Origin of the sequence: Nocardia paucivorans NBRC 100373 (genome assembly GCF_000308675.1) — a bacterium.
Taxonomy (GTDB): Bacteria; Actinomycetota; Actinomycetes; order Mycobacteriales; family Mycobacteriaceae; genus Nocardia; species Nocardia paucivorans.
Genome location: NZ_BAGE01000060.1, coordinates 57,672 through 115,111, shown reverse-complemented (window position 1 = coordinate 115,111; position 57,440 = coordinate 57,672). Strand labels below are relative to the sequence as shown.

54 protein-coding genes and 1 pseudogene (2 of these 55 cut by a window edge) are annotated in these 57,440 nt (G+C 66.5%); 32 read left to right on the top strand and 23 right to left on the bottom strand.

Features of this window, described 5'->3' with window-relative positions:
• The 5 genes from rpsF to dnaB all read left to right on the top strand — a co-directional run.
• Positions 1–60 carry the end of a 30S ribosomal protein S6 gene (gene rpsF / locus ON32_RS22940; RefSeq protein WP_040793050.1) on the top strand. It extends 228 nt beyond the left edge of the window, so 60 of the gene's 288 nt are visible here — the last part of the coding sequence; the start codon falls outside the window, past its left edge; the stop codon is at positions 58–60.
• A 93-nt stretch (positions 61–153) separates the two neighbouring features.
• The gene (locus ON32_RS22935; protein WP_040793049.1) at positions 154–681 is read left to right on the top strand and encodes a single-stranded DNA-binding protein; all 528 of its coding nucleotides are present in this window, start codon (positions 154–156) and stop codon (positions 679–681) included.
• A 58-nt stretch (positions 682–739) separates the two neighbouring features.
• Positions 740–991 (top strand): 30S ribosomal protein S18, encoded by a 252-nt coding sequence (gene rpsR, locus ON32_RS22930; RefSeq protein ID WP_040793048.1) that lies wholly within the window; start codon positions 740–742, stop codon positions 989–991.
• Positions 992–1,010: 19 nt separating this feature from the next.
• The gene (gene rplI, locus ON32_RS22925) at positions 1,011–1,466 is read left to right on the top strand and encodes a 50S ribosomal protein L9 (protein WP_040793047.1); all 456 of its coding nucleotides are present in this window, start codon (positions 1,011–1,013) and stop codon (positions 1,464–1,466) included.
• Positions 1,467–2,162: 696 nt separating this feature from the next.
• Positions 2,163–3,545 (top strand): replicative DNA helicase, encoded by a 1,383-nt coding sequence (gene dnaB, locus ON32_RS22920; RefSeq protein ID WP_040793046.1) that lies wholly within the window; start codon positions 2,163–2,165, stop codon positions 3,543–3,545.
• Between the two features lie 113 nt (positions 3,546–3,658).
• Here the strand turns inward: dnaB and ON32_RS22915 are convergent, their stop codons facing one another.
• A complete protein-coding gene (locus tag ON32_RS22915) occupies positions 3,659–4,621 on the bottom strand; it encodes a zinc-binding dehydrogenase (protein WP_040793045.1) in 963 nt (320 codons plus the stop codon).
• Between the two features lie 2 nt (positions 4,622–4,623).
• On the opposite strand from ON32_RS22915, the pseudogene ON32_RS29700 reads away from it, so the two are divergent.
• The 4 genes and pseudogenes from ON32_RS29700 to ON32_RS22900 form a co-directional block, all read left to right on the top strand.
• A pseudogene (locus tag ON32_RS29700) lies at positions 4,624–4,692 on the top strand (hypothetical protein); the annotation flags it as partial.
• Positions 4,693–4,748: 56 nt separating this feature from the next.
• Positions 4,749–5,288 carry a hypothetical protein gene (locus tag ON32_RS22910; protein WP_217998091.1) on the top strand — a complete coding sequence of 180 codons (540 nt, stop codon included), beginning with the start codon at positions 4,749–4,751 and terminating at the stop codon, positions 5,286–5,288.
• A 62-nt stretch (positions 5,289–5,350) separates the two neighbouring features.
• Positions 5,351–5,743, top strand: coding sequence for a hypothetical protein (locus ON32_RS22905; protein WP_040793134.1), 393 nt, complete (start codon positions 5,351–5,353; stop codon positions 5,741–5,743).
• 88 nt (positions 5,744–5,831) lie between these two features.
• Positions 5,832–6,794: a DUF389 domain-containing protein gene (locus tag ON32_RS22900; protein WP_040793133.1), complete on the top strand. Its 963-nt coding sequence runs from the start codon at positions 5,832–5,834 to the stop codon at positions 6,792–6,794.
• Positions 6,795–6,879: 85 nt separating this feature from the next.
• Here the strand turns inward: ON32_RS22900 and ON32_RS22895 are convergent, their stop codons facing one another.
• On the bottom strand, positions 6,880–7,986 hold the full coding sequence (locus ON32_RS22895; protein ID WP_040793044.1) for a DUF475 domain-containing protein: 1,107 nt from the start codon (positions 7,984–7,986) through the stop codon (positions 6,880–6,882).
• A gap of 205 nt (positions 7,987–8,191) precedes the next feature.
• A complete protein-coding gene (locus tag ON32_RS22890) occupies positions 8,192–8,767 on the bottom strand; it encodes a TerD family protein (RefSeq protein ID WP_040793043.1) in 576 nt (191 codons plus the stop codon).
• Between the two features lie 172 nt (positions 8,768–8,939).
• On the opposite strand from ON32_RS22890, the gene ON32_RS22885 reads away from it, so the two are divergent.
• Genes ON32_RS22885 through ON32_RS22870 form a run of 4 tightly spaced genes read left to right on the top strand, consistent with a single transcriptional unit; the run spans position 8,940 to position 14,890 of the window.
• A complete protein-coding gene (locus ON32_RS22885) occupies positions 8,940–10,145 on the top strand; it encodes a hypothetical protein (RefSeq protein ID WP_040793132.1) in 1,206 nt (401 codons plus the stop codon).
• A gap of 25 nt (positions 10,146–10,170) precedes the next feature.
• Positions 10,171–11,382, top strand: coding sequence for an HpcH/HpaI aldolase/citrate lyase family protein (locus ON32_RS22880; RefSeq protein ID WP_051133583.1), 1,212 nt, complete (start codon positions 10,171–10,173; stop codon positions 11,380–11,382).
• 11 nt (positions 11,383–11,393) lie between these two features.
• Positions 11,394–14,039: a phosphoribosyltransferase gene (locus ON32_RS28185; RefSeq protein WP_245551246.1), complete on the top strand. Its 2,646-nt coding sequence runs from the start codon at positions 11,394–11,396 to the stop codon at positions 14,037–14,039.
• A complete protein-coding gene (locus ON32_RS22870; protein WP_040793042.1) occupies positions 14,036–14,890 on the top strand; it encodes a haloacid dehalogenase in 855 nt (284 codons plus the stop codon). The genes ON32_RS28185 and ON32_RS22870 overlap by 4 nt, the downstream gene beginning before the upstream one ends.
• Before the next feature lie 38 nt (positions 14,891–14,928).
• Here ON32_RS22870 and ON32_RS22865 read toward each other — a convergent pair whose 3' ends face one another.
• The 3 genes from ON32_RS22865 to ON32_RS22855 are packed head-to-tail and all read right to left on the bottom strand — an operon-like array spanning position 14,929 to position 17,009.
• Positions 14,929–15,693, bottom strand: coding sequence for an AIM24 family protein (locus tag ON32_RS22865; RefSeq protein WP_040793041.1), 765 nt, complete (start codon positions 15,691–15,693; stop codon positions 14,929–14,931).
• The gene (locus ON32_RS22860; RefSeq protein WP_040793040.1) at positions 15,690–16,382 is read right to left on the bottom strand and encodes an AIM24 family protein; all 693 of its coding nucleotides are present in this window, start codon (positions 16,380–16,382) and stop codon (positions 15,690–15,692) included. The genes ON32_RS22865 and ON32_RS22860 overlap by 4 nt, the downstream gene beginning before the upstream one ends.
• 3 nt (positions 16,383–16,385) lie before the next feature.
• Positions 16,386–17,009, bottom strand: a complete 624-nt coding sequence (locus tag ON32_RS22855) for an AIM24 family protein (protein ID WP_040793039.1) — start codon at positions 17,007–17,009, stop codon at positions 16,386–16,388.
• A 221-nt stretch (positions 17,010–17,230) separates the two neighbouring features.
• On the opposite strand from ON32_RS22855, the gene ON32_RS22850 reads away from it, so the two are divergent.
• Entirely contained in the window at positions 17,231–18,607 is a 1,377-nt protein-coding gene (locus ON32_RS22850) for a TerD family protein (protein ID WP_040793038.1), read from the top strand.
• Positions 18,608–18,626: 19 nt separating this feature from the next.
• A complete protein-coding gene (locus tag ON32_RS22845) occupies positions 18,627–20,240 on the top strand; it encodes a TerD family protein (protein ID WP_040793037.1) in 1,614 nt (537 codons plus the stop codon).
• Here ON32_RS22845 and ON32_RS22840 read toward each other — a convergent pair.
• The 3 genes from ON32_RS22840 to ON32_RS22825 form a co-directional block, all read right to left on the bottom strand.
• Positions 20,237–21,997 (bottom strand): glycosyltransferase family 87 protein, encoded by a 1,761-nt coding sequence (locus ON32_RS22840; RefSeq protein ID WP_373284361.1) that lies wholly within the window; start codon positions 21,995–21,997, stop codon positions 20,237–20,239. The two genes, ON32_RS22845 and ON32_RS22840, sit on opposite strands and share 4 nt — an antisense overlap.
• A 180-nt stretch (positions 21,998–22,177) precedes the next feature.
• Complete coding sequence (locus ON32_RS22835; RefSeq protein WP_245551258.1) at positions 22,178–24,760, bottom strand: transglycosylase domain-containing protein; 2,583 nt, start codon at positions 24,758–24,760, stop codon at positions 22,178–22,180.
• Positions 24,761–25,123: 363 nt separating this feature from the next.
• Positions 25,124–25,543, bottom strand: a complete 420-nt coding sequence (locus tag ON32_RS22825; RefSeq protein WP_174361663.1) for a DUF5318 family protein — start codon at positions 25,541–25,543, stop codon at positions 25,124–25,126.
• Between the two features lie 266 nt (positions 25,544–25,809).
• Here ON32_RS22825 and ON32_RS22820 point away from each other — a divergent pair, with 266 nt between their 5' ends.
• The 4 genes from ON32_RS22820 (at position 25,810) to ON32_RS22805 (ending at position 29,320) form a co-directional block, all read left to right on the top strand.
• Positions 25,810–26,673, top strand: coding sequence for a DUF1707 SHOCT-like domain-containing protein (locus ON32_RS22820; protein ID WP_040793036.1), 864 nt, complete (start codon positions 25,810–25,812; stop codon positions 26,671–26,673).
• A gap of 5 nt (positions 26,674–26,678) precedes the next feature.
• Positions 26,679–27,485, top strand: coding sequence for a DUF1707 SHOCT-like domain-containing protein (locus tag ON32_RS29695; protein WP_040793125.1), 807 nt, complete (start codon positions 26,679–26,681; stop codon positions 27,483–27,485).
• Positions 27,486–27,651: 166 nt separating this feature from the next.
• Positions 27,652–28,212 carry a PadR family transcriptional regulator gene (locus ON32_RS22810; RefSeq protein ID WP_040793035.1) on the top strand — a complete coding sequence of 187 codons (561 nt, stop codon included), beginning with the start codon at positions 27,652–27,654 and terminating at the stop codon, positions 28,210–28,212.
• Positions 28,205–29,320, top strand: coding sequence for an inositol-3-phosphate synthase (locus ON32_RS22805; protein WP_051133580.1), 1,116 nt, complete (start codon positions 28,205–28,207; stop codon positions 29,318–29,320). The genes ON32_RS22810 and ON32_RS22805 overlap by 8 nt, the downstream gene beginning before the upstream one ends.
• 100 nt (positions 29,321–29,420) lie before the next feature.
• Here the strand turns inward: ON32_RS22805 and ON32_RS22800 are convergent, their stop codons facing one another.
• The 6 genes from ON32_RS22800 to ON32_RS22775 form a co-directional block, all read right to left on the bottom strand.
• Positions 29,421–29,846: a GyrI-like domain-containing protein gene (locus ON32_RS22800; protein WP_040793034.1), complete on the bottom strand. Its 426-nt coding sequence runs from the start codon at positions 29,844–29,846 to the stop codon at positions 29,421–29,423.
• A 25-nt stretch (positions 29,847–29,871) separates the two neighbouring features.
• Positions 29,872–30,330 carry a GyrI-like domain-containing protein gene (locus ON32_RS22795; protein WP_040793033.1) on the bottom strand — a complete coding sequence of 153 codons (459 nt, stop codon included), beginning with the start codon at positions 30,328–30,330 and terminating at the stop codon, positions 29,872–29,874.
• Between the two features lie 206 nt (positions 30,331–30,536).
• On the bottom strand, positions 30,537–32,888 hold the full coding sequence (locus ON32_RS22790; RefSeq protein ID WP_040793032.1) for a transglycosylase domain-containing protein: 2,352 nt from the start codon (positions 32,886–32,888) through the stop codon (positions 30,537–30,539).
• 122 nt (positions 32,889–33,010) lie between these two features.
• A complete protein-coding gene (locus ON32_RS22785) occupies positions 33,011–33,901 on the bottom strand; it encodes a carbohydrate ABC transporter permease (RefSeq protein WP_085995245.1) in 891 nt (296 codons plus the stop codon).
• Positions 33,898–34,956, bottom strand: coding sequence for a carbohydrate ABC transporter permease (locus ON32_RS22780; protein ID WP_083874727.1), 1,059 nt, complete (start codon positions 34,954–34,956; stop codon positions 33,898–33,900). Before ON32_RS22780 ends, ON32_RS22785 begins: the two co-directional genes overlap by 4 nt.
• Before the next feature lie 44 nt (positions 34,957–35,000).
• Complete coding sequence (locus tag ON32_RS22775) at positions 35,001–36,284, bottom strand: ABC transporter substrate-binding protein (protein WP_040793031.1); 1,284 nt, start codon at positions 36,282–36,284, stop codon at positions 35,001–35,003.
• A 123-nt stretch (positions 36,285–36,407) separates the two neighbouring features.
• On the opposite strand from ON32_RS22775, the gene ON32_RS22770 reads away from it, so the two are divergent.
• Both ON32_RS22770 and ON32_RS22765 read left to right on the top strand, forming a co-directional pair.
• Positions 36,408–37,265 carry a DUF2786 domain-containing protein gene (locus tag ON32_RS22770; protein WP_051133579.1) on the top strand — a complete coding sequence of 286 codons (858 nt, stop codon included), beginning with the start codon at positions 36,408–36,410 and terminating at the stop codon, positions 37,263–37,265.
• Between the two features lie 41 nt (positions 37,266–37,306).
• Complete coding sequence (locus ON32_RS22765) at positions 37,307–37,819, top strand: TIGR04338 family metallohydrolase (protein WP_040793030.1); 513 nt, start codon at positions 37,307–37,309, stop codon at positions 37,817–37,819.
• A gap of 22 nt (positions 37,820–37,841) precedes the next feature.
• On the opposite strand, the gene ON32_RS22760 is transcribed toward ON32_RS22765, so the two are convergent.
• Together ON32_RS22760 and ON32_RS22755 are read right to left on the bottom strand one after the other, a co-directional pair.
• Positions 37,842–38,918, bottom strand: coding sequence for an ABC transporter ATP-binding protein (locus tag ON32_RS22760; RefSeq protein WP_040793120.1), 1,077 nt, complete (start codon positions 38,916–38,918; stop codon positions 37,842–37,844).
• A 169-nt stretch (positions 38,919–39,087) separates the two neighbouring features.
• On the bottom strand, positions 39,088–39,915 hold the full coding sequence (locus ON32_RS22755) for an alpha/beta fold hydrolase (RefSeq protein ID WP_040793029.1): 828 nt from the start codon (positions 39,913–39,915) through the stop codon (positions 39,088–39,090).
• A gap of 293 nt (positions 39,916–40,208) precedes the next feature.
• Here ON32_RS22755 and ON32_RS22750 point away from each other — a divergent pair, with 293 nt between their 5' ends.
• From ON32_RS22750 to ON32_RS22740, 3 genes are all read left to right on the top strand, one after another.
• The gene (locus tag ON32_RS22750) at positions 40,209–41,003 is read left to right on the top strand and encodes an LLM class F420-dependent oxidoreductase (protein WP_040793028.1); all 795 of its coding nucleotides are present in this window, start codon (positions 40,209–40,211) and stop codon (positions 41,001–41,003) included.
• A 189-nt stretch (positions 41,004–41,192) separates the two neighbouring features.
• Entirely contained in the window at positions 41,193–41,492 is a 300-nt protein-coding gene (locus ON32_RS22745) for a hypothetical protein (RefSeq protein ID WP_040793027.1), read from the top strand.
• A gap of 129 nt (positions 41,493–41,621) precedes the next feature.
• Positions 41,622–43,661 carry a PhoX family protein gene (locus ON32_RS22740; protein WP_040793026.1) on the top strand — a complete coding sequence of 680 codons (2,040 nt, stop codon included), beginning with the start codon at positions 41,622–41,624 and terminating at the stop codon, positions 43,659–43,661.
• Positions 43,662–43,709: 48 nt separating this feature from the next.
• Here the strand turns inward: ON32_RS22740 and ON32_RS22735 are convergent, their stop codons facing one another.
• Both ON32_RS22735 and ggh read right to left on the bottom strand, forming a co-directional pair.
• Positions 43,710–44,456, bottom strand: coding sequence for a glycoside hydrolase family 25 protein (locus ON32_RS22735; protein ID WP_245551244.1), 747 nt, complete (start codon positions 44,454–44,456; stop codon positions 43,710–43,712).
• Between the two features lie 116 nt (positions 44,457–44,572).
• Positions 44,573–45,913, bottom strand: a complete 1,341-nt coding sequence (gene ggh, locus ON32_RS22730; protein ID WP_040793025.1) for a glucosylglycerate hydrolase — start codon at positions 45,911–45,913, stop codon at positions 44,573–44,575.
• 155 nt (positions 45,914–46,068) lie between these two features.
• Between ggh and ON32_RS22725 the strand changes: the two genes are divergently transcribed.
• Complete coding sequence (locus tag ON32_RS22725; RefSeq protein WP_040793118.1) at positions 46,069–46,749, top strand: SDR family oxidoreductase; 681 nt, start codon at positions 46,069–46,071, stop codon at positions 46,747–46,749.
• 114 nt (positions 46,750–46,863) lie between these two features.
• On the opposite strand, the gene leuS is transcribed toward ON32_RS22725, so the two are convergent.
• Complete coding sequence (gene leuS / locus ON32_RS22720) at positions 46,864–49,707, bottom strand: leucine--tRNA ligase (RefSeq protein ID WP_040793117.1); 2,844 nt, start codon at positions 49,705–49,707, stop codon at positions 46,864–46,866.
• Positions 49,708–49,965: 258 nt separating this feature from the next.
• On the opposite strand from leuS, the gene ON32_RS22715 reads away from it, so the two are divergent.
• On the top strand, positions 49,966–50,373 hold the full coding sequence (locus ON32_RS22715) for an SdpI family protein (protein ID WP_040793116.1): 408 nt from the start codon (positions 49,966–49,968) through the stop codon (positions 50,371–50,373).
• Between the two features lie 25 nt (positions 50,374–50,398).
• Here ON32_RS22715 and ON32_RS22710 read toward each other — a convergent pair whose 3' ends face one another.
• A complete protein-coding gene (locus ON32_RS22710) occupies positions 50,399–50,776 on the bottom strand; it encodes a cupin domain-containing protein (protein WP_040793024.1) in 378 nt (125 codons plus the stop codon).
• Between the two features lie 111 nt (positions 50,777–50,887).
• Between ON32_RS22710 and ON32_RS22705 the strand changes: the two genes are divergently transcribed.
• From ON32_RS22705 to ON32_RS22695, 3 genes are read left to right on the top strand one after another with little or no spacing between them, the layout of a single operon-like run.
• Entirely contained in the window at positions 50,888–51,796 is a 909-nt protein-coding gene (locus tag ON32_RS22705; RefSeq protein ID WP_040793023.1) for a TIGR04222 domain-containing membrane protein, read from the top strand.
• Positions 51,797–51,799: 3 nt separating this feature from the next.
• On the top strand, positions 51,800–52,663 hold the full coding sequence (locus ON32_RS22700; RefSeq protein ID WP_040793022.1) for an MbnB/TglH/ChrH family RiPP precursor modification enzyme: 864 nt from the start codon (positions 51,800–51,802) through the stop codon (positions 52,661–52,663).
• A complete protein-coding gene (locus ON32_RS22695) occupies positions 52,660–53,013 on the top strand; it encodes an SCO6045 C-terminal-like domain-containing protein (protein ID WP_051133578.1) in 354 nt (117 codons plus the stop codon). The genes ON32_RS22700 and ON32_RS22695 overlap by 4 nt, the downstream gene beginning before the upstream one ends.
• A 50-nt stretch (positions 53,014–53,063) precedes the next feature.
• On the opposite strand, the gene ON32_RS22690 is transcribed toward ON32_RS22695, so the two are convergent.
• Entirely contained in the window at positions 53,064–53,723 is a 660-nt protein-coding gene (locus ON32_RS22690; RefSeq protein ID WP_040793021.1) for a YqgE/AlgH family protein, read from the bottom strand.
• A gap of 125 nt (positions 53,724–53,848) precedes the next feature.
• On the opposite strand from ON32_RS22690, the gene ON32_RS22685 reads away from it, so the two are divergent.
• Positions 53,849–54,610 (top strand): lysophospholipid acyltransferase family protein, encoded by a 762-nt coding sequence (locus ON32_RS22685; protein ID WP_040793020.1) that lies wholly within the window; start codon positions 53,849–53,851, stop codon positions 54,608–54,610.
• A gap of 15 nt (positions 54,611–54,625) precedes the next feature.
• Here the strand turns inward: ON32_RS22685 and ON32_RS22680 are convergent, their stop codons facing one another.
• Positions 54,626–54,937 carry a GNAT family N-acetyltransferase gene (locus ON32_RS22680; RefSeq protein WP_040793019.1) on the bottom strand — a complete coding sequence of 104 codons (312 nt, stop codon included), beginning with the start codon at positions 54,935–54,937 and terminating at the stop codon, positions 54,626–54,628.
• Between the two features lie 134 nt (positions 54,938–55,071).
• Here ON32_RS22680 and ON32_RS22675 point away from each other — a divergent pair, with 134 nt between their 5' ends.
• A complete protein-coding gene (locus tag ON32_RS22675; RefSeq protein ID WP_245551242.1) occupies positions 55,072–56,631 on the top strand; it encodes an alpha/beta hydrolase in 1,560 nt (519 codons plus the stop codon).
• An 87-nt stretch (positions 56,632–56,718) separates the two neighbouring features.
• On the top strand, positions 56,719–57,440 hold the 5' portion of the coding sequence (locus ON32_RS22670; protein ID WP_040793113.1) for a glycerate kinase. The gene runs 415 nt beyond the window's last position; the window shows 722 of its 1,137 coding nt (coding positions 1–722); it begins with the start codon at positions 56,719–56,721; its stop codon lies beyond the right edge, outside the window.

Here is a 57,440-nt window from a genome sequence, read left to right as displayed (position 1 = left end):
CGCCAGTTGGGGCTCAACGAGTCGGTGCTGCGCACCAAGGTTCTGCGCCAAGAAAAGTAGTTCGCGCGCTACCACTGTTCGCGTCGGTGCCTGTCTCTAGGCTCTAACGCAACAGGCGAGTGCACCGGACTGCACACCGAGCAGGAGGAACCCATGGCAGCAGGCGACACGGTCATCACCGTCATCGGCAATTTGACGGCGGACCCCGAGCTTCGATACACATCCGCGGGACAGGCGGTGGCGAGTTTCACCGTCGCTTCCACCCCTCGGATTTTCGACCGTAATACCAATGAATGGAAAGACGGCGAAGCGCTGTTCCTGCGCTGCAACGTCTGGCGCGAGGCCGCGGAGAACGTGGCCGAGAGCCTGACCCGGGGTGCCCGTGTGATCGTCAACGGCCGGCTGCGTCAGCGCTCCTTCGAAACCCGCGAGGGCGAGAAGCGCACCGTGGTCGAGCTGGAGGTCGACGAGGTCGGTCCCTCGCTGCGGTACGCCACGGCCAAGGTCAACAAGACCAGCCGCGGCGGTGGCGGTGGGTTCGGCTCCGGCGGTGGTGGCAACTACAACGCAGGTAGTGGCGGTCGTTCCGGCCAGCAGGGTGCCTCGGACGACCCGTGGGGCAGTGCGCCCACGGCAGGCTCCTTCGCGGGCGGCCGCATGGATGACGAACCGCCGTTCTAGAGGACGGCCCACTCGAGGTCCGTGATGACGGGCCACCAAGAATACGGAGTGAAATACGATGGCCAAGGCACCTGCGCGCGAAAAGGTGCTCAAGAAGAAGGCTTGCGTTTTCTGCAAAGAAAGCAAGTCCGGACTCGTCAAGATCGATTACAAGGACACGCCGCTGCTGCGTAAGTACGTCAGCGAGCGTGGCAAGATTCGTGCCCGCCGGGTGACCGGCAACTGTGTGCAGCACCAGCGTGATATCGCGATCGCCGTGAAGAACTCACGCGAGATGGCGCTGCTGCCCTACGTTTCGACGGCGCGCTGAGAAAGGATCGGTCAATCCCATGAAGCTCATTCTGACTGCTGATGTGGACAACCTCGGCGCGCCCGGTGACACGGTCGAGGTCAAGGATGGTTACGGCCGCAACTACCTGCTGCCGCGTGGCCTGGCGATTGTCGCCACTCGGGGCGCGCAGAAGCAGGTCGAGGGAATCCGGCGGGCCCAGGAGGCCCGGCGGGTGCGCGACCTCGACCACGCCAACGAGCTGAAGCAGGCCATCGAGGGCCTGGAGTCGGTCTCGCTGGCGGTGAAGACCGCCGGTACGGGCAAGCTGTTCGGCTCGGTGACCCAGTCCGATGTGGCCGCCGCCATCAAGTCGGCGGGCGGGCCGGTGCTGGACAAGCGCAGCATCGAACTGCCGAAGACACACATCAAGTCCACGGGCAAGCACCAGGTGAACATCCACCTGCACCCGGATGTCGTCGCCCGGTTGACTGTCGAGGTCGTCGCCGCAAGCTGAGCGGCGGACGTCCATCTCGAATTCGAACGGTTCGCACCGGGGCCATCCCTTGTGATACGCGAGGATGGACCCCGGTGCCCCGCTCGTGTCGAGCGGGGTTAACCGTCCATTAGCCATAGCCTTTCCGTATAGCGCGGCGGTCGAAGATCCGGTGTGGCTTGTCTGCGCGCCCACCGGTTTATCCACAGGTGTGAGCCCTGTGGATCATTGCCGAATCCGACCGTTTGTAATGTGATCCAGTTCATATTCGAGCCATGATGTGTTAACCCAACACGCCCGGATGCGCAACTGGCCCGACACGCCGGGGCTTGGTTTATCCACACCTGTGTGCAATAGAAAAAGGGGAACTAGCTGCGACTTTGTCGCAGCCTGTCTTTGTTCTCCCCAAGTTTTCCACAGGGGGTGCACAAGGTTTGGTTAACAATCCACACGTTATCCACAGATCTGTGCACAGGTGGGTTTGGCATGTGGATGGTGGGTCGCTTAGGTTCATCGCAGCACCCTCCGGACGCCGCTCGAAGCATTGCGTTCGCGGCGGTGACGGGGCGATAGCCGGCCCTTCTCGTCGACCCTCCGGTCGATGGCGGTCGGCACCATGAGCCCGCGGGTACCGACGCGCCGAACCTGTCGTACCCGGGGAGTAGAACGAGACGGCAACGGGGAGTCCGGTCGGGACAGAGAGGACGGTCGAGTCCAGTGGCAGTCGTCGATGACCGTGGACACGCGGACTATCCGCCGGAGCCGCCCGGTGAGGATTTCGGACGCCAGCCCCCGCACGATATGGCGGCCGAACAGTCGGTGCTCGGCGGCATGCTGCTCAGCAAGGACGCCATCGCCGATGTCGTGGAGGTACTGCGCCCCGGCGATTTCTACCGTCCCGCCCATCAGTCCATCTACGACACCATCCTCGACCTCTACAGTCGCGGCGAACCCGCCGACCCCGTCACCGTCGCCGCGGGCCTGGACCGCCGCGGCGAGCTCAAGCGCATCGGTGGCGCCCCCTACCTGGTCACCCTCACCCAGACCGTCCCCACCGCGGCCAACGCGGGCTACTACGCCGAAATCGTCGCCGAAAAGGCCATCCTGCGCCGACTGGTCGAGGCCGGCACCCGCATCGTGCAGTACGGCTACGCCGGCGCCGAAGGGCAGGACGTCGCCGAGGTCGTCGATCGGGCCCAGGCCGAGGTCTACGAGGTCACCGAACGCCGCACCGCCGAGGACTTCCTTCCCCTGGAGGAGCTCTTACAGCCCACGATGGATGAAATCGACTCCATCGCCAGCCGCGGCGGCATCTCCCTCGGCGTCCCCACCGGGTTCACCGAACTCGACGAGGTCACCAACGGTCTGCACCCGGGGCAGATGATCATCGTCGCCGCCCGGCCCGGTGTCGGTAAATCCACCCTCGGGATGGATTTCATGCGCAGCGCGTCGATCAAACACGGATTGGCCAGCGTGATCTTCTCGCTGGAAATGAGCCGGACCGAGATCGTCATGCGTCTGCTCTCGGCGGAGGCGAAGATCAAGCTCGGTGATATGCGGTCCGGGCGGATGAGCGATGACGACTGGACCAAACTGGCCCGCCGGATGAGCGAGATCAGCGAAGCGCCGCTGTTCGTCGACGATTCGCCGAACCTCACCATGATGGAGATCCGAGCCAAGGCGCGGCGGCTCAAACAGCGTCACGATCTGAGGCTCATCGTGGTCGACTATTTGCAGCTGATGACGTCCGGGAAAAAGGTGGAATCTCGGCAGCAGGAAGTTTCCGAATTCTCGCGGAGCCTGAAATTGCTCGCCAAGGAATTGGAAGTCCCGGTGGTCGCCATCAGTCAGCTCAACCGCGGACCGGAACAGCGGACCGATAAACGGCCACAGGTCTCCGACCTGCGCGAGTCAGGTTCGCTCGAACAAGATGCGGATATGGTAATCCTTTTGCATCGGCCCGACGCATTCGAGCGTGACGATCCACGTGGTGGTGAGGCGGATTTGATTCTCGGCAAGCATCGAAACGGCCCCACCGCGACCATTACCGTAGCGCATCAACTGCATTTGTCACGGTTCGTGGATATGGCGCGAGGCTGAGCGAGCGGAGGCCAACCGGTATATTTCGCGATTCTTGCCGATCACTACCGAAAACGCGAATAGATCCCTTTTGGCATCGGGTGTGCGAATCGGAAAAAGTCGGGTCGGGCGGTTCACGGTATGAGCACGATTCTGCCGAACACCTCGCCCGCCTCCATTTTCCGATGGGCGACAACGGCCTGCCCCAGCGGCAGTTCCTCGTGCACGACGGCTTGTAGCTCGCCCCGAGTGGCGGCAGCGAACAGGTCGGCGATCGCGGTGCGACGGTCGGCCATGGGTACGGTGTCGGCGCTGAATGTCGCGAACGACATCGACTTTCGGAAGTTCGAGACCATTTTCGTGCCGAAATCCGCCGGGGGCATACCGGCCATAGCGCCGACGACCACCATGCGACCGTTCGGCGCGAGTCGATCGAAGAATGCCGGCAGATCCGCGCCGGCGACGATATCAATGATGACGTCGTAGGTGGCGGGAGCGTTCTGATCCCCCACCCCGGCGCGGTCGAGCACATGCGTCGCGCCGAGTCGGCGCAGTCGAGTGCCACGCCCGGCCGATGAGGTCGTGACCGCGACCGTGCCGGCACCGGCGCGTGCCGCGAGTTGGACGGCCATAACGCCGATCCCGCCGGCCGCGCCACGCACCAGCACCGATTCGCCGGAAGCGAAGTGGGCGTGGCGTAAAGCGAAGTGGGCCACTATCGCGGAGCTGCCGAGCGTCACCGTGTCGGCGGCCGACAGAGTCGTGGGAAGAGGGACGAGCGTCTCGACCGGGGCGATAGCGCGCTCGGCGTAGCCACCGCTTTCGCCGGTGAACGCCCATACGCGCCGACCGACCCAGATGGGATCGACACCCTCGCCGACCTCGGCCACGGCGCCGGCGACCTCGTGACCCGGGATGAATCCGGGTGTTGCCCCGTAGGCGGCCGGCGCCCCACTTCGGGTCAGGGTGTCGACACCGCCGACGCCGATCGCCTCCGTCGTGATCACCACCTGGCCGGTGGCCGGGCGCGGGTCGGGAAGGTCGACCACCGTGAGAGTCTCGGGGCCGCCGAACGTCGGGAGCGTCACTGCTTTCATTGGTGTCTTTCCTGTTCTTTCCGCTCGAGATCGCCCGCCGCGCCGGCGTCGGCCCCGCTACCGTCTACCGCCACTTCCCGACCAAGGAAATGCTGGTCGCTGCGGCGTTCACCGACCAGATGTCGGCATGCCGGTCCATCGTGGAAGAAGGGCTCGCCGACCCGCACCCTTGGCCGGCCTCTGTCTCGTCGTCGAGAAGCTGTGCGAACTACAGGCCCGCGACCACGGGTTCACCGCGGCCTTCATGTCCGCCTTTCCCCATGCAATGGACTTCACCGCTGTTCGCACGGCCGCGCTGACCGGTGCCGCCGAACTGATCCGCCGCGCCAGGGAAACCGGCCGGCTACGCCCCGAAATCGTCCTGGACGATATCGTTCTCATGTTCATGGCGGGCAATGGCATCCATGCGAATACACCAACCGCCCGACTCGCGGCCTCCTGGCGTTTCGCCACCCTCATGATCCACGCGTTCCAGGTGGCACCGGTATCCGCGCCGCTGCCGCCGATACCGCGCCTGATGCCCCGGGGTGACCCGACCTGGATCGATGGACCGAACACGGGTGACCAGGAGCTTGCCCGAAGCCGGATGTCGCCGGGTTCGAGGGGCTCGGTGCTCGCTTCGCGCACCCCGTGGAGCGGCCGGGGACGGAGGTGGAGCAGGCGGTAATGTCGTGCGGTGTCGATGGCCGAATAGACTGGCGCACAAGGTCGTTGCAGGAGGCAAATTACGTGCTCGAACTCACCATGGCCGCCGTATCCCCAGAGGATGAAGAGACCACCGGCGGCATGTTCATGGCCGACGCGCCCAGTGAGCCGGGTGCCGTCTTGCGAGTGGGCCGCGATGATGCGGTGTGCCGGCTCGCGACGCCGGAGGACTGGTTGTTCGTCTCCCGGGTCCAGCTGGAGTTCCAGTGCGGTCCCGACGGTAACTGGCAGGTGACCTGGTTGCGCGGCTCGCAGCCCAAACCGGTTTCCGATGTGCGATTGACCGTGGGGCAGGCCGACCAACCGATCGGTTACGGTGCGACGGTATCGCTGCCGAGAGGTGCCGACGGCAAGATCGCTATCCACGACCGCAATACACCCCGCAGCGTGGACGTCGGCTTCTTCCACGAGGTCTGAGTCGGCGGCGGCGCGGGGCCCGATGCTCGCCGGACACGTCCTGAGCGGGTATCCGGATGATGCTCGGCTCGGCGGGCAGACTTGGCGCATGCTGCACGTGCGGATCATGTCGCCTGCCGAGTTGACCGACAGCGTTGTCGGGGTATTGGAGGCCGAGGACGCGGTGAGTGGGTTGGCGGTGCTGCGTGGTGCCGCACTACGGCCGGCCGGTGATCTCGTGGTGGCCGATGTGGCCCGGGAAGCGGCCAATGATCTGATCGAACGCTTGCGGGCGTTGGGGGTGCATCGGCGGGGGAGTATCCAGTTGGAGTCGGTGCCGATCTGGTTGTCCCGCGACGGTTTCGACGCGGAGGTGCGGACGCCCGGTTCCAGTGCCGATGCGGTGGTGTGGGCGGAGGTGACCCTGCGCGCCTACGAAGAGACCGAATTCAACTGGACCTACCTGACTTTCATGGTGCTGGCCACCCTATTGGCGAGTATCGCCATCGTGGTGGATTCCCAGATCCTGGTTATCGGTGCCATGGTGCTCGGACCGGAGTTCGGAGCCATCGCCGCGCTCGGTATCGCGCTGGTACGGCGCCGGTTGATGCTGTTCGGTCTGGCGGTGCGCACGCTGGTTCTGGGTTTTCTGGTGGCGATCGGGGTCACTTTCCTGATGGCATTGCTCGGCCGGGGGCTGGGTTGGATATCTGGCGAGATGGTAACGGGCCCGCGGCCGGAGACGGCATTCATCTACACCCCGGACAAGTGGTCTTTCATCGTGGCGCTCATTGCGGCGGCCGCGGGGGTGCTATCGATGACCTCGGCCAAATCGGGTGCGATGGTGGGCGTGTTCATCTCCGTCACCACGGTGCCCGCGGCGGGCAATATCGCCCTCGGTCTGGCGTTCGGTGTCGGTTCGACGGTCTGGGGCAGCGCCTTGCAGTTGGTGGTGAATCTGGCGGGTATGGCATTGGCCGGCTGGGTGACGTTGGCCCTGCAGGACGCGGTGTGGTCGCGGGTATCGCTGCATCGGGCCAAGGCCTACACCCATCCGCGGCGCATGCTCTGACACTCGAAGCGCCGAAACGACCGCGGCGGCGGACCGGTTCGGTCCGCCGCCGCGGAAGAGCGTGGCTCGATCGAGGAGCCGAGGGTCAGGCCACCGGGGTGGGTTCGGTCTTGTCGTCGAGTTCTTCGTCGCTTTCCCGCCGATTGCGCAGGATGCTGCTGATGAAGGCCGCTCCGATGAACGCGACCCCGATCAGGCCGGTGATGATCTCGTTGATGTGAACGCCGATCGACACGAGCAGGATCAGTGCCAGTGCGCCGATGGCCCAGTGGGCGCCGTGCTCGAGGTACACGTACTCGCTCAGGGTGCCCTTGCGGACCAGGTAGACGGTGATGGAACGGACGAACATGGCGCCGATCAAGCCCAGACCCAGGGCGATGAGGATCGGGTCGGAGGTGATGGCGAACGCGCCGATCACGCCGTCGAAGGAGAACGAGGCGTCCAGGACCTCCAGATAGAGGAACAGGAAGAAACCTGCTTTACCGGTGGCCACCGCCAGCCCGGACGGTCCGGTGGCGTGTTCGGCGTGCTCTTCGGCGTCGAACATCGAACCGAGTCCGTCGACGGCGATGTAGATGATGATGCCGAGCAGGCCGGCCAGCAGCACGGTGGAGCGGTTGTCGTCGGAGGCGAGGAATTCCGCGGCCAGCACCAGGCCGGCGCCGGAGACGACCACCGACAGCATATCGAGCTTGCCCGCCTTGGCCAGCGGCCGTTCCAACCAGCTCAGCCAGGTGATCTCACGCTCCTCGAAGATGAAGTTGAGGAACAGCATGGCCAGGAACATGCCGCCGAAGGCCGCGATCTGCGGGTGCGCGTCGGTGAGCAGTGTTTCGTAGCTGGGGCTGCCGTCGGGGAAGTGGGAGGCGTCACCCGGCGGGGGGTTCAGCGCCAGATCGAGGGCCTGCACCGGGTTCAGTCCGGCGGTGATCCACACGATCGCCAGCGGGAAGACCAACCGCATACCGAACACGGCGATCAGCACGCCGATGGTGAGGAATATCCGCTGCCAGAACTCGCTCATCCGCTGCAGGATGGTGGCGTTGATAACAGCGTTGTCGAACGATAGGGAGACTTCCAGCACGCCCAGGATCGCGCACAGCGCCAGGGCGGTCGGGCCGCCGTAGAGCAGCGCCACCACCAGGGAAGCGATCGTGACCGCCAACGATAAGCCGAATATGCGCAGGACCACGGGGACCCTTCCTAACGGCGGCCGGACGGTGTTCGCTGCCTGGCCGCATGAGCGAAGAACCTGGTCGACGGCAACGGCGACCGGGTCGGTGCCGGCATCGTCGCCGAACCGCCGAGCGTGCCCGCATCATGCCGGCACTTACGTCGGGGGTCCATAGCCGGACCCCCGACGCTTTACTCTTGCTTTACTCTACCGACGTCCCTCGTCAGACGTTGACGCCATAATCGCGGGCGATACCCGCCAGGCCGGAAGCGTACCCCTGGCCGATGGCGCGGAACTTCCATTCCGCACCGTGGCGGTACAACTCGCCGAAGACCATTGCGGTTTCGGTGGACGCGTCCTCGGTGAGGTCGTAGCGGGCGAGCTCCTCGCCGTTGGACCGGTCCACCACACGGATGTAGGCGTTACGGACCTGGCCGAACGACTGCTGCCGGGCGTCGGCATCGTAGATCGACACCGGGAAGAAGATGCTGTCGATGGTGGGCGGAGTGTTGGCCAGGTCCACGTTGATGACCTCGTCGTCGCCTTCGCCCTCACCGGTGCGGTTGTCGCCCGCGTGCTCGATGGTGCCCTCGGGTGACTTGAGGTTGTTGAAGAAGACGAAGTGCTGGTCCGACACCACCTTCTTGTCGGGCCCGGTGGCGATCGCGCTGGCGTCCAGATCGAAGTCCGTACCGGTGGTGGTGCGCACATCCCAGCCCAGGCCGACGGAGACGGCGGTGAGATTCGGCGCCGCCTTGGTCAGTGAGACGTTGCCGCCCTTGGACAAACTGACACCCATGCGGGATTCCCTTTCGTAGTCGTCTTGGTTCCCAGCATGTCCGAATCGCCGGGTACGAAATATGACAGTAGTAGGGATTCGGAGAACTTGCGAAGAATCCCGACGGTCCGTTCGGTCGGCGTGGTTGCCGCGGTGGTCAACCCGTCCGGCCGGTTTCTCCTACGATCGGGGCGTGGCAGGCCGCAGGCGTGGATGGTTTCGGGCGGGGGAAGACCCGTGGCTGGAACAGGCGCGCGGTGCGTTGGCAACGGCGTTCCTGGATATGGACCGACGCCAGTCCGCGGCCGAGGCGGCGGTGCACGCGGCCGAGCAGATCTTTCCCGACGAGGGACTTTCCCCGCATTGGGAATCCGTGCGAACTCGTTGCTACGCCGCCTCCGAGGCCTACGTGGGGCTGACCGGAGAGCTGGATCGGGCCGCAAGCACCGGGGCGCGGGTTCCGGACGGTCAGGTGCGCGTCGACGCGGTGGTTCGACAGCTGACCGAGGCATCGCGCGGAATCGACCAGTTCTATTACGGCAACCGGGCTCGACTCGACGAGGCCGTGGCGGTGCTCGGCGCCGTACCGGGTCTGGTGGAACAAGTGAAACGCGCGGCCGCGGCGGTGCGGCGGCAGGCGGCCGAATCCGAATACGCGGGCTACCCCTCGGTGAGTCGCGCCGCGGCTGCGGTGGATGAGGCGGTGATCACACTCGACGGCCTCGACCCGCACTCACCGGGTGCGCGGCGGGCCGCGGCGAATCACCTGGACGCCATGACCAAACAACTGGCGGAAGCGCTGGCGCAGGCCCCCTCTCGGGCTTCGGCGGCGCGTAACGCGGTGGCCTCGGCCGGCACCCGACTGGCCGCGGTGCGTACCCGCGCCGAACGGCTGGGCCCCGCCTACTCGGCGCTGTTGCGCGAGTTCAATGCTGCAAGTTCGGCCGATCTGACCAACAATGAGCGCGCAAGCGAGCGTCATATCACCGCCGCGGAGGAGGCCTTGACCGGAGCCCGGGTGGCGGAGGCCGAGAACAACCCGGAGCTATCCCTCGAATTGATCACGACCGCGCGCGGCCATCTGGCCGACGCCGAACGACTCGTCGACGCCGTCACCGAGCGGCTGACCCTGTTGCGGACCGTCCGCGAGAATCCGCGCGAACGGGCCGAGGCCGTACGGTTCCGGCTCCGGGACGCACAGATGCTGGCCGTCGACCGGGGTTTGGTCGACGAGTGGGGCTCGGTACTGGACGCCCAGGTACAACGGCTCGACCGAATCGCCGACTCGCTGACCGGACGGCACCCCGACTACTGGGCGTATGTGCGAGAACTGGACACTGTGGCGGAGTTCGTCGCCGGCGTGGTGGACCGAATGAGAAAGCAATCAGGACAACGATAAGGAATGACAGTTGGGGAGGGGATCCATGATCGTCGGAAGTGCCGTTCAGCAGGCGGTCTCCTTGTACAAGCCGTTGCCGCGCAGGCATTTTCGGCAGCTGAGCGGCCCGGATACGCGGATGCTTTTCCTTCGCCCGCCCGAACCGTTCGACGATGACGCCGACCGGGAGCTGCTGGCGGTCGGATTGGGCGCCACCCTTTACGTGCCCGCGACCAAGGCGGGCCTCGCCGCCACCATCACCCGGCGCGCCGAGGGCGGGGTGTGTTCGATGGTGATCGACCTGGAGGACGCCGTCGCCGACCACGAGGTGGAACTCGCCAAGGAGCGCGCGGTCGCCGCCCTGAACGAGTTGGCGAGCCGCGCGGACGCGAATCCGTTGCTGTTCGTTCGGGTGCGCGACGCCGATACGGTCGACGAGATCATCGAACGGCTCGACGACGGCCGGAAAGTTCTGACCGGCTTCGTGTTTCCCAAATTCGACAGTGTCTCGGCACCGAAGTATCTTGCCGCGTTGGAAGAGGCGGCGCGCCACTCGGGTCGTCCGCTGTACGGTATGCCGGTATTGGAGTCACCGGTGCTGGTGCACCGACAGACCCGTGATCGCGAGCTCACCCAGATCTCGGCGCTGCTGGCCGAACACCGGCAGCGAATACTCGCGGTGCGGATCGGCGCCACCGATATGTGCTCCACCTTCGGTATCCGCCGGGACCGTGACCTGACCATCTACGACGTGCGGGTGGTCGCCGATGTGATCGCCGATATCGTCAACTATCTGGGGCGGGCGGACGGGAGCGGTTTCGTCATCACCGGACCGGTGTGGGAATACTTCGCCGACCACGAGCGAATGTTTCGGCCGCTGCTGCGCACCGCGCCGTTCGAGGAATCCGATGCGGTGCCGTTCCGCCAGTACCTGGTGAGTCGGGATCTGGACGGGTTGTTGCGGGAGATCACGCTGGATCGCGCCAACGGCATCCTGGGAAAAACGGTGATCCATCCCTCGCATGTGGCGGCGGTGCACGCGCTGTCGGTGGTGACGCACGAGGAGTATTCGGACGCGCTGGACATCCTGCAGGGCGATGTCGGTGGTGTCGCGGCGTCCGGTTATCGGAACAAGATGAACGAAATGCGGCCGCATCGCAGCTGGGCTTGTCAAACCCTGTTGCGCGCGCGGGTTTTCGGTGTGGCGAACAAGGGAGTGTCGTTCGTGGATCTGTTGACGGCGTTGGTCACCGAATGAGCGGGGCGAGCATGACGACCACGGAGGTGCCCGAGTTCTGGGCCACCCGGGAGCTGGGAATCGAACTGGCCCACGAGTATTCGTACCGAGCGAGCGCCACACCGGATGCGCTCCCCGGGGAACCGACCGTGCCGGAGCTGATCCGGCCGGGACTGCGCAAGAACCCGCGCCGGGCCCATCTGCTGGTGTCGACGGTGCTGGGTAAACACCTGCCCACCGATCCCCGGGTGGTGCTCGACGCGGGCAACCGGCTCGGCGATCTGGTGCGCGGTGTGCTCGGTGAGCGCACCGCGGTGGTGCTGGGTTTCGCCGAAACCGCCACCGGTCTGGGGCATTGTGTGGCATCCCGGATCGATGCCTCCTGCTACCTGCATTCCACGCGTCGCCGGGTGCCCGAGGTGGTAACGTTCGCCGGCTTCGAGGAAGGACATTCCCACGCCACCTCGCACCTGCTGCAACCCGTGCCCGCCGAGGTCTTCGCCGGGGAATGCCCGCTGGTGCTGGTGGACGACGAAATATCTACCGGTGCCACGGCGCTCGACGCGATCCGCGCGCTGCACACGTTCACTCCGCGCACCCACTATGTCCTCGCGTCGCTGGTGGATATGCGGACCGAGACGGACCGGAAGCGTTTCGCGGCCGCCGCGGCCGAGCTGGGCGCTCGTATCGATACGGTGTGCCTGGCCTCCGGCCGGACGTATCTACCGGACGAGTTGCCGCGGACCGTGCAGGAATTGCCCGAGACCGAACTCAATCCGATCGGTGACCGGCGGGGTGCGTGCCGACGGGTGGAGCTGCCCTGGCCGACGGGAGTGCCCGAGGGCGGTAGGCATGGATTCCTGAGTTCGGACACGGTGGAATTCGAGCGGGCCGTGGATGTGGCCGCCCGGGTGCTGCGGGAGCGGCTGGAGGCCGACCATCCCGGTCGGCCGGTAATCGTCCTCGGACACGAGGAATTCATGTATCTACCACTGCGATTGGCGGTGTCGCTCACCGAATACGGTGTGCCGACCCGATATCAGACCACCACTCGGTCTCCGGCGTATGTCCTGGACGAACCCGGGTATCCGCTGCGGCGTGGTTTCCGGTTCGGCGCGGCCGAAGACGGTGAGCAGCAACCGCGTTACCTCTACAACGCGTGGTGGACTCCCGCCGGAACCACTGGGCGGCACAATGATCCGAACGAATCCCATTACGGCCTGGGGGTGGCGGACCGCGATATTCGACGGTCACAGGCCGGGGACGGCGAAGTGAATGCCGGGTCGATCACGGGAAACGGTGGCGGTGCAACGGTACTCGACGATATCGGTGCCGGGCCGGTGTTGGTCGTTGTGGTCGACGCCCCCGCCGACACCGAGCGGTTGACCGCCGACGGCGGATTGATCGATGTGTTGACCGCCGCGGGGGCGGATGTGTTGGTCGCCGTGGTGCCGGGTGCCGATCCACGTCGGCTGGCCGCGGTCCGGACCGGTGCCTCGGTAGCGGCGACAACCGATAATTCTTCCGGCGCCGAACAGATCGCGAACGGAGATCTACCGCATCCGCTGTACGGGCCCGAATTCGGTTCCTACGCACGCGATGATGTGGCATGGCTGCTGAAAGACCTGTCCGATGTGGATCTCGAAGCGGATACCGCTCAACGGGAGAAGCAGATTCAGGCGGGTCTGGCGCATTACGCGGAATCACTGCCCATCGAATATCAACCGGATGCCGCCTATCGGGCCTTGTTCGACCGAGTGCTCGCCGAGAGCGCGCGACGATTGGCTCTTGCCGTCGCAACGGTTTCGGAACTCGTTGTCGCCGAACGCGGTGCCGATATCGTGTTGGTGTCGTTGGCGCGAGCCGGGACTCCGGTCGGGATTCTCATGCGCCGCTGGTTGGCCACCGGATACGGCGCCCGGGGGGCACTCGATATCCCGCATTATTCGATATCCATCGTGCGGGATAGAGGAATCGATGCGGTTGCCCTGGATTATATTGCCCGCCATCATGATCCGACCTCTGCCGTATTCGTCGACGGTTGGACCGGTAAGGGTGCCATTACGAAAGAGCTCTCCCAGGCACTGGATTCGTATCATGCCGCAGGTGGCGCTCGTTTCGATGACGATCTCGCCGTACTCGCCGACCCTGGGCAATGCGTGCGCACCTACGGCACGCGCGATGATTTTCTCATTGCCTCGGCCTGTCTCAATTCGACGGTCTCCGGACTGGTTTCGCGCACCGTGTTGAATCGCAAACTCATCGGGCCCCGAGATTTCCACGGCGCGAAGTTTTATCGACACCTGGCCGCCGATGATGTCTCGCTCCGGTTGATCGAGATCGTATCGGCCGCATTCGGTGAGATACGCGATCAGGTCGCCGATCAGGTCGCCGTCATCCGTTCGAGTGACCGCACGCCGACCTGGGCCGGATGGGCCTCGGTGGAGCGAATACAGGCCGAATACGGTCTGCAGAGCGTCAATTTCGTGAAGCCGGGGGTCGGCGAGACGACACGTGTGCTGTTGCGCCGGGTGCCGTGGCGGGTATTGGTTCGGGAACCGGACGCACCCGAGCACGCGCATATCCGGTTACTGGCCCAGGCACGTGGTGTGCCGGTGGAAGTCGTTCCGGATCTGGCCTATTCGTGTATGGGTTTGATCAAGGAATTGCGGCCATGACCGGTTTCCCCACGCGGCTGCTCGTCGCCACCGACCTGGATCGCACAATGATCTACTCCCACAACGCGTTCGGGGCCGTCGCCGCGGCCGACACCGTATGCGTGGAATACCTGGATGGTGCGCCGCTGTCGTACATGACGACGACCGCCGCCGCCGGTTTGCGTGAATTGTCCGGTGCGGCAGCGGTTCTTCCCACCACCACGCGAACCATCGAGCAGTTCTCCCGTATCCGATTACCCGGCCGGCCCTGTCGGTACGCCGTCACCAGCAATGGCGGCAATATCCTCGTCGACGGGGTGGCGGACCGTGAGTGGCGAGCCGGGATCGATGACGCCGTTCGCGCGGGTGGCGCCACACTCGCCGAGATCACCGCGCAACTTCGTGCGCGTATCGGCGCGGACTGGGTGAGCAAATTCCGAATCGCCGACGATCTGTTCTGCTATCTGGTCGTCGTTCCGGAGGCGGTGCCGGCCGGTTTCCTGGCCGAATGGGACGACTGGTGTCGGGCCCGCGGCTGGTCGGCCTCCCAACAGGGTCGCAAGATCTACACGATGCCGTTGGCCGTGTGCAAGAGCCGGGCCGTGGCCGAGGTGCGCGACCGGTTGATCGCCGCCGGTGACCTGGATCCGCGGGCCGAGACCATCGCCGCCGGTGATGGTGCCCTGGACGCCGAAATGCTCGCCGCCGCCGACCGCGCGATCCGACCTCGCCACGGCGAACTCGAAGAACTCGGGTGGACCACTCCCGGGCTTGCGATCACCACGCACACCGGAATCCTGGCGGGGGCGGAGATGGTCGATTGGTTCCGTGCCGCGTCCGCCGCCGAACACGACGAGCGCGCCGCGTCCTGAGCTACGGTGCCCGTCGTCGAGGGGCGGGCGAGGTGGGATCAGTCCCGCTGCTGACCGACCAGTTGCTGCGCGATAACGCCCTGGAGCCGTTGCAGACCGGGAACGGTTATCCCACTACGCAGCTGCCCCTCGATGGTGCGGACGATCTCGGTGTCGTCGAGCACCTTCTCGCTGGACTGGATGAGCACCGTGCCCGCGCCGGTGAAGTCGAACTGCCGTTCCTCGCCGGAACCCACCCCGAAGGCAGCGGCCCCGGCGGCGAGGAAACCGCTGATCCAGTTCTGGTCGTAGTTGTGGCTGGGGGACGGGCAGTCGGCCCAGCCGACCAGGGCCTCCGGGTCCACCCGCAGTGGCGGTTCGGCGAAGATCACCGGACCATTGGACGAGGCGAGGAACTTGCCGGTGCCGATGAGGGTGAGGAAACCGGGGACGATCGACTGCTTCAGCGCCAGCGCGGGCTCGAAGGCCAGCAGGTTGGCGGCCCGCACGGTGAGATTGCCCTCGTCGAGATCGTAGGAGTTGATGTCGTAGCCGCGGTCACCGATGATCAGCTTGCCCTGGCCCTCGGCGACCATGTACTCGCCGGTGTACAGCGGCGCCGAGAACTGATTGGCCACCATGTGCATCAGTGAATCCTGCACCCCGTGGGTGAGCGGGTGGAAGCGCATTTGCCCGTAATAGGCGATCATGGCGCCTTTGCGCATGAACCACGGGGTGCCGTTCAGATCGATGCAGAAGGCGTAGCTGTTGCCGGGGATATTGTCGCTCTCGGTGAGCGTCATGGGGTTGAGGATCTGGCTCACAATTTCTCCTCGGAGGCCTGCACATAGACCACGCCCTGGCCGGTGCACTGCAACTGCATGGCTTCACCGGCGCCGCGTCCGACGGCGTCGCGCCAGCTCAGCGCCGATTTGAGTTCGGTCCGCACATTGCCGTAGGCGGCGATATAGGCCTGCGGGTCGACCACGACGGGGTTCGGTCCGCCCACCGGAAGTTCCAGGAAACCGCCGTGTGCGAGCAGGACCGCGCTGCCCTGTCCGGACAGTTGGGTGGTGAACATGCCCTGTCCGGTCAGCGCACCGGACGCGGCGCCGCGCAGCGCGCCCATCAGGCCGCCGCCCGCCCCACCGCCCGAGCTCATCACCGAGACGACCGAGGACTGCAAGGTGGCGGTATTGGCCAGCAATCGGGATGCCTCGACCTGCAGGACGGCGCCGGGTTGCAGGTGCACCACGTGCACCTCCAACCCGGCGAATCCGTAGTGCACTTCGCCGGTGCCCTGGGCGAGCATGGTGCGCTGATGTTCGCCCGCCATTATCCGGCCGGCCATCCGCACCAGCCCGCCTCCGCCCATCCCGTGCGCGCCGGGAATCTCGTGCGGGGCGAAGGTGACCGCGCCGGTGTAGAAGAGCATGGCGCCGCTGCGGGCGACCACACCGCCGGCCATCCCGACATTGACCTTGACGACCTTGGAGTTGACCTTCTCGAACATGACCTACCGTTCCGCCGGCTGGATCGATACCACGCCCTGACCCTCCCAGCGCAGGGAAAACGCCTCGCCCGAACCGCCTCCCGTCACGCTGCGCCAGGAGATATCGGTGACGAACGACTGGTTCAGATCGCCCCGCGCGGCGACGAACGCATCCGGATCGACCACCAGCGGATAGTGAGGAGAGACCTCCAGGTGGATCAGCGGGCCGCCCGCCGACAGCAACGCCACCTGGCCCTGTCCGCTCACCGTGGTGGTGAACAGGCCCTGCCCGGAGGACGCGCCCCGCAGGCCGGTGAACCGGACATCGGTGCGTAGATTTCCCGCGACCGCCAGCAGTTGCTGTGATTCGACCTGCAGGGTCTCGTTGTTCAGGTTCACCACACTGACATACTGGCCGTTGACCGCGAGAAATACCCGGCCGTTGCCGCCGCATTCCATCAGCGTCAGCTTCTCGCCAGTGGCTCGGCGTTTGAGGCCGGCCAGGACACCGTCCCCGCCGCCGAAGCCGGCGGACTTGAATTGCACGTTTCCCTCGTAGGCGACCATGGAGCCGGAGATCGCGCGGATACTGGTCCCCGCGAGATGGGCTTCGACCACCTTCTTCGACTGTTCGAACAGTTGCGCCATAAAAGAGTTCGCCCGTCCTGGATTCACCGGCTTCGTCGGGTTTCGGGCAGCGGGTGCTGCACCCTGTGCCGGTCACCCTAGTGGACACCGACCCCGCGAGCCGCCCCTGAGTCGAGACCTGGTCGACGGACGGTTCTTCCGTCGATCCCCGAAGAGGATTCGTGGTGGGACACGTTTCTCGTAGAGTGGCAGGGTACGCACCGACAAGCGAAGGGTCTAACTTGTCCGCAACACTCGCCAAGGGTCAGAACGGTCCGCTGGCCACGAACGACGTGGTGGTCTCCATTCAGGTAGCGGCGCCTGCCGATCTATCCGCGCTTCTGGTCACCGAACAGGGCAAGGTCCGCTCCGATGCCGACTTCGTGTTCTACAACCAGCCGAACGGCCCCGGCGTGAATCTGCAGCCCTCACCCGGCGGACAGCCTGCGTCGCTGGCGGTATCGCTGAACGCGGTCCCGGCCGATATCGCCCAGGTGCGTGCGGTCATCACCCTCGACGATGCCAACAGCAACTTCGGTCAGTTCCCGCCGCCCATGGCGTATGTATCCGATCCGGCGGGCACCGTGCTGTACGAGTACCGGATCGAGGGGCTGACCACCGAGTCCATCGTGATCGCGCTCGAACTGTATCGCCGCCAGGGGGCGTGGAAGGTGCGTGCGGTCGGTCAGGGCTACGCCGGTGGGTTCGCCGCCCTGGTCACCGATCACGGTGTCACCGTGGATGATTCGCCTTCGACTCAGGCGGCTCCGCCCCAGACCGCCCCCGTGCCGCCACCGCCCGCGCCGACCGGTGTCGCGCCGGTCCCGCCGCCGCCCCCGCCGGGCCCCGGCGGACCGGGCTATCCGCCGCCGACCCAGCCCGCCTACCCCGCCCCGCAGCAGTACCCGTCCGCGCCCTACCCGCAGCAGGGTGCCGGCTACCCGCCGCCGGGTCCCGGCGGGCCGGGTTACCCACCGCCGACCCAGCCGGTTCCCCCGCCTCCGCCGCAGCAGGGTGGCGATATCAACCTCAGCAAGGACCGGCCGGTCAGCCTGCAGAAGGGCCAGCGGGTCAATCTGCGCAAGGAGGACGGCGGCGAGCTGACCTTCGTCAAGATGGGGCTGGGCTGGGATCCGGTGCGCCAGCGCGGGATGTTCGGTAGTCGCACCGTCGATATCGACCTGGACGCGTCGGTGGTCATGTTCGCCGATATGAACCCGGCGGATGTCGCCTACTACGGCCAGCTGAGCTCGAAGGACGGTTCGGTGCGGCATCAGGGTGACAACCTCACCGGTGAGGGCGAGGGCGACGACGAGGTGATCCTGGTCGACCTCACCCGGGTGCCCGCCCATATCAACACCCTCATCTTCATCGTGACCTCGTACAAGGGGCACACCTTCGCCCAGGTGCAGAACGCCTTCTGCCGATTGGTCGACGGCGCCGGCAATGCCGAACTCGCCCGGTACACCCTCGCCGGCGGTATGCCGTTCACCGCCATGGCGATGGCGAAGGTTTTCCGGGCCGGAACCGGATGGAAGATGCAGGCGATCGGCGAGGGATTCAATGCCAAACATCCCGGTGAGGCGATCCCCCAGTTGGGTCGGTTCCTGACGGTCTGAGCGCGGCGGGGGCGACACGGTGAATCAGTTGCGGCCGGGGCAGAATATCCCGCTCACCGGCGGTGTTGTCGTTTTTCGCGCGGAAGCCACGGTCCCCCTGGTCGTTTCGGCACTGGTGGTGGACGCCGACCTACGGGTCGGCTCGGCCGCGGATGTGGTCTCGGCGCAGCGGCCCCGAACGTCGGGTGTGCGGTTGGCGGTCGGGTCGACGGAGGTGACGGTCACACCGGCCGAGGTCCGAGCCGATGCACAGGCCGTCCTGCTGGTCGTCACGTCCGGTGTGGGCGCGAGCCTGGGCGCGGTGACCGCGGTACTGTCCGAAGGGGAGCAGCGGATCGCCGAATTCGCGATCGCGCCGACCGCCGGCGAAACGGCTCTGATCTGTTTCGAGGTGTATCGGCGGGGTGAGGGCTGGAAACTGCGCGCCATCGGACAGGGATATGCGGGCGGTCTCTCGGAACTGTTGTGCACCCACGGGGCGGAGTCGGAGGCACCCGCCGTGGCCGGTCGTACCGTGGGGGCGCAATCCGACGTCGGTGCGTCGACCGCGAGTGCGTTCTCCCCCACGTCCGGCTCCGCGGGGCAGCCGACGCCCGCCCCCGGTACGCCCCCGAACGGCCCGGAGGCTCCCCCGCTCGAGGTCGAGCACGGCCTGGAACGGCTGTGGATGATCTTCGAGGACGCGGCCCGGTCCGCGGCCGCGTTCGAATCCGCCCGCTCCTATGCGGCCAAACGGCTCGATCAGGAATTATCGGCCGCGGTCTCGGATCCGACGACCCGGAACACCCCGGCCGCCGAGGCCGCTCGGGCCGCGGCGCAGCAGCGCTACGACGAGCTCATCGCCACCGCGGAGAGCAACCACCAGCGTGACAGCGCCCAATTGCAGCGGGAGTTGGCCGAAGCCGATACGGTGCTGCCACCGTCGCTGGCGTCCTGGGAGTCCCCCGCCTGGGATCGTCCCCCCGTCCCCGCCGACGGTATCCGCCTCGGCGAGCTGTACGCGATGGATCGGGGTTCGCTGCGGATTCCCTACTGCGTTCCGGTACCGCTGAACCGCCCGCTGTGGATCGACACCGATTCGTCGGGCGCTGTCACTCCAGTGGTCGGTGCGCTGCTGGCGCGCTTGTTGGCGGCGACGCCGCAGCACCGGTCGGTTGTCGATCTCATCGACCTCACCGGCGCCTTCGGTGGATTGGTCGAATGGTTGACCCCGGTCCTGAGCGAACCCCCGGTCACCGACTACTCCGATATCTCGGCCCGATTGCAGACCTTGGTGGACAGCGCCGAACTCGCGGAGATGGCGTATCACAGCGGCGCCGCCGCGCCGCCGGCGCAACATCGCATCCTGGTGGCGGCGGATTTCCCCCACGGCTATCAACCGTTGGACGTGCAGCGTCTGGGGATGCTGCTGATGCGTGGCGGGCTGATCGGGCTGTCCACGGTGATCGTCGGGACCAACGAATCCGATTCGAGCGACGGTATGATCGCTGCGCTGTCGCGCTCCTGTCGGCATGTGCCCACGGTCGCGGGGACCCCACTGTTCGATCCGTGGACCGATAACGCCTGGCAATTGGACCTGGATCTGTTGCCGCTGGAGCCGGAACGCCAGGTCAGATTTCTGCGCGCTCGTTAGCCGGTGCCGTTGTGGGCGGCGCCCATCCGACCCGTCGCGTTGGGCGCCGCGCGGGTACCGATCCAGTGCGTATCGGGAGACAGCCGCGGCCGTAGCGGTTCCGGCAACCAGGGCAGCAGTGGGTCGGGCATGTCCTCGACGATGCCACCGACCGGATCGTCGGCGTCGTCGTTACGCACCGGATCCGTGTCCGGGCGGTAGATCTGGCGGATGATGAGCACACACAGTCCCAGCACCGCGAGATCTCGCAGGAACACCGTGCCGGTGAACCACTGCTCGGGTAGCCCTTTACGGTCGGTGCCCAGGTAGTAGAACATGCGCGGCACCCAGACCAGCGCGTCGATCGTCATCCACGCCAGCAGTATCCGTCGATGCGGCAGTGCCAGCACCGCCAATGGCACCAGCCACAGTGAATACTGTGGGCTCCACACCTTGTTCGTCAGCAGGAATGCCGCGACCACCAGGAAGCACAGCTGCGCCAGACGGGGCCGCCGCGGTGCGGTGAGGCCGATATAGGCGATCGATACGCATGCGGTGACGAACAGCAGCAGGGAGACGGTGTTGAGGATGGTCGGTGTTTCCCCGTATCGGAGCGGGCCGTCGAAACCGGTCCAACCCGTGAACGACGTGATCACGTTGTAGAGGGAGTCCGGATCCGCGTGCCGAGTGGTGTTGAGCCGGAAGAATTCTCGCCAACCGTTCGGATACAGCAGCGCGATCGGCAGGTTCACCACCGCCCAGGTCCCCATCGCAGCGCCGACGGTGAGGCCCGCGGCACCGAGGGGACGGCCGCCGAGCAGGCGCACCCGCTGTGGGGTTTCCCGTAGCCAGGCGAGCATGGTGCCGAATCCGTCGATATCCCCGATCCGGGTTCCCGTGTATGCACTGGGGGTGCGATGCATGGGATCGGCGCGCAGACACAACACCAGAATCGGGCCGAGCAGCAGCAGCGGATACAGTTTGGCCGCCCCGCCCAGCCCCAACAGCACACCGGCCGCCACCGGTCGGCGCCGGGCCCAGGCGAGCAGGCCCAGCATGGCGCAGGCCGTGGCCAGGGCGTCGAAGTTGGTGAAGCCGTGCACGATCACCAGCGGTGAACACGCCACCAGCGCGGCATCCCACACCCGTCGCCCGGACAGCAGCGCCGATGCCCAGACGGTGATCAGCCAAGCGACGGCCAGACCCACGGCGACCACATTGAAATAGATGACCACCTGTAGCGCTCCGGGCAGCGGTCCCGCGTCCCAACTCTTGGCGATGAGCATCGACAGGTACTGGTACAGACCCGATAGCACTGGATACTCCATGTACCGGACCTCGAAATCGCCGTTCGGGGTTTCCTCCACCCACGATTTCTTGTAGGGGAAGGCACCTTCGTTCAGCCGCTCCGCGCCGTACAACGGCACGGTGTCCGAGTAACACATGGCCGTGTACTGACGGCCATTGCTCCAGTCGAGGGTGAGTAGACCCTCATCGGTGGTGGTCTGCTGGATACAGCCGGCCTTGGTGGCCCAACCGAGCGCGAGGAAGACCACGGCGAAGGCCAGGAGCACCCGCATGGGCGTCCAGAAGCCGGCGCGTCCGATCAGGGCGTGATCACCCACCGGACCGCCGATCACCGTAGACAGCTGCGCCGTCAGTGAATCGTTGCGACTCGGTTTGTCCCGAGCGTCCACCGAGCGCAGGTCGGGGGCGAGCGGGCCGGGGGAGGTGTAGCGGACTGACCCGGACCGCCGCAGCGGTCCATCGGTGGAAATCGGTCCGCCGGTCGGCCCGCCCACCGATCGCTGCTCACTCACGGCACTCGAGAGTACCTGTCCCGGACGCATGTCCGGGAGTGAGGCAGGGGACCGACCGGATGTCGGTTGCCCGATATTCCTGTATCGAACGACGAGGCCGGAACCGTGCACACGGTTCCGGCCTCGCTCCGTTACGGGTCAGCGGCTGTATGTCGGCGCGCTGCCGGTATCGTCCTCGGTCCCGTACTCGCTGTCGTCGCCCTCGTCCTCGGGTTCGGACTCGTACGAGTTCACCCCGGGCCGCTGCCCGGTCGTGGGCATCGAACCGTCCGGGGGTGCTATCGGCTGGCCGGGCAACGGCCCCTCGTCCTGCTGTTGCTGCTGTTGAGGTTGGCGGCTGCGCGGATTGGGTTGTACGCCCGGAACCGGGATGGTGATACCGGGCAGAATCTCGATCTGGCTCGGTTCGATCACCACCGGCGGTTCGAATGGCGCCGGGGCGGCCGTCGACGACGGGCTGTACGGCGCGGTCCACTTGGGGACACCTGCCTGGCCCTTGATGGGCGCGGGCTTGGGGAAGTTCTCGTTGGGCGTGCCCTCGAGGGCGCCGTCCATGGTGTCCTTCCAGATATCCGACGGCAGGCTGGAGCCGTAGATCATCGCGCCGCCGTAGTTGCGCAGCGGCGAGTTGTCCGTGGTGCCCACCCAGACCGCGGTGGACAGTGACGGGGTGTATCCGACCATCCACGCGTCCTTGTTCTCTCCGGTGTCACCCAGCTGCGCGGTGCCGGTCTTGGCCGCGGATTTGCGTCCCCCGGCCAGACCGTGGTTGCGCGAGTAGGCCGCGATCGGCTCCATGGCCGCGGTGACATTGTCGGCAACCGCGGCCGAAACCCGGCGCTCGCCGGCCGGTTCACCGCGATCGAGCAGCACCTGACCGTCGGAGGTCACCACCTTCGAGACGAAATGCGGTTTGTGGTAGATGCCGGAGGCGGCCAGTGTGGCGTATGCCGAGGCCATATCCAGCGGCCGGGCCTGGTACTGGCCGAGCACGATACCGTTGTTGGGGCCGGAGCCGTCCGGTTCGGTGAGTGTTTTGCCCACACCCGGGATCTCCTCCGGGATACCCAGCTTGTGCCCCATATCGGCGATCTTCTGCGGGCCGTTCTGCATATCCAGCTGCATGCGGTAGAAGCTGGTGTTCAGCGATCGCTTGAGCGCCTCGGCGATGGTGCACATACCGCAGGATTCGCCCTCGACATTGGTGATCTTGATGCCGTTCACCGTGAGGGGTGAGCTGTCGTACATCTGGGACAGCGGAATCCCCATCTCGAGGTTCTGCGCCAGGCCGATCACCTTGAACGAGGACCCGGTCTGCAGACCGGCATTGGCGAAGTCGTAGCCGTAACCGTTCTCGCCGCCGTAGTAGGCGCGAACCGCTCCGGTACGGGGATCGATCGACACCACCGCCGTCCGCAGGTTCTCCGGTTCACCTTCCATGTTCTTGTGCACGGCGTCGAGGGCGGCCCGCTGCGCCTTCGCGTCGATGGTGGTGGTGATCTGCAGACCCGAGGTGTTCAATTGCTGTTCGCTGATGCCGGCCTCGGCCAGTTCCCCGAGAACCTGGGATTTGATATGTCCCTCCGGGCCGGTGCTCGAGGTCTGCTCACCCACCGTCGCTCCCGGCACCACCTGCGGGTACTGCAGGCTCTTGCGCTCGGCCTCGGACAGGTTGCCCTCGGCGACCATACCGTCGAGCACGTAGTTCCAGCGTGACTTCGCGTGTTCCGGGTTCTGTTCCGGGTCCAGCAGCGACGGCAGCTGGATGGTGGCCGCGAGCACCGCGCCCTCCGCCACGTCCAACTCCTGCACCGGCTTACCGAAGTACGCCTTGGCGGCGGCGTCGATGCCGTAGGCGCCGCGGCCGAAGAAGATGGTGTTGAGATAGGCGGTGAGGATCTCGTCCTTGCTCCACTGGCGGGCCATCTTCGCCGAGATCACCAGCTCGCGCAGCTTACGGTTCAGCGAGTGCTCATCACCCACCAGCGCGTTCTTGACGTACTGCTGGGTGATGGTCGACCCACCACCCGCGCTCTCCTTGCCGAGCAGGTTGTCCCGAGCCGCTCGCGCGAAACCGGTTATCGAGAAACCGGGATTGCTGTAGAAGTCACGGTCCTCGGCCGCGATCACGGCATTGCGCACATGCGGCGGGATCTGATCGATGGTCACCTCGGTGCGGTTGCCCTCCGGGGGAACCACCTTGGTGATCACCGTCTCCCCGTCCTCCGCGTAGATCGTCGCCACCTGATTGGTTTTGAGATCGCCGGGCTGGGGTACCGACACCGTGGAGTATGCGATCAGAAAGAGCACGCTCGGGACCACGATTGCCAATGCCACCAGGACATAGGCGACCCGTCGCACGATCTTCCAGGGGAATTTCTTCTGTCCCGACGGTCCGCGTCCGGAACCACCGGGTCCGCCCGGTCGGTTCGGGCCACCGGGTCCGCCCGGCCCGCCGGGGCCACGACCACCCGGCGCTCCGGGACGGCCGGGTCGGTCCATCGCCGGACGTGCTCCGGTGGCACCCGGCCTGCGCTCGCCGGGGTGCATGGCCCGGCGTTCACCGGTGGTGGGGCCGGGACGCGCCGTTACCGGGCGCGGTCCGGTCGCGCCGGCGCGGCCCGGAGGCATCGCTTCCGAACGGGACAGTTTCTGGGTGCCTTGTTCCCCGGGGCGGGGCGCTCGCTGATCGGCCGGTGGACGCCCGGGTGGCGGACCCATCCGCTGCGATGGGACCCGTGGATTTCCGCCGGTCGGCGGGGCCGGTCGTGGACCACCGGGGCCGGGACGGGGACCGTTCGGGCCCGGTCGTGGGCCGCCGGGTACCGGTGGACGTCCGCCCATGCCCTGACGAGGTGCCCCCATTTCGGGCCGTGGTCCCCCGCGGGGCGGCGCCGGCCGCTGTGGTTCCCGACCGGGATGTGAACTGCGCTGCGGGCGTCCACCGTGCGGATTATCGCCGGAGGGGGTCTCGTAGGGCGGATTCACTGCCAGGTTCTCCAAAGCTCGTATCGGTCAGGATGGCCGGTCTTTCCGTACCCGCCGCAGGCGTACCCGTCCCCCGACGGGTGGAAGGCGGGGTGGTCATTCCGCGGCGGTGCGCCTGTTCACCCGAGGGCCGGAACGTCGCCGGGTGGGAGTCTTCCCCAGGACATAGGACTGCACCAGGTGATTCCAGCTACAGGTTCGGCATACCTCGACGACATGCACCGTGAACTCTTCGCAGGTCTCGGCCAATCGTGTCAACTCCTCGGGACTGCGTGCCGAACCCGCGACGGGCCCCAGGCCGTCGCCGTAGACCCAGGATACGAGCGTCAACTGTTCTTTCCGGCAGATGGGACATGTGACCTCACTCCCCCGGCCGTGGAACTTTGCCGCACGTAACAAATAGGGGTTGGCGTCGCACACTTCGGCGACGTCGACACGGCCCGCATAGACGTCAGCCAGCAGCGACCGGCGCCGGAGCGCGTAGTCGACCACTTGCCGCTGAATTAGCACGCCCACCAGAGTAGCCGTGTCCAATTCGACTCGCCCGAGCCCGGCGTCCGGGAACCGGAGCGTACCCGGTGTCGGCATCGCCGCGGTATCCGGTTTTCGCGGATCATGCCCCCACGACGTGCGAGGAAACCCCGGTGTGCCGGGTCACACATCGAATGTGGAAATGGCCCATGTGTGACAAGGGCACTATCGGATGACCGAATGTACCGGTCGGCATTGGATTTTCGATCAACCGCGAACGGGAAAATTCTCGGTGGCAGTAAAATTCGACCGTGTCATTTCCAGCGCGAGACCGGTTGCGTGCGCGCGATATCGATCGGGCGAACACATCCGCCGCGCTGGACACCGCCTATGCCGAAGGGCAGCTGGAGGCGGATGAATACCACGACCGACAGGCGCGCGCCCGGTCGGCGCGGACATTGGCCGAACTGAGCGCCCTGACCGACGATCTCCAAGGAGTGCCCGAGCAGGTCGCTGCGCCGCCGATGCCGGCTCGAAAGCGATCGTCTCCGAGTCGCTGGTATCTGTCGGCGGTCACGGTGGCGGCGCTGGCGGCCGCCTACGGCGCGTATGCGGTCACTGCTCGTCCGGTGCCGGAGCCACCACCCGAGCGGCCTGCCGCGGTCGAGCGGCCGGTTACCCCGCCGCCCGAACCGGGCCCGGTCGAACCGCTGGTGGTGGGTACCCCTGCATTGGTGACCGCGGAGGGAGTGGCGAAATTCATCGAGGCCTACCGCCTCGAATTCGGCGATACCGTCGCCGACGAGGTGTTGCTGTATCCCGACCACGGGTCGATCTCGCGTGCGCCGACCGACCGCCCGAACCGGCCGGCCCGCTACGACTACCGGGGAGGTTTTCGGCAATCCGGCGGGCTCGTCACCCGAAAGGTCGGTACGCCGACCGTGGATCTGGCGGCGGTGAACATCCCGGCGCTCGGCGCCGCACTCGCCGACGTGGTCGTGACGACCCGCGTTCCTGATGGAACCGTGCACCATATCCAGGTGCGCTGTGATGGTCTGTTCGGCGCTCGGGTGCCCACGGTGACGATATTCGTGGACAACACCTTCCGGGAATCGGGGTATATCCGGCTCGATCCGAGCGGTCGGGTGTTGAGCGTGCACGAATTCGAAGGGTGATCCCGATGGCGAGGGGTGAGCTGCGGGCACGCGACAGCGATCGGGTCGAGATCTGTGGTCTGCTCGACGGTGCCCTGGCCGATGGCCAACTCACCCCGGACGAACACGCGGAACGCACCACCACGGCGATGCGAGCACCTACCCTCGCCGCATTGCGTGAGTTGGTGGCCGATCTGCAGGTGGCGGCCGAGCCGGTGTTCGCCTCGGCGCGTCCCGAGCGGTCCGGTAGGCGCTGGTGGGCGGCGCTCGCGGTGATCACGGCCGCCGCGGTGCTCGGCGCGACGGTGGGCGCGCTGCACACTCCGACGGCCGAGCTCGCGCGGGCCGCGCCCGTGGCCGAGCGGTCTCCGTCGCCGAAGGGGCCGAGTCCGGTGACGGGGCCCGGTCTGACGGCTCTGGTCGACGCCTATCGGCAGGCATTCGGCGATACCGTCGTCGATACCATCTCGGCGCATCCGGACTTCGCGCTCGTGCAGCGTATCGATCTGGTCACCGAGCAGCCGATTCTCTACCGCTATGCCGACGAGAAATTCGAGCGAGTATCCGGTTCGGTGGTGAGTTGGGCCGCCGGCCGGCCGATCGATCTGGGCACCATCGATGTATCGGTGCTGGCCCGCCTATTGGCCGGCGCGCCGGAGAGCACGCGAGTGCCGGACGGCACGGTGGATCACATCGGTATCGGTTACGAGCTCGCCGTGCCCCTCGAGGAGGGGCCCGTGGTCGAGATCTTCGTGAAGAATTCCGCCGGGTCCACCGGTCATATGGTGGTGTCCCCGGCCGGGAAACCACTGGCGATCTTTCCGGCCCGCTGAGTCGGTCGATATCGGGGTCTCGGTCGAACCATCCGTTCGACCTGCGGTGATGCCGTAGCGCGTTCGGAGTGACCCAGGAAGCACTATGCATGGTTATATCGCCCCGATATAGTGGGCAATCGCATCCATTGGTTAGGTCTGCACAGAAGTCAGGAGGTGAAGCCCGATGCTCGAACTGGCAATTCTCGGGCTGCTCCTGGAAGCGCCCATGCACGGATACGAGCTGCGCAAGCGGCTGACCGGCCTGCTGGGAGCGTTTCGTGCCTTCTCCTACGGATCGCTGTATCCGACCCTGCGGCGTATGCAGGCGGCCGGACTGATCGTGGAGGAGGTTCCCGAGGGCGCGACCACGACCCGGCGCGCTCGACGGGTCTACACGCTGACCGAGGCCGGGCGGGAACGATTCAACGAACTTCTCGCCGATACCGGACCGCAGAACTACACCGATGACGGCTTCGGCGTCCACCTCGCCTTCTTCAGCCGCACCCCCGCGGAAGCGCGGATGCGGATCCTGGAGGGCAGGCGGCGTCAGGTCGAGGAGCGCCGAGAGGGGCTGCGGGAAGCGATCAAGAAGGCCGGCGGCTCATTGGATCGCTACACCCGTCAGCTCCATCAACTCGGACTCGAATCAAGCGAGCGCGAAGTGCGCTGGCTCAACGAGTTGATTGCGGCGGAGCAATCGACGAAGGCGACACCACAGAAAGAGGGAAATATCGGCCATGAGTAGTGGATCGGACACAGCCGGCGTCGAGCGGGCTGATAACAACACTCGGGTTCGCGTCGCCATCGTGGGTGTGGGCAACTGTGCCTCCTCGCTGGTCCAGGGTGTGCAGTACTACCGGGACGCGGACGACACCGCCACGGTCCCCGGCCTCATGCATGTGCGATTCGGCCCCTACCACGTCCGCGACGTAGAGTTCGTGGCCGCGTTCGACGTGGACGCCAAGAAGGTTGGCTTCGACCTGTCGGAGGCGATCTTCGCCAGTGAGAACAACACCATCAAGATCTCCGATGTGCCGCCGCTCGATGTCGTGGTACAGCGCGGCCCGACCCTCGACGGCATCGGCAAGTACTATGCCGAAACCATCGAGCTCGCCGACGTCGAGCCCGTCGACGTGGTCCAGGCGCTCAAGGACGCCGAGGTCGATGTGCTGGTCTCCTACCTGCCGGTCGGGTCGGAAGAGGCGGACAAGTTCTACGCCCAGTGCGCCATCGACGCGGGTGTCGCGTTCGTGAACGCGCTGCCGGTGTTCATCGCCTCCGATCCGGAATGGGCCGAGAAGTTCCGCGCGGCCGGTGTGCCGATTGTCGGTGACGACATCAAGAGCCAGGTCGGTGCGACCATCACCCACCGCGTGATGGCCAAACTGTTCGAGGACCGCGGCGTGCAGCTGGACCGCACCATGCAGCTGAACGTCGGCGGCAATATGGACTTCAAGAACATGCTCGAGCGGGAGCGGCTGGAGTCGAAGAAGATCTCCAAGACCCAGGCCGTCACCAGCAACCTGAAGAAGGAGCTGGGCGCGGGCGATGTGCACATCGGCCCGTCCGACCACGTCGGCTGGCTCGACGACCGCAAGTGGGCCTATGTCCGGCTCGAGGGTCGTGCCTTCGGCGATGTGCCGCTGAACCTGGAATACAAGCTCGAGGTGTGGGACTCGCCGAACTCGGCGGGCATCATCATCGACGCGGTGCGCGCGGCCAAGATCGCCAAGGACCGCGGCATCGGCGGACCGGTCATCCCGGCCTCGGCCTACCTGATGAAGTCGCCGCCGCAGCAGATGCCCGACGATGTGGCCCGCGCCGAGCTGGAGGCCTTCATCGTCGAAGGGTGAGACCTTGACGGGAAGGCCGGTCGGTACCGCCGACCGGCCTTCCCGTTTTTCATGGGATAGGGTCGCCGCCGGACACTCGTGCGCCGGGCGGCGGCTCGGCTCAGTCCAGGGAGACGTACACCTCGACCGAGGTCGGGCCGGTATAGCGTTCGAGTTCGGCGGTGTGGGAACGGGTGATGGTGCCCGCGCTCTCCGCCCGACGAACCTGTGCCCAGGCCGTGCGCAGCAGATCGTAGGGCTTGTCCGTGACGACGAACCTGGCGTAGCGGCCGCCGGGTACGCGGGTCAGCACATCGCCGGGGTCCATATCCGCGAGGGATTCGATCTGATATCCGAGCACGGCCACCGCATGGTCGTTCTGCTCGATATAGGCGGCAACCCGGGGGGCGTTCTTTCCTCGGGCCAGGTAGCGGTCCCAGGTGAAGTTGACCAGGTCCAGGTCGCGGGCGGACACCTCGCGGCCGGCCAGCGGGACGGTCAGGCCGGCGATCAGGCATTCGTCCAAGGTGACGATTTCGAAGTCCACGGTTGTTCCTACCTGTTGCCCTGTGTTACCCGGTCACCGGCTCATCGGCCAAGGACACGAAGACCTCCACCGTGCGTGTGTCGGGATAGCGCTCGTAGTCGCCGGTATAAGCGCGCGTCAGAGTACCGGCGGCTTCGGCATCCCAGATCGCTCGCCAGACGGTGACGATGACATCCCCCAGATTGTCACCGCTGAGGGTGAATCGGGCGAACCGGCCCCCGGGTATCCGGGCCAGCACATCACCGGGCAGCAGATCGTCGATGCTGCGGCAGCGATAGCCCACGATATGGGTCAGGTAGGAGTTGATCTCCGGCGCATGGTCGATGAACGCGCTGGCCGGTGGTCCCGGTAAGGACCGGGCCAGATTGCGTTTCCACGCCTGCTCCACCTTGGCGCGGCGTGGTCCCTCCACGGCGAGTGCCGGGCTGCGCAACACCATGCCCGCCACCAGCGTTTCCGGGCGTTCAACGACATTGAAATCCACCGGCGTAGCCCCTATGTCTCGTCATTTGTCGTCGCTCGAGCGCTATCCTTCCGCATTCCCACCCCGATACCGGCGTCGGCCCGGTGTCGTGTCGGCGTCGCCGCGCGAAGCGGGCCCGCTCGGTCGGGGCGTGGATCGCCCTTGTTTCGACCGACGAACTCTTGTTCTGGCCAACGATGCTGCCATGCCATCCGTTCCCGGAGGGCCTACGGCATGGGAATGCTCAGGCCGGGGAAGATTTCCACCAGGCGCGGTGGCGGTGGCGCGGGCGCCGGGACCCCCGGCGGTGGATGGCCGGGACCGGGTTCCTGTTCCGGTTCCGGCTCGATTGTCGGGACCGGCTGTTGGCCGGCCTGTTCCGAAGCGGGCGGGATCACGATGAACGGTTCTTGTGACGGGGGTTGCGGAGCCTGCGGCGGATTGAGGATGTCGTACGGGTTGCCTACCGCGCCGGCCTGCGGCGGCGGAGCCGCGGGGGCGGGTGGTGGTGCGGGTGCCGGTGGTTCGAGCGGGGTGCCGACCAGGGCGCCGTCCATGGTTTGTTTCCAGATATCGGCCGGTAGGCCGGAACCGTAGATCCGGGCGCCGCCGGCGGTGAGCAGCGGCTGCGAGTTCTCGGTTCCGATCCACACCGCGGTGGACAGGGTGCGGGTGAAACCGACCATCCAGGCGTCCTTGTTCTGTCCGGTATCGCCCAGCTGGGTGGTGCCGGTTTTCGCGGAGGCGGGGCGATCGGCCAGAGCGTGTCCGTTGGAGTAGGCCGGTATCGGCAGCATGGCCTGCGCGGTTCGATCGGCGATATCGGGGGGTATGCGCTGCTCTCCCCGCGGTAGGGGTTCGCCGACCGGTTTCGCGGGGTCGCGGTCCAACAGCACCGTGCCGTCGCCGGCCACCACTCGCTGAACGAAATACGGTTGATGGTAGATCCCTTGCGCTGCGATCGTGGCATAGGCCGAGGCCATATCGATCGGACGCACCAGATAGGTGCCGAGCACGATTGCCGGAACGGGCTGTCCGCCGTTCTCGCTCAACGTCCTGCCCTCGACCCCGGGGATCTCTTTCGGAATACCGGCCTGGTGGGCGGCGTCGGCGATGGCCTGGGGCCCATTCGCCATCTCCAGGGTGAGTCGGTAGAAGCTGGTGTTGAGCGAGCGTTTGAATGCCTCCGACAGCGGACACACCCCGCAGGACTCGTCCTCGACATTGCGCACCAAGGTCCCATTGACCTCCACCGGGGCGCTGTCGAAGGGCCGGGAGAGCGGGATTCCCTGCTGGAGCGCCGCGATGACGGCGAACGTCTTGAATGCCGAACCGGTCTGCACCGGCGCCTGAGCGAAATCGAAACCGAGCCCGTCGGCGCCACCGTAATAGGCGCGTACCGCCCCCGACTGCGGATCGATGGCCACCACCGCGGCCCGCAGTTCCGGCGGCTGGCCCTCCAACCGGCCGCGGACCGCATCCACGGCCGCCTGCTGCGCCCGGGGGTCGATGGTGGTGGTGATCTGCAAGGCCCCTGTATTCAGGGTCTGCTCGGAAATTCCCGCCTCGAGCAGTTCCCGCAAAACCTGGGCGCGGATCAACCCCTCCGGGCCGTGGATATTCGCATCGGGCGGGGCGGGCACCGGGACAATGGGCGGGAACACCATGGCCTTGCGGTCCTCCGGCTTCAGGGTGCCCATCTCCACCATGCCGTCGAGGACGTAGTTCCAGCGTTGCTGAAGCCCCAGCAGGTGGTTCTGCGGATCCAGGGTCGACGGGGAACGGATCAGCGCGGCGAGTACCGCGCCCTCCGCAACGGTCAGTTGGGAAACCGGCTTACCGAAGTACGCTGTGGCGGCGGCCGCGATTCCGTAGGCGCCGCGACCGAAATAAATGGTGTTGAGATAGGCGGCGAGAACCTCGTCCTTGGTCCACTGTTGCGCCATCTTGGCGGAGATGACCAGCTCACGCAGTTTTCGGGCCACGGTGCGTTCCGGGCCGAGGAAGGCGTTCTTGACGTACTGCTGGGTGATGGTGGATCCGCCGCCCGCACCGGCCCGGCCGAGCAGATTGTCCCGGACGGCCCGGACCATGCCCGAGGTCGAATAACCGGGGTTGCGGTAGAAATCGCGATCCTCGGCCGACAACACCGCATCCCGGACCGGGACCGGAACCTCCGACAGCGGAATGGGAATGCGATTGCCGTCGGGCGGGACGAATCTGGCGAGCACCGTGGTGCCGTCCGAGGCGGTGACGGTGGCCACCTGGTTGGTGCGCATTTCGTGCGGTTCGGGAATCTCCGCCCCCCAATAGAACAGGGTGGCCAATAATGCCGGCAGGCCGACCAGGATGACGAACAGCGCCAGCAACAGATGGCGGATGCGTTGTCGTCGGGTGCGCGGGGGCCGCGGACCGCGGTCCGGACGCGGCGGGCGTGGCAGCCGGGGTTTGAGGTCCATCGGCGCGAAGCCGTAGCCGCCGGTCGATGGGTAGGACGTGTTCCATCCGGCGAGCGAGGCATAGGGCGCATCCCCCGACCTTCGATGCTTGCGCCGGAAACGGAACGAGCTCACGATCATCTCCTCTCGGAGCGTCGGAAAAACTCACATCGTCACGAAAGCAGGACCGCGTACCTACCCGTTACTCGGATCACGATGTCACTCGAACCGCACGGTTCATATCATCCCAGCATAACGAGTGATCAGCTCTTGACACCGCCGGCGGTGAGCCCGGATATGATTCTGCGCTGAAACAGCAACACCATGATCACCAACGGCACGGTCACCAGGGTGCCCGCCGCCATAATCGCCGTATAGGGCTGGACCAGTGGGTTGTTACCGGAGAAACGAGCGATCGCAACCGTGACCGGTTCGGTGGAGCCGCCGGAGAGCAGCCGCGCCAGCAGATACTCGTTGACCGCAGCGATGAACGCCAGGATGGCGGTGGTGAATACCGCCGGCGCCGCCAGGGGCAGCATCACCAGACGAAACGCCTGCAATTTGGTCGCGCCATCGATGCGAGCCGCCTCCTCCAGCTCCCAGGGCAGTTCGGCGAAGAAAGACGCCAGAACGTAGACGGTCAGCGGCAGGACGAACGAGATGTTGGGGATGATCAGCGCCTGATATTCGCCGATCCAGCCGATATCGGTGAACAGTTGGAACAGCGGGGTCACCAGTACCACCACCGGGAACATCGATGCGCCCAGGATCAACCCGGAAACCACATACCTACCGCGGAAGGTGAGCCGTGCCAGCGCATAGGCCGCCATCACCCCGATCACCAGAGCGATGACGGTGCTCGTCGCACCGATGAGCACACTGTTGAACAGTGCCCGACCGAAATCGTTGCCACGACTGGTATCGAACACATCCCGGAAGTTCTCCAGGGTGAAATGGGTCGGCCACGGTGTGCTGTCGAAGGTGTAGTCGGGGTCGCGGAAGGCGGTCACCGCCATCCAGTAGAACGGTCCGAGCCCCCAGACGAGCACGATCAACGCGCCCAGATAGATACGCGCCGAACCGAGCCTGCGCCGCCACGGGGCGCGGGCGCGACGAGGAGTGTCGGTCTGCTGCGTCGTCGTGGCCGCCATCATGCCTTCCGCTGTTCTTCCTGCGTCCGCACCGCGTTCGCGCCCAGAATCTTCACCAGGACGAAGGCCGCCGCGAAGATCACCAGGAAGGTGATCGTCGACAGCGCGGCCGCGCTGTTGGGGCCCTGGCGGGTCTGTTCCACCACCAGCACCGACAGCGTCCGGGTGGCCGGGTTGTTACCGGTCATGATGGCGGGCAGGTCATACATGCGCAGCGCATCCATGGTGCGGAACAACACCGCCACCAGCAGAGCCGGTTTCAGCAGTGGCAGGGTGATCTGGGTGAATCGTTGCCAGGCCGAGGCGCCGTCCACCCGGGCCGCCTCGTAGACATCGTTCGGAATGGCCTGAAGTCCGGCCAGCAGCAGCAGCGCCATGAACGGCGCGGTTTTCCAGACATCGGCCGTGATCACCGCGATCCGGGCGGGCCATTCGTCGGTGGTCCACAGAATGCCGGTGCCGAGCACCCGGTTGACCACGCCGTCGTACTGGAACATGAATTCCCACAGCCGCGCGGTCACCGCCGTCGGAATGGCCCACGGGATGAGTACCGCGGCCCGCAGCAGTGCCCGGCCGGCGAAGGTCTTGCCCATCACCATGGCCATTCCGAGTCCGATGAGGACCTCCAGCGAAACCGTCACCACGGTGAAGAACAGCGTGACACCGGTGGCCGTCCAGAACTGGGAGCCCAGGTTGCCGGTGGGGCAGGAAGTGGTGCCGCCGGTGATCATCTGGCACTGGCCCAGCAGCCAGTGTGCGTAGTTGTAGAAGGTGAAGGAATGGTCCGCGACGAACAGTCCGGTCACATCGTCGAGCCGGTCGTCGGGGTGCACCGACATCCACACCGCCCGCACCACCGGGTAGCCGATCACCACGGCCAGCGCCAGCAGCACCGGAGAGACGAACAGCCAGGCCTTGCCGGACTTCTGCAATTCGACACGCAACCGATCGCCGATCCCCCTACCGGGTTGCGTGCTGTCCCGAGGCGCTGTGGTCACATGCTCGGGTGTTTCTGTGCGGATCGGCGCCTGTTCGGCCGTTCCGGAAGGATCCGACACCGTTTCTCTCTCCTACGGGCTCGCCGGGTCCGGCTGAACAATCGCTACGATCCGGCTGTCTCAATACCTTTCTGCATGCCGATAATCGCGTCGTCCACGGACTTCGTTCCGTTCAAGGCAGCATAAGCATTGTCCTGGATGGCCTTGGACACTGCCGGGTAAAAGGGGGTTACCGGGCGTGGCACCGCGCTGGCGATCGAATCCCGTAGCGCGGTGAGATACGGCATCTTGGCGATCAACGCCGGATCGTCGTACACGGAGGCACGGACCGGCGGTAGTGCGCCCGAGGCGATGATGTGCTGGGCTTCCTCACTGATCAAGAACTTCAAGAAATCCAGCGCGGTGGCCTTGTTCTGGGAGAACGCGCTGATCGCGGCGTTGTAGCCACCGAGGGTGGACGCGCCGATCCCGGTTTTGCCGGGCAGTGGGGCCACCCCGAACTTGTCTCGCACCGTCGAGGACTCGGAGGCCGCGTCCCCGTAGGTGGACGGCCAACTCCGCAGGAACATGAGCCGGCCTGAGGTGAAGGCGGACCCGCTCTCGGGTTCCTTGAACGTAATGGCCTCCCGCGGGATGACGCCGGTGCGGTAGGCGTCCACCAGCTGCGCCAGACCGGCGCGGGATTCGGGGCTGTTGACGGTGGGGGTTTTGCCGTCGGAACCGACGAAGGTGCCGCCGAAGGCATTGATCACCTCGGCGGTGTTCACCGTCAACCCTTCGTAGGGTGCGAACTGGCCTGCATAGCAGCCGATGCCGTTGCTCTGGGCGAGCGGACAGTGCGACAGCATCTCATCCCAGGTGCGTGGGGGGTTCGGGACCAAATCCTTGCGGTAGAACAGCAGACCGCCGTTGGTATTGCGCGGTGCGGCGTAGAGAGTGTTGTTGTAGGTGGCGCTGGCGACCGTCGGCGGCAGCAGCGGCGAGGTGTCGATGGTGAAATCGCCCTCGAGCGGCTGGATCCAGCCCTTCGCCGCGAATTCGGCGGTCCACGGAACGTCCAGGGCGACCACGTCGTAGTCGGCGGATTTCGAGCGCATGTGCTCGACCAGGTCGTCGTACTGGGCGGACGCGTCGTTGGACTGTTCCTTGTAGGTCACCTGCTCGTTCGGGTGGGTGGCGTTCCACCGTTCGATGAGCTGCTTCACCGCCCCCGTCTCGGTGGTGTCCTTGCCCTCGACATAGGTGATGGGACCGCGGCCGGTCAGGTTCTCGGCGGTCGGTTCGGTGCTGGTGTTCGTTCCACAGGCACCGGCGAAGGTGGCGGTCAGCAGCGCGGCCGCGATCGGTGCGAGCGCGGCGCGAAGAGACGGCACCTTCTTCAAAACCATCGTGGAACTCCATGGTCGACACGTGAGCGGCGGCACACCGGGGTCGGTGCACAAGGCAAGATACCCGCTGTCCATCCGCCGTGCCGGGCGGATCCGAAGACGGGCCGGCTACGCTGACCGGTGATGACGTCTGCACACCCGGTAACCGATCGGTTGCTCACCCGAATCGGCGGTCTGCTGCGCAAGGCCGAGTCCACCGACAACGAGCACGAAGCGGAAGCGTTCATGGCGGCTGCGCAGCGGCTGGCCACCCGCTCCTCGATCGATCTGGCGGTGGCGCGCGCCCATGTGAGGGGGCGGGAACACCCCACCACACCGATCCAGCGGGTCATCCCCATCGGCGAGGCCGGCCGTAAGGGGCTGCGCACCTACGTCCAGTTGTTCGTGGCGATCGCCGCCGCCAATGATGTGCGCTGCGATGTTGCTCGCGCCTCGACCGAGGTGTACGCCTATGGATTCGCCACCGATATCGCGACCTGCGAGGCGCTGTACACGAGTTTGCTGGTGCAGATGGTGCGGGCCTCGGACCACTACATCAAATCGGGGGCGTACCGCGGTGCGACGATGGAGAAATTGGTCACCGAGGTGCGCGGCGGCCGCCGGGTGCGGCGGCGTGTGGTGGTCCCGGTCGCGGCGGTGACGGCCCGACTGAACTTCCAGATGGCATTCGCGGCGCGGATCGGAGCGCGCCTGGCCGAGGCGAAAGCGGAGGTCGAGCGGGCGGCGACGGAACCGACCGGTGATTCGGCGGCGCGCGAGGCGGCGGCCGGTACCGCATTGGCGCTGCGCGGTAAAGAACTGGAACTGACCGATTTCTACACCCGCACCTCGCAGGCGCGCGGCACCTGGCGGGGGCCGCAGGCCTCCACGGGTTACGTGCCCGAGGCTCGACGCGCCGGTGACCGAGCGGGCCGGGCCGCCCGGCTGGGTACCGCGCCCGAACTCGCCGCACCCCGTGGCAGGCTGACCGCCGGTGGATAGGAGCGAAGAGGGGATTCGGTCGTTGGCCGGTGATATGTCAAGTGACGGTACGGGATACGCAACGGGCGAAGGTATATGATGCCGAGCGGCTGGTGCGCGGGATGTTCGACCGGGCCGACGAATTCGGGCATCGCACCGTCGAGTTGTACGGCTCTCGGCTGACCCTGCCGACCGAGCGCAAATTCGCCTCGGTGGAATCGGTGCAGCGGTACTGCGATCGGGTGCTGTCGCTCGGATGGGTTCGAACGACCTGGGAACGAGCCGCGGTCCCGGTCCGGGTACGCGCCCGCGCCGGAACGACCGCCGCGCACTATGAGGTCGCCGACGCGGTACTGGCGGTGCCCCTGCATGACCGGGGCACCGCATGGGCATTGCGGGAGCTGGTGATACTCCACGAGCTGGCCCACCATCTCGCCCCGCCGGAATGTGACCTCGCACCCCACGGTCCGCAGTTCTGCACCCGATACCTCGAACTCGTGGAGGGGGTCATCGGCCCGGAGGCCGCGTTCGTGCTCCGGACCGGCATGCTCGGCTGCGGGGTCCGACCGGGATGAACCCGGGCCGGAGCCGGTGGGCTCAGCTCAGCCGACGCCCGTCGTCCAATGCGAAGAAGTAGATGTGTTCGGGGTCGGGAACCAGATGCACCCGGCTGCCCTTGGGCGGCGGGTTCCGCCAATCGGTCCGCGCGACCACAGCTTCCGTGCCGGGTTTGTCATCGGTGACGGCGTGGCCGTGGATATAGGCATCGGAGCCGAGCTCTTCCACCACATCCACCTCCATCTCGATACCCGAACTCGCGAGTTCGAGATGTTCCGGGCGCAGACCGACCGTCACCGACGCGCCCGCCGCGTCCGCCACCTTCCGGGGCACCGGCACGGTGTGACCACCGAGCCGAACCGCGCCCTCGACGACCGGCAGGGTGAACAGATTCATCGCCGGTGAGCCCATGAACCCGGCGACGAACACATTCGCCGGTTCGCGGTACAGGTCGCGTGGGGCGGCGCACTGTTGCAGCAGGCCGTCCTTCAACACCGCCACCCGGTCGCCCATGGTCATGGCCTCCACCTGGTCGTGGGTGACATACACCGTGGTGGTGCCCAACCTGCGCTGTAGCTGGGCGATCTGGGTGCGGGTCTGTACCCGGAGTTTGGCGTCCAGGTTGGACAGCGGTTCATCCATGAGGAACACCTGCGGGTTGCGCACAATGGCCCGCCCCATGGCCACTCGCTGCCGTTGGCCGCCGGACAGTGCCTTCGGCAGGCGGTCCAGGAAGGATTCCAGCCCCAGCAGTTGGGCCGCCTCCAGAACCCGGCGCTGCCGCTCCGCTTTGGGCACCTTGGCCATCTTGAGCGCGAAACCCATGTTCTCGGCGACCGTCATATGCGGGTACAGCGCATAGTTCTGGAACACCATCGCGATATCGCGTTCCTTGGGCTCGATATGAGTGACGTCCCGATCGCCGATCAGGATCCGGCCCTCGCTCACCTCCTCCAGCCCGGCGAGCATGCGCAGCGAAGTGGATTTGCCGCATCCGGAGGGTCCCACCAGAACGAGGAACTCCCCGTCGGCGATATCGAGTTGCAACTGGTCGACGGCGGGCGTTTTCGCCCCCGGATACCGTCGGGTGGCGCGATCGAAGGTCACCGTGGCCACGGCTGTCACTTCCCTTCACCGGCAGGAACGTGCCGGACGATCCGAGTAGGGCTGCCGGGATACTACGTGGCCCGGTGGGGCTTCGTCCGGGTGACCGTCCTTTCCGGCGCGGGTGTGGGACCGCGTTTCCCGGAGGAGCCCGAGGAACGCGGTCCGCCCTCGGATGCGCTCAGCGCTCGAGGAATTCCACCAGGTCGGCGTTGAACCGTTCCTTGTCTCCCGGGACGAGGGCGATACCGTGCGATCCGCCTCCGTACACCTTCAAGGTCGCGTCCGGCACGATCCGGGCGGCCTTGCGAGCGGTGGCGTCGATGGGAACCACCTGGTCGTCGTCGCCGTGCACCACCAGGGTGGGGATATCGAACTTCTTCAGGTCCTCGGTGAAATCGGTGTGGGCGAAGGCGTCGACGCAGCGTATGCCCGCCTCGATGCTCTCGTGCATGGCCATGAACCAGAAAGCGTCGCGATTGCCCTGGGTGGCCTTGCTTCCCGGTCGGTTCGCGCTGAAGAACCCTTCGGAAACGTCGCGCCAGAACTGCGACCGCTCGGTGCGGATTCCGGTCTTGATCTCGTCGAAGACCTCTTCCGGCACCCCTTCGGGATTGTTCTCGGTGCGTCCCATCAGGGGCGTGATCGCCGAGAGCAGCACCGCCGAACGCACCCGTTCGGTGCCGTGTCGGCCGATGTAGCGGGCGAGCTCACCGCCGCCCATACTGTGCGCCACGAGCGTCGCATCCCGAATATCGAGCGTGGTGAGCAGATCGTTCAGATCGTCGGCGAAGGTATCGAAGTCATATCCGTCCCATGGCTGTGTGGAGCGTCCGTGTCCGCGTCGATCGTGGGCGATCCCCCGATACCCGCGGTCGGCGACGTATTTCATCTGGTCGTCCCACGCGTCGGCATTCAACGGCCAGCCGTGCAGGAATACCACGGGGCGGCCACTGCCCCAGTCCTTGTAGTAGATGTCGACATTGTCGCGAGTTGTGCACACAGGCATGGATGAACCCTCCTTCTGTACGTGATCGCCGGCCTTTCCGGAAGGCCGTGACAACGAGACGCAGCCGTCACGCTACCGACGGAAACCTCGGAAACACCCCCCGAAAGTCGCGTGTGATCAGCTGTTATCCGATCGCCATTCCGTGTTGCGTCCGGGGAGATTTCACTATTGCCGCGATATTGCGACGGTCGGTTCTCCGTATTCGCGCGGCCCGGTTCGTCGCCGTGGTCGAGCCGCCGACCGCCGGTAGCCTCGGACGGGGAGATCATCCGAAAACATAGAGGAGCCAACTGATGAGCCGACCGGTTCGTATCGGTGTCCAATTGCAGCCTCAGCACGCTCCCGACTACGGACTCATTCGCGACGCGGTGTTGCGGTGTGAGGACGCGGGCGTGGATATCGTGTTCAACTGGGATCATTTCTTTCCACTGTACGGAGATCCGGACGGCGCGCACTTCGAATGCTGGACCATGCTGGGGGCATTCGCCGAGCAGACCGAACGGGTCGAGATCGGGGCCCTGGTCACCGGTGGCGGCTACCGCAACCCGGATCTGCTGGCCGATATGGCCCGCACCGTCGACCACATCAGCGGGGGCCGACTCATTCTCGGTATCGGTTCGGGATGGTTCCAGCGTGATTACGACGAGTACGGCTACGAGTTCGGCACCGCGGGCAGTCGGCTGGACCTGCTGAAGGAGTACCTGCCCCGGATCACCGCCCGGCTGGGGAAACTGAACCCACCGCCGACCCGGCATATCCCCATCCTGATCGGCGGTGGTGGGGAGAAGAAGACCCTGCGGCTGGTGGCCGAATACGCCGATATCTGGCACAGTTTCGGCGAGCTCGACGTATTCACCCGCAAAAGCGGTGTGCTCGCCGAGCACTGCGCCGCCGTGGGGACCCGGCCGGAAAAGATCGAGCGTTCGGTGGCCTGGCCCGGCACCGAGGCCGCGCCCGCCTATCACGCCGCCGGCGCCACCCTGTTCACGGTGGGTATCAACGGGCCGGACTACGACCTGACCGAGGTGCGCGCGGCCCTCGCTTGGCGGGACGAGGTCAATCCGGAACCGGTCAGCGGTATCTCCTGACGTTCGCGGCGTCGGGCCCGTTCGGCGCACGGCCACCGCGCACGTGCGGGCCGCGCCGGGACCGACCGAGACCATCGGTGCATTGATGCGCAATTGGTAATGTGATCTGTGCGTGTGGTTCCACCCGATCGACCGAGGAAAGAACTCCGAGGAAAGCTCCGAGGAAAGCTCCGAGAAAGAAGGAACACCATGACGACGGCACACGCTCAACACACCGATCACAGCCATGTGCACGGGCCGGACTGCGGGCATGTGTCCGTGCCGCACGGCGACCATGTGGACTACGTTCACGACGGCCACCTGCATCGGGCCCACGAAGGTCACTTCGACGAGTGCGAGCCCACCGGGCACGCCGAACACGGCGGAACGCACGAGCACGTCCACGGCGAGGGCTGCGGTCATGTCGCGGTCCCGCACGGTGATCACGTCGACTACATCCACGACGGCCACCGGCACGCTCCCCACGACGGTCACTACGACGAGCACTGACCGGGCCGGGTGCCGCTCGAACGGGGCGGCACCCGAGGGCCGATGTCGGCCCGCAGTTCAACCGGACGACCCTCGATATTTCCCGGGCTGGGCTACCGTGCGGTGTGCAGCCCTGGAACAGGAGTCGTCGTGTATTCGAAACCTCTGCCTCTGTTCGTGAAACACCGAACCGGCACCGCCCGTGCCGGTACGACATGCGCCTACAAATGTGGTAGCGCCTGCTTCCACGAGGTGCCCAACAACTCCTCGGGCGCCTACTTCGGCGATATCGTCTCCTCCCTGACCCGCCGGCGGATGCTGAAAGGTGGTGCGGCCGCGGTTCTCGCGATCGGCGCGGCGAGGGCGCTCGCCGCCTGCGGTGACGTCGCCGACGCCGGTTCGGTCTCGGCGGTGCCCGGCACCGATTTCACCCCGGTGACCCCCAATACCGAGGACGCCGTCGTGGTACCGGACGGTTACGAACAGAGTGTGGTGATTCGCTGGGGTGACCCGCTGTTCGAGGGCGTTCCGGAATTCGACTTCTACCGGCAGACTCCGGCCGCGCAGGCGCGGCAGTTCGGATACAACTGCGATTTCGCCGGTCTGCTTCCCATCGACGGACAGGCCAACCGGTATCTGCTGGTGGTAAACCACGAATACACCACCGAACCGCTCATGCTCCCGGACTATCGCCCCGAGACCGTGAGCCGGGAACAGTGCGAGATCGCCGCCGCCGCGCACGGACTGTCCGTGGTCGAGGTCGAGGGCACCGCCGGTTCCGGCCGGCTCACTCCCGTGTTCGGCAGATACAACCGACGTATCACCGCGACGAGCGAATTTCGCCTCACCGGTCCCGCGGCCGGCAGTGATCTGGTGCAGACCTCCGCCGATCCCACCGGGACCACCGTGCTGGGCACCATGGCCAACTGTTCCGGTGGGGTGACCCCGTGGGGCACCGTGCTCTCCGGCGAGGAGAACTTCCACGCCTACTTCGTGGGCAAGGCGGCCGACCCGGCCGCGGCGCGGCGATTGGAGCGTTACGGGGTGAACGGGAACACCGCCACGCACCTGTGGGGGCGTTTCGACAAGCGGTTCGATCTGGCCGCCGAACCCAACGAGCCCAACCGTTTCGGCTGGATCGTCGAGATCGATCCGTGGGATCCGGAATCCACCCCGGTCAAACACACCGCAATGGGTCGTTTCAAACACGAGTCGGCCAATATCCATGTCACCGCCGACGGCACCGTGGTCGCCTACAGTGGCGACGACGAGCGGTTCGAGTACCTCTACAAGTTCGTGTCCATCCGCAGGATCCAGCCCGGTACGGGCGCCGCCGCCCGCCGGCACAACCTGACCATCCTGGATGCGGGCACTCTTTACGTCGCGAAACTGACCGGCGATCACCCCGAGCGGATCGATGGTTCGGGGGTCGTCCCCTCGGATCGGGGGTTCACCGGTAAGGGCGAATGGATTCCGATCCTCCGTACCCACGAGGACGGCACAGCCGAATCTCTGGTGTCGGGGATGAGCGCGGCGGAGGTCGCCGTTTTCACCCGGGAGGCCGGTGACCGGGTGGGCGCCACCAAGATGGACCGTCCCGAGGACTTCGAGGCCAACCCGAAAACCGGCAGGGTATATGTAGCGCTGACCAACAACACCGAGCGCGGCACCGCGGGAAAAGCCGCCGTCGACGAGGCCAACCCGCGCAACGAGAACAAGAACGGTCAGGTGCTCGAACTGGTCGACGACCACGCCGGCACCGAGTTCACCTGGTCGCTGCTCTTGGTGTGCGGCGATCCGGCCGCAGCCGACACCTACTATGGCGGATTCGACAAGGCGCAGGTCAGCCCCATCTCTTGTCCGGACAATCTGGCGTTCGACCCTTACGGCAATCTGTGGATCAGCACCGATGGCAATGCGCTGGGTTCCAATGACGGCCTGTTCGCGGTGGTGCTCGACGGTGATCGGCGCGGGGAGACCAAACAGTTCCTGACCGTGCCGCGGGGAGCCGAAACCTGCGGTCCGGTGATCACCGAGGGACGGGTGTTGGTCTGTGTGCAGCATCCGGGCGAAACCGACGAGGCCACCGTCGCCGCACCCGCCTCGCATTGGCCCGATGGTGGCGCCGCCCAGCCTCGGCCCTCGGTGGTGGCGGTGTGGAAGAGCGGTAGCGGCCGGATCGGCATATGACCGACCTCGTCGTGCCGGTACCGATATGGGTCGGTACCGGCACGACGCTCATCCGCTGCCGGTGAGCCCGGAGATCCGGGCGAATCGGTTGAAATCGCCCTGCGCCCCGCTGTAGACATTCAGATCGACGGGCCCGGGGATGCCGGGGACGGTCCCCGAATCCGTGGTCTGCCAGAACGTCCACGTCGGCCAGCCACCGGGTACCTCGGGAGCCGGGTTGCCGCGGTAGTCGGCGATCCACAGCGGATAGCGGTGGAACTGGTTACTGTCGGCCATGGCGGTCCGCCAGAAGTTCGGATAGGTGTAGATGATCGGCACCCGGCCGGTCAGCGCCTCGACCGTGCGCAGATAACGCTTGGTCCAATCGATCAGCGCCGCGGGCGCCAGCCCACCCGAATGCTCCAGGTCGAGGACCGGCGGCAGATCGAGCGGGCCGTTCTGGCCCAGCACCACCGTCGCGTACAGCGCGGCCTGCGGTTCGGGTGGCAGCTGCGGTCGCGCGTAGTGATAGGTGGCGCGGGCGAGCCCGGCGGCCCGGATGAGCAGACTGTCCGGGACGAAGTACGGATTGATGTAGTCGAGGCCCTCGGTGGCCTTCACCATGGCGAAGCGGTGGCCGGCGGCCCGCACGGCGAACCAGTCGATCAAGCGCCCGCCGGGATGCTGCCAGGACGAGACATCGGGTCCGGTCGGCTGGGCGGCCGCCGGTGCGGGAAACGCGAACAGCACGCCGGCCAATGCCAGTGCCAGGGCCGACACTATCGTCGATCTCGATCTCCAACGGTCGGTCATCATGGCCATCGACGATAGCCATTTGTAATGATTCGACCCGGAAGGACACAGCGAAGAAACGCCGAGGTTTCACTCGGATCGCCGCGAGCCGGCGGCGACCGGGCGCGGAGCCGGTTACCTCAGCCCAGCCAGTCCAGTACCGAGGCCGCCGTCCAGGACTGCTGCATACTGCCCAGCGGTTCCCCGGTGAACGGCTCGTAGTATTCGGCGAAACTACCGTCGGCGGCCTGGCGCAGGGCCTCCGCCCGCAACAGAAATGCCCGCTCGGCCCAGCCACGATGGGCGAAAACCCAGGAGAACAGCCAACTCATCACCGGCCACACCGGTCCGCGCCAATACTCTCGGGGACGGAAATCCTTCGATACCGGCGAGGTCGACGGCGGTAGCGCGTACCGCAGATCGGGATGCCCGCAGAACCGCGGGCCCTCGAACAACCGCAACAGATTACGTTCGACACCCCGGCTCAGCCCGCCGCACAGCAATGGGGCGAACATGGCCAACGTCTCGGTGGTTATCCAGCGGTTCAGCCGGGTGTCGTAGTCGCGAGCCGCTCCCGTGCGGGGATCGGTGGTGGCGATGACGCCGGCGCGAAAACGGTCCGCCCAGCCGTACAGCTCCCGGATATCGGAATTGGGCTGGTGGTAGTCCTCTCCGATCTGGGCCAGCACCTCGCAGGCGAGCGAGAAGACGGCGGTGACGAAGACGTCCTCCACGGCGAAGCTCATGGTGGCGGCCAGCTGACCGTCGTCGTAGGACGCCCGACGCATCTGCTCCACCAGCCACAGATAACGGTCGTATTCCCGGTCGGTGGGTCGCTGGGAGGGATCGGAGACGACCAGTACGTCCTCGCGCCGATACGGGGGCAGATCCGGGCCGGGTATCACCTGCTGGTAGGCGCGGTCCCACCGGGGCGAATTGTCCATCCCCGACTCCCACCCGTGGTACAGGGTGATCCGGCCGTTTTCCTTGGGATCGCGCGCATGTGCCAGCCAGCGGTGCCAGCGCATCAGATCCGACCACCGCCGGTTCAGGAACTCTTCGGCCACCGCGCGGGTACTGCGGCCGTGTCGGCGGGAATGGTCGAGAATGCGCTGGACGGCGATGGCGTGCACCGGTGGCTGGGTTATTCCGGACGTGTCCGGGCCGTCCGGGGCATTGGCGGCCAATCTACGGCACTCCCACCGGGCCGGACCGGGGAAATATCCGTCCACCCCATTGGCGAACACGATGTGCGGGATCATCCCGTTCTTCCACTGTGCCGACAGCAGGGTGTCGAGTTCGACGACTGCCCGCTCCACGCTCAACGGGGCCAATCCCACCGCCACGAACGCCGCGTCCCAACTCCACATATGCGGGTACAGGCGGGGCGCCGCACTGGTCATGGTGCCCAGGTCGTTACCCCGCAGGAGGTAGGCCGCGCGAGCGGCGAGTTGCGTGGGGGTGAAACCAGGATGCGCCATTTCTACATTCTGCGGTCGACCGGTCGGTTCCTCCGCGACGAGGCTGTGATGTCGACTTTTATCAGGACGTTGTTTCCCGCCGATTGCGCTGTATTGCGAGCCGGCAACCGATGTGGATTACCGTCCCTGGTATGGCGGAGAAGACTTCGGACGGTATGGCAGCACAGCGACCGGTGGCGCTGATCACGGGAGCGAGTCGGGGCCTCGGCGCCGCCGTCGCCCGGGAACTCGCCCCCGACCACACCCTGCTCCTGGGCGCCCGCACCGCCGAGGCCCTGACCGCGATCCTCGACGAACTGCCCGATGCCACCGGATGGCCGGTGAACCTGACCGACTATTCGGCCGTCGCCGCGGCCGTGGCACCGATCGAGCGACTGGATGTGCTGGTCCACAATGCGGGGATCGCCGACCTGGGGACCATTGCCGAGAGCTCGGTGCGGCAGTGGCGCGACACCTTGGAGGCCAACCTCGTCGCGGTGGTCGAGCTGACCCGATTGCTGCTGCCCGCGCTGCGCGCCGCGGGTGGACACGTGGTGCTGGTGAACTCCGGAGCCGGGCTGCGTGCCAATGCCGGCTGGGCCTCCTACGCGGCCAGCAAATTCGGGTTGCGCGCATTCGGCGACGCCCTGCGGCTGGAAGAGCCCGAGCTCCGGGTGACCTCTATCCACCCCGGACGGATCGACACCGATATGCAGCGCGCCATCGTGGCCGGCGAAGGGCGGGAATACCGCGCCGGGGAGTTCTTGACCGCGGAGACCGTCGCCCGTGCCATCCGCAATGCCATCGACACCCCACGCGATGGGCATCCCACCGAGATCGTCCTCCGACCCTACTGACCCCCGGCCGCGCCGCGCTGCTCCGCCGCGCCCCACTCGGGCCGTGTTCGATCTGCTCGAGTGGGGCGTCCTGCAGAGTTACACTGCGTTGCCTCTCCGGTCGGTCGATCCCACTCAGGCGACGATATTGACCAGTCGGCCCGGTACCACGATCAGTTTGCGTGGGGTGGCGCCGTTGAGCAGCGCGACGATCTTCTCATCGGCCAGCGCGGCGGCCTCGATGGCGGCCCGATCGGCCTCGGGGTGCACCTGGATCCGGCTTCGGACCTTGCCGTTCACCTGGATCGGGTACTCCACCGTCTCCTCCACCAGCAGCGCCGGATCGGCCACCGGGAACGGACCGTGGGCCAGCGATGTGGTGTGTCCCAGCCGGGCCCACAGTTCTTCGGCGATATGGGGGGCCAGCGGGGCCAGCATCAGGATCAACGGTTCCACGGCCGAGCGCGGCGCGCCGTCCGGGTAGGTCTTGGTGAGGTGGTTGGTGAGCTCGATCAGTTTGGCGCCCGCGGTGTTGTTGCGCATGGCCGCCAGGTCCTCGTCGACCCCCGCGATGGTCCGGTGCAACAGCCGCAGGGTTTCCTGGCCGGGGGTGTCCTCGGTGACCCGCACCGCCCCCGTCTCCTCATCGATCGCCAGCCGCCACACCCGCTGCAGGAAGCGGTGCGCGCCCACGACGTCCTTGGTTGACCATGCGCGGGAGGTGTCCAGCGGACCCATCGACATCTCGTAGAAGCGGAAGGTGTCGGCGCCGTACCGGTCGTAGATCTCGTCGGGGGAGATGGCGTTCTTCAGCGATTTGCCGATCTTGCCGTACTCCTGGTGCACCTCGATCTCGGTGCCGGACGGGTCGGTCCAGTAGAACGCGCCGTCCCGCTCGACGACCTCGGCGGCCGGGACATACGCCCCGCGCGCGTCGGTGTAGGCATAGGCCTGGATATAGCCCTGGTTGAACAGCCGCCGATACGGTTCGCTGCTGCTCACATCGCCCAGGTCGTAGAGCACCTTCTGCCAGAACCGGGCATACAGCAGATGCAGGACGGCGTGTTCGACACCGCCGACATACAGGTCGACACCGCCCGGGTCGTCGGGGCCGTGCTCGGCCGGGCGCGGGCCCAACCAGTAGCTCTCGTTCTCCTTCGCGCAGAATGTGTCGGGGTTGGTGGGATCGGCGTAGCGCAGCTGGTACCAGGAACTACCCGCCCACTGGGGCATGACATTGGTATCGCGGCGGTAGATCTTGGGCCCATCGCCCAGATCCAGTTCCACCTCCACCCAGTCGGTGGCCTTGGCCAGTGGCGGAGACGGTTCGGAATCGGCGTCGTCCGGGTCGAAGGTCACCGGGGCGAAGTCGTCCATCTCCGGCAGTTCCACCGGCAGCATCGACTCGGGCAGGGCGTGCGGCGCCCCGTCGGCGTCGTAGACGATCGGGAACGGCTCCCCCCAGTACCGCTGCCGGGCGAACAGCCAGTCGCGCAGTTTGTACTGGACCGTGCCCTCGCCGTGTCCCTCGGACTCCAGGCGGGCGATCACCGTTGCCTTGGCCTCGTCGACGGAAAGACCGTCGAGGTAGTCGGAGTTGATCGCCGGGCCGTCGCCCGTATAGGCCTCGCCGTCGAAGTCCTCGGGCGGCTGGACCGTGCGGATGATCGGCAGTCCGAAGGCACTCGCGAAATCCCAGTCCCGCTGATCCTGTCCCGGGACGGCCATGATCGCGCCGGTGCCGTAGCCGATGAGCACATAGTCGGCGATAAAGATCGGAATCCGGGCGCCGTTCACCGGGTTGGTGGCATAACTACCCAGGAAGACGCCGGTCTTCTCCTTGTTCTCCTGCCGCTCCAGATCCGATTTGGCGGCAATGGACTTGCGGTATGCCGTCACGGCCTCGGCGGGGGTGGCGGCGGCGCCGGTCCACCGACTGTCGACCTCGTCCGGCCAGGCGGCGGCGGTCAGCTCGTCGACCAGATCGTGTTCCGGGGCCAGCACCAGGTAGGTGGCGCCGAAGAGGGTGTCCGGTCGGGTGGTGAACACCTCCACCTCGCCGGCGTCGGTGGCGAAGCGCACCCGGGCGCCGCGCGAGCGCCCGATCCAGTTGCGCTGCATGGTTTTGACGTTCTCCGGCCAGTCCACCCGATCGAGATCGTCGATCAATCGGTCGGCATAGGCGGTGATGCGCATCATCCACTGGTTCAGGCGCTTGCGGAACACCGGGAAGTTGCCGCGTTCACTCCGGCCGTCGGCGGTGACCTCCTCGTTGGACAGCACCGTGCCCAGTCCCGGACACCAGTTGACCAGCGAATCGGCCTGATACACCAGGCGGTAGGAGTCGATCACCGCGCGACGTTCCGCCTCCGACATACTCGCCCAGTCCTTGCCGTCCGGTGCGGGACGGGCACCGGAGGCGAACTGTTCTTCCAGCTCGGAGATGGGACGAGCCCGGTCGGCCTCCTGGTCGTACCAGGCGTTGTAGATACGCAGGAAGATCCACTGCGTCCACTTGAAGTACTCGGGATCGGTGGTCGAGAACGAGCGACGCGGATCGTGACCCAGACCCAGCCGGTCCAGCTGCCGCTGCATGGTGGCGATATTGGCCGCGGTGGTATCACGCGGATGCGCCCCTGTCTGCACCGCGTACTGTTCGGCGGGCAGACCGAAGGCGTCATAGCCCAGCGCGTGCAGCACATTGCGTCCGTGCATGCGGTGATAGCGGGCGTAGACGTCGGTGGCGATATAGCCCAGAGGGTGCCCGACGTGCAGTCCGGCACCGGACGGATACGGGAACATGTCCTGCACGAACAGCTTGTCCCGGGGGGTCGGTCCGGCCAGCGGACCGGTGGGATTCGGCGCGTGGAAGGTTCCGTGTTCGCTCCAGTACCGCTGCCATTCACTCTCGATTCGACCGGCGAGTTCGACGGTATACCGGTGCGCGGGTACCTCTACGGCACGGTCGTCACTGCTCACCGAGCCCTGCCCGGCGGTCTCGGATGCACGGGTGTCCTGCACGGTCCTGCCTTCTCTGCTGCCGATCCGGAGATATCACGTCGTCGAACAGCGTAAGACGTGGGCCTTGACAAGCCCAAAAAGGGTGACTTCACCGTCCGCCGGACCGGCCCGCCGTCCGCGATCCAACCCCTCCGGACCGAGTGACCGGCGTCTCCATCGCTGCTCGTCGGGCAGGTCGGCCGCGTGGCCGCGAATTGCCTGCGATACGCTCACCCGGTGTTCGTCGTGGCCCTCATCCTCTTCGTCCTGGCCCTATCGGCCCTGGTGACGGGTGTGCTCGGGCTGACCGGTCGACTGCGGCCGAACCGTTTCTTCGGTGTGCACACCGAGGCGGCGCTTCGCGACGAGGCCGCCTTCCGGGCCGCGAATCGTATTGCCGCCCCCACCACGATCGGTGCCGCGACACTACTGGGCGCGGGCGCTGTGGTGGTGAACGCGGTGGACGGTCTCATCGGACTACCGATCGCCCTCGGGGTCGGGGTCCTCGCGTTGTACGCCCTGGGTATCGGTGCCGACGCGGGTGCCCGAGCGGCCGAGGCCATCGCCCCGCCGGCCCCGGTCGGCGGCTGCGGGCAATCCTGTGGGGCGTGTTCGTTGCGCGATACCTGCCGGCCCGCTTCCTGAACCTCGTCACACCGATATTCGGTGATCAGGGCCGTTCGGCCGACTCGTTCGGCGGAACGATGGCGCGCGAGAGCGGACTGCCCGCCGGGTTGAGATAGCACACCAGCAACCCCAGGGTCTCGGTGCCGCGGTTGCGGGCGATATGCGGGTACTTCGGCCCGCTCGGCTCACGGAAGACGCGCCCTCGTCGATAAACCGGATGCGCGTGGAGGCCCGGATGGTCCAGGGTGCCCTTTGTCACCAGTACGAACAGTGTGCCGTCGTGGTAATGCCATCCGCTGCTGCCGCCAGGGTGGATGCGGGTCTGCCGCAGCACGATCTCATACCGGCCGAGGGTGAATCTCAGCAGTTCGCGGCTTGCCGTCCCGTGCGCGGGCGCCGGATTGGCCTGGAAAGGCTTCATCACCTCCAGGATGCCAGGTGGCGGTTACGGATCGGTCGCCGAAACACCATGGCGTGCTCGAAGATCCGGCCCGATACTGGAAGGATCACTGGCGCGGGGCCGGGAGGCGGGATGGACAGTATCGACCGGGCGGCCGTATACCCCCAGGTGTACCTGGCGGGCGAAACCTGGGGAATCTCCGGTTCGGCTTTTCTCTGGGTATATGTACCCATGGCTCTGTTGGCCGTCGCCATCGGATTCCGATTGCGCTGGAATGCGACGCGTGCTCCGGTGGAACCGCCCGCCGAACAGCTGACCGCCCCCGAGCTGGGCATGCTGTTCGGTGACGAACGCGCGGTGATGGCGGCGATCGCCCTGCTGCGCAGCTACGACCTCGTCGATTCCACCGGCGCCGCGGCACCCGACGCCGCCGACCGCGAACCGGCCGGGCTCGATCCGTTCACCCTGGCCGTGCGTGAACAGATCGGTCGCCGCACACGGTCGGTCGCCGCCATCACCCGGTCGGTGCACGGTGCGTTGGCGGAGCTGCATGCCGACCTCGTCCGGCGCGGCTACCTGGGTGGGAACGAGCTGCGGCGCACTCTACGCGACGCCGGTATGCCGGTGGTGATCCTCGGCCTGCTGGGCGCGGTTCGATTCATAGCGGGCCTGATCAACGGCAATTCGGTGTTCTTCCTCGGAATCGTCCTGGTGCTGCTGACCCTCGTCTGGTGGCAGATAGTGGCCCCGGTGCGGGTCACCCCGATGGGTCGGGTCGCCCGAGAACGCGCGACCCTCGACAATCGGCATCTGCGGCCGTCGCATACGCCCTCCTACACCACATACGGCCCGGCGGCCGCCGCTGCGGCGGCCGCGCTGTACGGCGCCGCCGCGCTGATGGTGCTCGATCCAGGGCTGTCGAAGTCGATATCGGCTCCCCAGGCCGACGGGAGCGGTGGTGACGGCGGGGGCGGTGGTGACGGCGGCGGTGGTGACAGCGGCTGCAGCGGTTGCGGTGGCTGCGGTGGCTGCGGTGGCTGACCGGTGTCCGGACCACTTCCCGAGGGCGCGCTCGGTATCGGCTGGCGACCACCGATCTGCGGGCTGATCGCCCGGTTGGACGGGCTCGGCTTCTGCGAGGTCATCGCGGAGTCGCTCCCGGCGGTCGGACGAGCCGCCACGGTGCGGGTTCCGGACGAGCTCGAGCACCTGCGCGGCAATGGCACGATTGTCGTTGCGCACGGTGTCTCGCTCTCACTCGGTGGCGCCGAGCCCGTGGACGAACGACGGGTCGCGCATCTGGCGGCCTGCGCGGACGCCCTCGGCGCGCCCCTGGCCAGCGAACATGTGGCCTTCGTTCGGGCAAGCGGTATCGAAGCCGGGCATCTGCTGCCGGTTCCGCGGACCGATACCGCGTTGGACGCGTTGACCACGAATATCACCCGTACGCAGGAAGCGCTCGACGTGCCGCTGGCGGTGGAGAACATCGCGGCATTGTTCGACTGGCCCGACGACCGGTACACCGAGGCGGAATTTCTCGCCGAACTCGTCGACCGCACCGGTGTGTATCTGCTCGTCGATATCGCCAATGTCTACGCCAATGCCCGCAACCGAGGCCGGGACCCGATGGCCGAACTGTTTCGCCTACCGGCCGAGCGGGTCGCCTATTGCCACGTCGCGGGCGGCGAAGAGGTCGCCGGTCGCTATCACGACACCCACCGTCATCCCGTTCCGACCGAGGTATTGGCCCTCGTCGCCGAGTACGTCACCGACCGTCCGGTGCCGCTGATGCTCGAACGGGACGGCGACTATCCGCCCGCCGCCGAGCTGTTGGACGAATTGGATGCCATCGCCGCCGCCGCGGGCCGGGCCCCGATCACCACTCACGCCCGGGCCGGGATGCGATGACCGGGCCGGAGGCGGCGCGGTTGCGGGAACAACAAGCGGCGTTGGTGCGCGCCCTGGTCAGGGGAGACCCGGTTCCGCCGGGTTTCGATCGGGCTGCCGTCGCCGCCGCCGCGGAGGTGCTGCTGCGCAAACGTGCCCGCGAAATCGCCGCGCACCATCCCACGCTCGCACACGCGGCGGGCCCGGATTTCCTGGACCGTTTCGTCGAATGGGCACGACATCGGCCGAAAACCGGTGTTACAGCCGATGCCATCCGCTTCGCCCGCGATACCGCCATCCCGTGGTCGCCGCACGAGCCGTCGCGGTGGGGTCGATTATCCGCGCTGCTGCGTGCGTTTCGGCGCGGCTGAGCCCACATGTCGGCTCTCTCGCCGAGACGGTGGACTTTCGCGCGGAATGGTCAGTTGCGTTCCAGTTCGATGGGGTGGGTCGCCAGCAGTGACAGCGGCAACGGCTGGCGACGTAGCACGTCGGCCCACATATCACCGCGCCGACTGGTGATGGGATCGCTGGGCAGTGCCGAAACCACGATCCAATCGTCGTTGTCCAGCTCGCCTTCCAGTTGCCCGAAGGTCCATCCGGAGTAGCCCGCGAAGATGCGGATCCCCTCGACCAGTTCCCCGATCCGATCGGGGTCGGCGTCGAGATCGACCAGCACCACTCGCCCATCCACCCGACGCAGTCCCGGCACCCCGGTAATGGACGCGCCCACCCGCACCGTGCCCAGGCACAGCGCGGCGTCGTGCTTGACCGGGCCGCCGACGAACAATGTCCGCGGGCTCGCGCAGGCCTGCGACCACTGCGGCAGTACATCGTGCACCGCGGTATCCGTCGGACGGTTCAGAACCACCCCCAGGGTTCCGGCATCGTTGTGCTCGATGATGTACACGATGGTGCGGCGGAAGTTGGGATCGGACAGGGTGGTCGACGCCACCAGTAGCATTCCCGCGCGCACCGCCTGCTCGCCCTGTCGGAAGCCGCGGCGGCCGGGTTCGAAATTTCTTCCGCCGTCGCGACCGCCGCTGGTCTTGCGATCATCGGGGTCATCTGCGCGTGCCACCTTGTCATCATCGCAGCTATTTCGCCGTCGCGCTGCTCCTAATTACGGTCTGTGTTGGGAAGCGGGGCCTCGTCGACTCGATCGTGACCGGGCGACCCATGGCCGGTCGACGTAGAGTCTGCGACATGAAACCGCCTGTGGTGCTGCTCGACAACAGCGATACCGTCTACGACTTCTATCGCGCCCATCGACAGAACCGGCTCCAGGCCAAAGGAGCGTATGCCCTGCTCGGGCGGCGTTATCGCCCTCGGGTCGGTTATGCGGAGGGGGCCCGTCGCGCCATTCGCGAACTGATCGCCCGACGGGTGCCCCTGCTCATTGCGATCAACCATCTGTCCCAGTCGGACCCCTACACCGTGGCCGCGGCCGCCTGGCGCAGCGAACTACGGCCGATAATCGGTCGGGCCAGGGTACTGGCCAAGGACGAGCTGTTCGAAGAGCCGAAACAACGGCGCCGGATCGACATGATGGGCGGCATCCCGGTGTTCCGCGGCAAGGACCACGGGGTGCGCGCGGTCAATGCGGCGGGGCAGCGCATGATGGACATCTGCGCCGAACGGCTCGCCGGCGGTGACTGCCTGGCGGTATTCCCGGAAGGCACGTGCAACGAGGTGGACCATACCCGGGTGCAATCGGTGGGCAGCGGAATCGGGCATATCGCGTTCCGGGCCGCCAAACTCGGTGCGCGACCGGCGCTGGTGAGTATGGGGCTGAGTTACGGCCCGCGCCCCGACCCCACGATCGAGCCGACACGGGACGAGGTCGTTTCGGCGAGTTTCCACCTCGGGATGCCGGTCACCGAGCTGCCGGCGCGTCCCGCCGAAATCGCTCGTCTGGTGCGCGCCGATCTCCAACAGGCGCTGGATGCGGCGGTGGCGGCCTACTGAGGCCCATCGTGACCGCTATCGGGACAGTCCGAAACGATCCCGAGCCCAATGCGGGACCATCGGCAGGAACTCCGGTCGGCCGGCGAAGAAGTCACGTACCAGCGGGCACATCGGCAGTGCCCCCAGGCCGTCACGGTAGGTGTGCTCCAGCGCTTTCGCGATGAGGACACGTGCGCAGTCCCGGGTGGGAAAGCGAGGGTCGATCTCGGTGTGCACGAAAGCTCGCTCGGACACGGTGTCCTGGTACTCGGTGTAGCCCGCGATAGTGCCGTCGACCTGGATCTCGAAGCGCTCCAGCGCGATATTGTTGCGGACCTCGGTGGCCATGGCTCGACGTTACTCGGTCACCGCCCGATTTGCCCCCTCGACGACGGCGCGGCGCACTTCGACTTGTGCCCCTCCACGCCGGTGCGCAGAATGCAGGATGCCGGACGCGGCCACGACCGGCGGGAGGTGCCGATGTGAAAAGCCCACTGCGGTTTTTGCGTATCGCGGGGATATGTGCCGCGGTGGGAGTGGTTCTGGGGTCGCTCACCACGCCGTCCGCGCGGGCCGAGGTCGTCTTCGGTTCCTGTCCGGAGGGTTCGGTGACCCCGGGCACGGGGGTGCGATGTGCTGTGCTCACCGTTCCGATGGACCATGCGCGCCCGGACGGCCCACGGATCGAGATCACCGTCAGCAAGATCGCCGCCACCGGTGAGCGGCGCGGCGCTCTCTTCGCCAATCCGGGCGGGCCGGGTGCGGATGCCCTCGACTTCTGGGCGAGCCGCGGTTCTGTCCTACCCGCCGAACTGGCCACCCATTACGACCGGTTCGCGGTGCAACCCCGTGGATTGCGCTGGTCCACTCCGCTCACCTGTGGAATGTCTGCCGCCGATCCCGACGGGGAGGACACCTCTCTGTGGGAGGCGTGCGAATCGGCGCACCCGGGTTATCCGGCCACCATCACCACCGAACAGACCGCCCGCGATATGGACGCGGTGCGGGCCGCGCTCGGCCTGGATCGTATCGGCTATCTGGGGATCTCCTACGGTACCTATCTCGGCGCGGTGTACGCGACGTTGTTCCCGGACCACGTGGACCGGATGATCCTGGATTCCACCGTGCACCCGAACTGGGTGTGGACCGAGCAGTTCGCCCGACAGCAGACCGCGGGAAAACAGCGGATGGGCGACCTGTTCACCTGGATCGCCGAACACGACGACACCTATCACCTGGGTGCGACACCGCTACAGGTGTATCGCACCTGGGTGGAGTTGGTGGAGAAACAGGGCGGCGGCTGGTACGCCAACCTGACCCCACCCCCCACCGGCTCCGGGGATCTGCCCGGGGATCTGCCCGAGCCCTTGGCCGGACTGGTCCGCAAGGGAGTCGACGGAGGCGTCGAACAGTGGGGGAAGCTGCGGAACATGATGCGGGTATTGACCGGCGGCGGGCGTTCCGAGAACGTCCCGCTGTTGGGCGCCACCATGGTGGCGATCCGCACCCGGGCCTATTGGCCGGCGTTCGCCACTGCCATGGCCGAGGCGCACGCCGACCCGGCCGATATCTCCCGGCTGCTCGCCATCGAGGGTGTCACCGGTTCCGATCCCAGTGGACGCGCGGTGTTTTCTGCCGTCACCTGTAACGAGAACGCCATAGCGGCACGCCCGGACCGACTGCTGTCGGTTTTCGCGACGCTCGGCTCCGGTGGTGATGCGATGGACGCGCGCGCCGATCTGGTTCGGGTCGGAATCGCCTGTAGCGGATGGGAATCGCGCACCCGTCCGGTGCCGATCGGCGGGGTCGGACTGCGCACCCCGCCACTGCTGCTGCACAGCCGCCACGATCCACTCACCGACTATGCGGGCGCCCCGGCCATGGCACAGGCGCTCGGCGGTTCGCTCATCACCGTGCAGGGCGGTGATCACGGTACTTTCGGGCGGGGCAACGCGACGGTGGACGAACCGGTACTGGCCTATCTGGAGACCGGGCGGATCACCGCGCAGACCGCGCAGGAGGCTCCGATACCGCGACGGTGAGGGCCGCCGAACGTGGTCCACCTCTCGTCGCCGCGGCGCGCCGGTCGGCGAGGTGCGGATTTCCCGGCCACGCTCGACAATCGGGGGATGAATGCGGCTCCTGTGGTCGTCCTGGCTCCGGACAAGTTCAAAGGCTCCCTGTCGGCGCCCCGCGTGGCGGCGGCACTGGCGGCCGGTATCGGACGAGTCCGACCGGATGTCCGAACCGAGACGGTTCCGGTGGCCGATGGCGGCGACGGGACCGTCGACGTCTTTCTGTCGGCCGGCTGGACGCCGGTGCCGATCACCGCGCCCGGTCCGACAGGACGGCCCGTGGTGGCTGTATACGCAATGCGCGGCACCACCGCGGTGCTCGAACTGGCGAATGTGGTCGGGTTGGCGCGGTTGCCGGACGGTAGGCCGGATCCACTGGGTGCGAACACCTTCGGGCTGGGCGTATTGATCGCGGATGCCCTGGACCGGGGAGTGTCCCGAATCGTGCTGGGGTTGGGCGGCAGTGCGTCCAGCGATGGCGGCGCCGGTCTGCTCACCGCCCTGGGCGCCCGGGTGCTCGACGTGTCGGGGCGTCCGGTGGGTCTCGGGGGTGCCGCCTTGCGCGATGCGGTGCGGCTGGATCTGTCCGGTCTGCATTCCCGGGTTACCGCAACGGAATTCGTCTTGGCCTGCGATGTGGACAACCCGCTGCTCGGGCCCGCCGGTGCCGTGGCGGTCTACGGCCCACAGAAGGGCGTCGGACCGCATGATCGGGAGATTCTCGAAGCGGCACTTGCGAATTGGGCCCGAGTGGCAGGTCTGCCCTACGCGGATCT

Excerpts from the sequence above, each read along its gene's own strand:
- ON32_RS22770 (WP_051133579.1), top strand. The coding sequence starts at position 36,408 with ATGACGTCTGCACACCCGGTAACCGATCGGTTGCTCACCCGAATCGGC.
- ON32_RS22735 (WP_245551244.1), bottom strand. The coding sequence starts at position 44,456 with ATGATGACCGACCGTTGGAGATCGAGATCGACGATAGTGTCGGCCCTG.
- ON32_RS22710 (WP_040793024.1), bottom strand. The coding sequence starts at position 50,776 with ATGAAGCCTTTCCAGGCCAATCCGGCGCCCGCGCACGGGACGGCAAGC.
- ON32_RS22935 (WP_040793049.1), top strand. The coding sequence starts at position 154 with ATGGCAGCAGGCGACACGGTCATCACCGTCATCGGCAATTTGACGGCG.
- ON32_RS22725 (WP_040793118.1), top strand. The coding sequence starts at position 46,069 with ATGGCAGCACAGCGACCGGTGGCGCTGATCACGGGAGCGAGTCGGGGC.
- ON32_RS22785 (WP_085995245.1), bottom strand. The coding sequence starts at position 33,901 with ATGATGGCGGCCACGACGACGCAGCAGACCGACACTCCTCGTCGCGCC.
- ON32_RS22860 (WP_040793040.1), bottom strand. The coding sequence starts at position 16,382 with ATGTTCGAGAAGGTCAACTCCAAGGTCGTCAAGGTCAATGTCGGGATG.
- ON32_RS29695 (WP_040793125.1), top strand. The coding sequence starts at position 26,679 with ATGGCGAGGGGTGAGCTGCGGGCACGCGACAGCGATCGGGTCGAGATC.
- ON32_RS22880 (WP_051133583.1), top strand. The coding sequence starts at position 10,171 with ATGATCGTCGGAAGTGCCGTTCAGCAGGCGGTCTCCTTGTACAAGCCG.
- ON32_RS22790 (WP_040793032.1), bottom strand. The coding sequence starts at position 32,888 with ATGATCGTGAGCTCGTTCCGTTTCCGGCGCAAGCATCGAAGGTCGGGG.
- ON32_RS22855 (WP_040793039.1), bottom strand. The coding sequence starts at position 17,009 with ATGGCGCAACTGTTCGAACAGTCGAAGAAGGTGGTCGAAGCCCATCTC.
- ON32_RS22810 (WP_040793035.1), top strand. The coding sequence starts at position 27,652 with ATGCTCGAACTGGCAATTCTCGGGCTGCTCCTGGAAGCGCCCATGCAC.
- ON32_RS22775 (WP_040793031.1), bottom strand. The coding sequence starts at position 36,284 with ATGGTTTTGAAGAAGGTGCCGTCTCTTCGCGCCGCGCTCGCACCGATC.
- rplI (WP_040793047.1), top strand. The coding sequence starts at position 1,011 with ATGAAGCTCATTCTGACTGCTGATGTGGACAACCTCGGCGCGCCCGGT.
- ON32_RS22805 (WP_051133580.1), top strand. The coding sequence starts at position 28,205 with ATGAGTAGTGGATCGGACACAGCCGGCGTCGAGCGGGCTGATAACAAC.
- ON32_RS22910 (WP_217998091.1), top strand. The coding sequence starts at position 4,749 with ATGCCGGTCCATCGTGGAAGAAGGGCTCGCCGACCCGCACCCTTGGCC.
- ON32_RS22750 (WP_040793028.1), top strand. The coding sequence starts at position 40,209 with ATGAGCCGACCGGTTCGTATCGGTGTCCAATTGCAGCCTCAGCACGCT.
- ggh (WP_040793025.1), bottom strand. The coding sequence starts at position 45,913 with ATGGCGCATCCTGGTTTCACCCCCACGCAACTCGCCGCTCGCGCGGCC.
- ON32_RS22745 (WP_040793027.1), top strand. The coding sequence starts at position 41,193 with ATGACGACGGCACACGCTCAACACACCGATCACAGCCATGTGCACGGG.
- ON32_RS22705 (WP_040793023.1), top strand. The coding sequence starts at position 50,888 with ATGGACAGTATCGACCGGGCGGCCGTATACCCCCAGGTGTACCTGGCG.
- ON32_RS22680 (WP_040793019.1), bottom strand. The coding sequence starts at position 54,937 with ATGGCCACCGAGGTCCGCAACAATATCGCGCTGGAGCGCTTCGAGATC.
- ON32_RS28185 (WP_245551246.1), top strand. The coding sequence starts at position 11,394 with ATGACGACCACGGAGGTGCCCGAGTTCTGGGCCACCCGGGAGCTGGGA.
- ON32_RS22685 (WP_040793020.1), top strand. The coding sequence starts at position 53,849 with ATGAAACCGCCTGTGGTGCTGCTCGACAACAGCGATACCGTCTACGAC.
- ON32_RS22900 (WP_040793133.1), top strand. The coding sequence starts at position 5,832 with ATGCTGCACGTGCGGATCATGTCGCCTGCCGAGTTGACCGACAGCGTT.
- ON32_RS22890 (WP_040793043.1), bottom strand. The coding sequence starts at position 8,767 with ATGGGTGTCAGTTTGTCCAAGGGCGGCAACGTCTCACTGACCAAGGCG.
- ON32_RS22695 (WP_051133578.1), top strand. The coding sequence starts at position 52,660 with ATGACCGGGCCGGAGGCGGCGCGGTTGCGGGAACAACAAGCGGCGTTG.
- ON32_RS22915 (WP_040793045.1), bottom strand. The coding sequence starts at position 4,621 with ATGAAAGCAGTGACGCTCCCGACGTTCGGCGGCCCCGAGACTCTCACG.
- ON32_RS22835 (WP_245551258.1), bottom strand. The coding sequence starts at position 24,760 with ATGGGTCCGCCACCCGGGCGTCCACCGGCCGATCAGCGAGCGCCCCGC.
- ON32_RS22755 (WP_040793029.1), bottom strand. The coding sequence starts at position 39,915 with ATGCCTGTGTGCACAACTCGCGACAATGTCGACATCTACTACAAGGAC.
- ON32_RS22870 (WP_040793042.1), top strand. The coding sequence starts at position 14,036 with ATGACCGGTTTCCCCACGCGGCTGCTCGTCGCCACCGACCTGGATCGC.
- rpsR (WP_040793048.1), top strand. The coding sequence starts at position 740 with ATGGCCAAGGCACCTGCGCGCGAAAAGGTGCTCAAGAAGAAGGCTTGC.